The organism is Pseudomonas sp. B19(2017) (genome assembly GCF_002113165.1).
Taxonomy (GTDB): domain Bacteria; phylum Pseudomonadota; class Gammaproteobacteria; order Pseudomonadales; family Pseudomonadaceae; genus Aquipseudomonas.
The window spans coordinates 114,729-171,036 of record NZ_NEJR01000008.1 but is presented as its reverse complement, the minus strand read 5'-3'; the positions used below and the strand labels follow the sequence as shown (position 1 = coordinate 171,036).

Sequence of the window (56,308 nt, the reverse complement as noted above, 5' to 3'; positions counted from 1 at the left end):
TGGCTGGAAATGCGCGTGATCTCGCCCTGTACATAGGCGTTGTCGGTGCTTTCGTAGAAGCGGCCCTTGAAGTACCAGTGGCCCAGGAAGGCGAGGGCGATGATGGCCACCAGGGTGAAGAAGACCAGCAGGCGGCGTTTGAGTTGGGCAGGCATGGGGACTATCGTTCCAGAAATGTAAACAAATTTAACAGCGGTACATGGCCTGCCGACAAGTGACGTTCGCGCCATTGCTGGAGCCCGGTGCCTGCCTCCTGCTAACATCCCGCCTTTGTTTCATCTTTCGTTCGAGACTCTCCATGACCACCGTACGCACGCGTATCGCGCCATCGCCGACCGGCGACCCCCATGTCGGCACCGCCTACATCGCCCTGTTCAACTACTGCTTTGCCAAGCAGCACGGCGGTGAGTTCATCCTGCGCATCGAAGACACCGACCAGTTGCGCTCCACGCGCGAGTCGGAGCAGCAGATCTTCGATGCCCTGCGCTGGCTCGGCATCGAATGGAACGAAGGCCCGGACGTCGGTGGCCCGCACGGCCCGTACCGGCAGAGCGAGCGTGGCGAGATCTACGCCAGGTACGCCAAGGAGCTGGTTGACGCCGGCCATGCCTTCTACTGCTTCTGCACTGCCGAAGAGCTGGAGCAGATGCGCGCCGAGCAGCAAGCTCGCGGCGAAACCCCGCGCTACGATGGCCGCGCGCTGCTGCTGAGCGCCGAAGAAGTGCAGCGCCGTCTGGACGCTGGCGAGCCGCACGTGATCCGCATGAAAGTGCCGAGCGAAGGCGTGTGCGTGGTGCCGGACATGCTGCGTGGTGATGTCGAGATCCCGTGGGACCGCATGGACATGCAGGTGCTGATGAAGAACGACGGCCTGCCGACGTACTTCCTGGCCAACGTGGTCGATGACCACCTGATGGGCATCACCCACGTGCTGCGCGGCGAAGAGTGGCTGCCATCGGCCCCCAAGCTGATCAAACTTTACGAATACTTCGGCTGGGAGCAGCCCAAGCTGTGCTACATGCCGCTGCTGCGTAACCCGGACAAGTCCAAGCTGTCCAAGCGCAAGAACCCGACCTCGGTGACGTTCTACGAGCGCATGGGCTTCATGCCCGAGGCGATGCTCAACTACCTGGGCCGCATGGGCTGGTCGATGCCGGACGAGCGCGAGAAGTTCTCGCTGGCCGAGATGGTCGAGCACTTCGACCTGTCGCGTATCTCGCTGGGCGGCCCGATCTTCGACATCGAGAAGCTGTCCTGGCTGAACGGCCAGTGGCTGCGCGAACTGCCGGTCGAGGAGTTTGCCGCGCGCCTGCAGAAGTGGGCGTTCAACAGCGACTACATGATGAAGATTGCCCCGCACGTGCAAGGCCGGGTGGAAACCTTCAGCCAGGTTGCCCCGCTGGGCGGCTTCTTCTTCGAGGGTGCGCTGAAGCTCGACGCCAAACTGTTCGAAAGCAAGAAGCTGTCGGCCGACCAGGTGCGCCAGGTGATCCAGCTGATCCTGTGGAAGCTCGAAAGCCTGCGTCAGTGGGAAAAAGAGCGCATCACCGGTTGCATCCAGGCCGTGGTCGAGGCGCTGGAACTGAAGCTGCGTGACGCCATGCCGCTGATGTTCGCCGCCATCACCGGCCAGGCCAGCTCGGTGTCGGTGCTCGATGCCATGGAAATCCTCGGCCCGGACCTGACCCGCTACCGCCTGCGCCAGGCCCTGGACCTGCTGGGTGGGGTGTCAAAGAAAGAAAACAAAGAGTGGGAAAAGCTGCTGGCCTCGATTGCCTGATTCAGTTTTACACCTAACCTGTGGGAGCGGGCGTGCCCGCGAATGCGATGGTGGATCAAACACCGCTTTCGCGGGCGCGCCCGCTCCCACAGGCCAGCTGAACCCAGAAAAACCGGGGCAGGGCGGTAAGTGATTGTTATCTGTGAAATTTTTTTTGAATATTTTGAAAAATTAGTTTGACAGCCCTGCAATCCGATCTTAATATGCGCCCCGTCCACAGCGATGAACGAAAACGAAACGTCAGGCACCCAGCCAGCGCTTCGGTTCAAAGCGACATTGTGGGGCTATAGCTCAGCTGGGAGAGCGCCTGCATGGCATGCAGGAGGTCAGCGGTTCGATCCCGCTTAGCTCCACCAAATTCCGCTTGGCAGCCAAGGCCGCCGGGCAAGATCGGGTCCAGCAACCGGGTCTTGAAGGTAAGAAGGTTCGTCCCCTTCGTCTAGTGGCCTAGGACACCGCCCTTTCACGGCGGTAACAGGGGTTCGAGTCCCCTAGGGGACGCCAGTTTCGCACAAGCGATGTTTCAGAATGTCGCTGGGCCGAGAGGCTAGAAATCCGGGGCTATAGCTCAGCTGGGAGAGCGCCTGCATGGCATGCAGGAGGTCAGCGGTTCGATCCCGCTTAGCTCCACCAATTTGCCGCGGTTCGTGTAAACGGATCGGCACGAAGGTTACGTCCCCTTCGTCTAGTGGCCTAGGACACCGCCCTTTCACGGCGGTAACAGGGGTTCGAGTCCCCTAGGGGACGCCACTTTTCCTGCGTTTTGCAGGGCTTTAAAGGCTTGTCGATTACTGATGAGCCTTTTGTTTCGGGGCTATAGCTCAGCTGGGAGAGCGCCTGCATGGCATGCAGGAGGTCAGCGGTTCGATCCCGCTTAGCTCCACCATTTCTGCCGCGGTTCGCGCAAGCGGATCGGCACGAAGGTTACGTCCCCTTCGTCTAGTGGCCTAGGACACCGCCCTTTCACGGCGGTAACAGGGGTTCGAGTCCCCTAGGGGACGCCACGTTTACCCGCGTTTTGCGGGACTTTGAAGGCTCATTCGATTATTGAATGGGCCTTTTGTTTTTCTCCCTGCCCCAAATTCTGCAACCGACAGACGGCTACAGTTTCTGCTTGCCAAAAAATATTATGTGAATAATATTTCGATCATCATATTTTGTTCGGCGAGTGGTCTGATGAGTGACAAGAAGAGCAGAACCCGTGAACGCATTCTCGAAGCGGCGCGAAGTGCGCTGATCCAGCATGGCCCGGCCGAGCCTAGCGTCAGCCAGGTCATGGGGGCGGCGGGCCTGACCGTCGGCGGTTTCTATGCCCACTTCGACAGCAAGGACGAGTTGATGCTCGAAGCGTTCCGCCAGTTGCTGGCCGAGCGCCGCGCCTTGCTCTCCCAGGTCGACCCCAGCCTCGATGGCGCCGGGCGGCGGGCGCTGGCCAGTGCCTTCTACCTGTCGCGCAAGCATCGTGATGCCGAAGTGCACGCCTGCCCGCTGCCTAACTCCTTGGCCGAGATGCAGCGCCTGCCGGAGGCCTTCCGCGAGGTGCTGGCCGAACATATCGAGCTGATGGCTGCCGCCATGGTCGACCGCCCCGAGGACGCCGACAAGGCCTTGGCCGACCTGGCCCTGATGGTTGGCGGACTGGCGCTGGCCCGTGCGCTGGGCACCAGCGAGCTGTCTGATCGGATTCTGCGCGCCGCCAAATCGGCGGTGCTTTAACCCTGGAGCATGGCGATGACTACCCTGAGCTGGATTCGTGGTGTCAATGGCACCCTGGGCCGCCTGGCCCCCGAGCACGTCGCGGGCAAGATGCGCCGTGCCTTCATGACGCCGCGCAACCTGCCGCCACGGGATTGGGAGTTGCCCATGCTGGCCAGCGCCGAGCGCATTACCCTGCGCTTCGGCTTGTCTGCCCTGCGCTGGGGCAAGGGGCCGACCGTGCTGCTGATGCACGGCTGGGAAGGGCGGCCGACCCAGTTTGCCGCGTTGATCGAAACCTTGGTCCAGGCCGGGCACACGGTGGTATCGCTGGAGGGACCGGGGCATGGGCGCTCGCCCGGCGAGCAGGCCAATGTGGTGCTGTTTGCCCGTGCGCTGCTGGAGGCTGCCGCAGAACTGCCGCCGTTGCGCGCGGTGATTGGCCATTCCATGGGCGGTGCCAGTGTCTTGCTGGCCTTGCAGATGGGGCTGCGCACAGAGGCAGCGGTCAGCATTGCAGCCCCGGCGCGACTGTTGGGCGTACTGCGTGGCTTTGCCCATCGTCTGGGGCTGCCAGCGCGGGCGCGTGCGGCGTTCATTCGCCAGGTGGAGCGGGACGTGGGCATGCAGATTGCGCGGCTGGATGTGACGGGTTACCAGCTGGAGTTGCCCGGGTTGGTGGTGCATGCCGCCGATGATGCCTTGGTGGCCGCTGATGAAGCCCAGGTGATCCACAAGGCCTGGTTCGATAGCCGCCTGATGCTGCTGGAGGCGGGTGGCCACCAGCGGGTGCTGTCCGACCCGCGCCTGAGTGAAGCGGTGCTGGAGCTGCTGGCCCGTGCCGGCGATGAGGCCGGTAAATCCGTCACAAAGGCTGGACATTTCTCAGCGGGTCCCTGCTAAATCCACTTTTGTGCCAAGGAAGCGAACATGAGTTGGGACCTGGCAACACCCTTCGTGATCGACCTGCGCGTCGGTAGCGAGGACATCGACGGCCTCGGCCACGCCAATAATGCGGCCTACGTCACCTGGCTGGAGCGATGCGCCTGGCGCCATTCCCAGCGCCTGGGCCTGGACCTGGCCGAATATCGCCGGCTGGACCGTGGCATGGCCGTGGTACGCCACGAAATCGACTACCTGGCCGCCGCTTACGAGGATGACGAGCTGCAACTGGCCACCTGGATCATCGACTGGGACCAGCGCCTGCGCATGACCCGGCGCTTCCAGCTAAAGCGCCCGCGCGACGGGGTAACCTTGCTACGCGCCCAGACCACTTTCGCCTGCATCGAGCTGTCCAGCGGCAAGCCAAGGCGCATGCCGGCGGAATTCCTCGACGGTTATGGCCCGGCGCTGATCGGCGCCTGAAGCACCGGCAATTTTTGTTAGACTGCCGGCTTTTTCCGCCGAGACCCCGACATGCAAATTGCCCTGGCCCCCATGGAGGGGCTGGTCGACAACATCCTGCGCGACGTGCTGACCCGCGTGGGCGGTATCGACTGGTGCGTCACCGAGTTCATCCGCGTGTGCGACCGCCTGCTGCCGCCTTCCTCGTTCGACAAGCTGGCGCCCGAGTTGCGCAATGGCGCGCGGACCGCCGCCGGGGTACCCATGCGTGTGCAGCTGTTGGGCTCGGACCCTGTATGCCTGGCGGAAAACGCCGCGCTGGCCTGTGAGCTGGGGGCGCCGGTGATCGACCTTAACTTCGGTTGCCCGGCCAAGACCGTGAACAAGTCCCGTGGTGGCGCGGTGTTGCTCAAGGAGCCGGAGCTGCTGCACGCCATCGTGCGCGAGGTGCGGCGTGCCGTGCCGACGGATATTCCGGTCACTTCGAAGATGCGCCTGGGCTTCGACAGCCCTGATGGCGCGCTGGAGTGTGCCACGGCGCTGGCTGAAGGCGGCTCGGCACACCTGGTGGTGCATGCGCGGACCAAGGTCGAGGGCTACAAGCCGCCGGCCCACTGGGAGTGGGTGGCGCGGGTGCAGGATGTGGTCAAGGTGCCGGTGTTCGCCAATGGCGAGATCTGGACCGTGGACGACTGGCGGCGCTGTCGTGAGGTCAGTGGCGCCGAAGACATCATGCTGGGCCGTGGGCTGGTCTCGCGCCCCGACCTGGGACTGCAGATTGCCGCGGCGCGTGACGGGCGGGAGTACCAGCCGCTGAGCTGGGCCGATTTGCTGCCGTTGCTGCGTGAATTCTGGCGCCAGGCCCAGGCCAAGCTGTCGCCACGCTATGCACCGGGGCGGATGAAGCAATGGCTGGCGATGCTGACCCGCAGTTATCCCGAAGCGGTTGTGTTGTTTGCCGAATTGCGGCGGGAAGATGATTGCGCGCGGATCAGCCGGTTGCTGGGGGTTGAGGTGGCTTCCTTCGAAGCTTGTGTTGCCTGATCCGGCCCTTTCGCGGGCACGCCCGCTCCCACAGTGACCGCCCTGTGCAGTACCTGTGGGAGCGGGCGTGCCCGCGAAGAGGCCATCAAATCCAGTGCAGAAATCCAGATTTTTTCTGCTCCCCCCTTGAAAGCTTTCCCTCAGGCCCTATCTCTTGAGTACGCGATGCCGAAGTCGGGTCGCGTAATGACTTACTTGCTGAATCTCAGGAGTTCATGACCATGACTACCGCTTTCTCTCTCGCACCACTGTTCCGTCATTCCGTTGGTTTCGACCGTTTCAACGACCTGTTCGAGTCGGCGGCACGTAACGAGGCCGGTAGCAGCTACCCGCCCTACAACGTTGAAAAGCATGGCGATGACCACTACCGCATCGTGGTTGCCGCAGCCGGTTTCCAGGAAGACGACCTCGACCTGCAGGTTGAAAAAGGTGTTCTGACCGTGACCGGTGGCAAGCGCGACAATAGCGCTGCTGAAGTGACCTACCTGCATCAGGGTATCGCCCAGCGCGCCTTCAAGCTGTCGTTCCGCCTGGCCGACCATATCGAGGTCAAGGCCGCCGGCCTGGCCAATGGTCTGCTCAGCATCGACCTGCTGCGCATCGTGCCTGAAGAAGCCAAGGCCAAGCGCATTCCGATCAACGGCGACAAACCAGCGCTGAACTGATCGTGTAGATGTGAAGAAGGGCACCCTCCGGGGTGCCCTTTTTTGTGATAGCTGTTTTGTTAAAAACCGGAAGCTGGCACGATCACTGTGGGAGCGGGCATGCCCGCGAAGCAGGCGATGCGGTGGATGGCACCGGCTGCGCCGGTGTTCGCGGGCATGCCCGCTCCCACAGGTTCTGCGCGCGGTTTCAGTAATTCGCCGGCGCTTCCAGCAACATCTGTCGAAACTCCGGCAACGGCAGCGGCCGGCTGTGCAAGTACCCCTGGTAAAGGTGGCACCCCAGCCGCTCCAGGAACTCCAGTTGTTCGGTCAGCTCGACCCCTTCGGCAATCACCGTCAGGTCCAGGCTGCGGGCCATGGCGACGATGGCGCGGACGATTTCGGCGTCGTTCGGGTCCTCCGGCGCGTCGCGCACGAAGGTCTGGTCAATCTTCAGCGTATCCACCGGCAGGCGCTTGAGGTAGGTCAGCGAGGAGTAGCCGGTGCCGAAGTCATCCATGGCAAAGCTCACCCCGTAGCGCTTCAGTTCGCGCATCTTGCTGATGGTGTCTTCCAGGTTCTGGATGACGATGCCTTCGGTAATTTCCAGCTTCAGCATTTGCCGTGGCAGGCGGTAATCGTCCAGGCTGCGCAGCACCCGCCCGACAAAGTCGTTCTGACGGAACTGCCGTGGGCTGATGTTCACGCACAGGCTGAAATCATCGGCGTCGATCAGCCGGTCGCCAAGCATGCGCGCGCAGGCATCGCAAGCTTCATCGAGGATCCAGCTGCCAACTTCCAGGATCAGCCCGCTTTCTTCCAGTACCTGAATGAATTGTGCGGGCGGCTGCTGGCCCAGTTGTGGGTGATGCCAACGCAGCAGCACCTCGGCGCCGACAATGCGGTTGTCGCGAGCATCCACCTGGGGCTGGAAGTGCAGCGCCAGTTCGCCGCGGGCCAGGGCCAGACGCAGGTCGTTTTCCATGCGCAGGCGCTCGCTGGCGGCCTTTTGCATGGTGGTGTGGAACAGCTGAGTGGTATTGCGCCCGGAATCCTTGGCCCGGTACAGGGCGATATCGGCACGCTTGAGCAGGTCGGCCGGGGTGGCGCCGTGGTCAGGGATCAGCGCCACGCCAATGCTGGGTGTTACCTGCAGGCGCTGGCCGTCCAGAGACATCGGCTCGGCCAGTAGTTCGCGCAGGGTGTCGGCCAGCTCGCGGACTTTTTCTTCGACCATTTCGCGGCTGCCTTCCAGGCCGCTGAGCAATACCACGAACTCGTCGCCACCCAGGCGCGCCACGGTGTCTTCCAGGCGCACACTGGCCTCCAGCCGCGCGGTGATGATTTTCAGCACCGTGTCGCCCACCGGGTGGCCCAGTGAGTCGTTGATGTGCTTGAAGTGGTCGAGGTCGAGGAACAGCAGGGCGCCGCGCAGATTGTGGCGCCTGAGCAGGGCGATCTGCTGGCTCAGGCGATCCATCAGCAGGGCGCGGTTGGGCAGGTTGGTCAGCGGGTCGTGGTAGGCCAGGTGGCGAATCTGTGCCTGGGCGTTCTTCAGCTGGCTGACATCGCGGGCGGTCAGCAGCAGGCAGTCCACCTCGTTGAGGGTGATCGGCTCCACCGACACCTCCACGGTAAGGATATCGCCACGCTTGTTGCGTCCGAGCATCTCGCGGTGGTGCACCCGGCCACGCTCGCGCAATTCGGCCAGCAAGGCGCTACGCTGCTTGTCGTCGGCCCAGATGCCGACCTCGTACACCGTGCGGCCGATCACGTCGGCGGCGTTGTAGCCGGTCAGGCGGCAGAAACCATCGTTGATTTCCAGGTAACGACCGCTGTGGCGTTCGGTGATGGTGATGGCGTCGGGACTGGAGTGGAAGGCCTTGGCGAACTTCTCCTCGCTGGACTTGAGCGCCGCTTCGGCGCGCTGCTGCTGGGTGATGTCGCGCAGGGTGGTGACGCTGCAGGGCTGGTCGTCGACAGTGATGAGGCGGCTGGAAATCACGCAGGTCAGTGGTGCGCCATTACGATGGTTGACCACCACGGCGACGTTGCTCAGGGCCTGCTCGCGGATTACCCGCTCGATACGCTGTGCGCGCTCGATGGACTCCGCCCACAGGCCGATTTCCTCGGCGGTGCGGCCGATCACCTGGTCGGTGCCCCAGCCGAAGGTCTGGGTGAACGCGGGGTTGATCTCGATGAACTGGCCAGTGTCCTGGCGGGTGACGCAGATCGGGTCGGGGCTGACCTGGAACAGGCTGGCGAACTTCTCTTCCGAGGCGCTCAGGCGCTGTTCGCGCTCCACCTGGTCGGTGATGTCGAGCAAGGTGCCAGCCATGCGCAGTGGGTTGCCCTGCTCGTCGCGGTACAGCCGGGCGCGGCTTTCGATGTAGCGCGAGATGCCGTTTTCCAGTTGCACCCGGTAGGTGATCTGGTAGTTGCCGGCAGGCCCTTCGCGCAGGCTGCGGTAGGCCTGGCGCATCGAGTTGCGTTCTTGTTCCGGGACCCCTTCGAAAAAAGCGTCGAACGATTCATGAAAGGGGATGGGCGGCAGGCCGTGCAACTGCGCGGCGCGGGCCGAACCGTAGAGCATGCCGCTGGGAATATGCCAGTCCCAGGTACCCAGCTGTGCCGAATCCAGGGCCAGGTCCAGGCGCTCCTGGCTGTCCTTCAGGGCCTGCTCGGCGCGTTTGCGTTCGGTGGTGTCGATAAAGGTGCTGAGGAGGAAGGTCACACCCTCCAGCTCGATTCCCTGGGTGCAGAGGATGCCATCGTGCACCTTGCCGCTGATGGCGCGGAACTGCACTTCCAGGATCAGCGGGCCATTGTTGGTACGGGTCGACTCCAGCAACTGGTGCCGCTGTTCAGGGTTGACCCACAAGCCCAGCTCCAGGCTGGTCTTGCCGATCACCTGGCTGCCGGGCCAGCCGAACATGTCTTCGAAGTGCTGGTTGACCTCGAAGATCATGCCGTCGAGGCGGCGGGTGAGTAAAATGGCGTTGGGGCTGAGGTGAAACAGGGTGGCGAAGCGTTTTTCCGAATTGATCAGCGCCGTTTCCCGTTCGCGCTGACGGGTGATTTCGCGGATCACCCCGATCATCTGCGGGCGGCCATGCATGTCGTGGGTCAGGCTGCCGTTGATTTCCAGCCAGTGCAGGCTGCCATCCGGCCAGCGGATGCGGTGGCGCATGGCCTGTTCCACCGGTTCGCCATTGAACACCGCCTGGAACACCTGGCGTGTGCGTGCGCGGTCTTCCTCGGGTAGCAGGTCCAGATAGTCGATATCGGCGGGTAGCGGGCGCTGCGGGTCGAAGCCGAACAGGGCCTGGGTGCCCCGTGACCAGCTGACCCGGCCGCTGTCGATATCCCACAGCCAGGCACCCAGTCGCGCGCCGTTGAGCGCGGCCAGCAGTTGCGGGGCGTTCTGCCAGGCCTGTTCCGACTCCTGAGGGTCGGCCGCAGGTATCCGCGGCAGGCGCAAAAAGCGGTTAGCTGATTTGGGCATCGGTACCAGACCTTTGGCGTATGACGCGTCCTTGGAGGTGGCAATACCGGGCTGACAACCGGTCAGGCGGGCCCCGCGTGGCTGTCGAGCAGGGCCATGAATGCCCTGGCCGCGTTCGATAGCGTACGCTCCGTGTGCAAAATGTAGCCTAGCTGGCGCGACAGCTGTATGCCCGGCAAGGCGATGGGTGCAACCTGTTCGTCGAGCATGGTTCGTGGCAACACGCTCCAGGCCAGGCCGATCGACACCATCATCTTGATGGTTTCCAGGTAGTTGGTGCTCATGGCAATGTTCGGCGTCAGGCCCTGGCTCTCGAACAGGCGCTGGACAATATGGTGGGTGAAGGTGTTGCCGCCGGGGAATACGGCCGGGTGGCGAGCGACATCGGCCAGGCTGACCGCATGGTTGTTGGCCAGTGGGTGTTCAGGGGCGGCGACGAAGTCCAGGGCGTCGTCCCACACGGGCACCGCCTTGACCAGGTGATGCGGCTCGGGGGCCAGGGTAATCACCGCAATCTCGGCGCGGCCATGCAGAATTTCGTCGTAGGCCTGTTCCGAATCCATGAACTGGATATCCAGCGCCACGGCCGGGTACTGACGAGTGAAGGCCCGCAGCAGCGGAGGCAAGCGGTGCAGGCCGATGTGGTGGCTGGTGGCCAGGGTCAGGCGACCACTCACTTCCCCGGTCAGGTTGGTCAGCGCCCGGCGAGTATCATCGAGCACATTGAGTATCTGGTAGGCCCGCGGCAACAAGGCGCGCCCGGCTTCGGTCAGGGTCACCTCCCGGCCCAGGCGGTCGAACAGGCGCACGTCCAGTTGCTGCTCCAGCCCGGCGATGCGCTTGCTGATGGCTGGCTGGGTCAGGTGCAGGCGCTCGCCGGCGCCAGAGAAGCTGCCGGTTTCGGCGATGGCGATGAACGCACTGAGGTTGGCCAGGTCCATTGCTTGAATTCCTGATGGTTATGCAAAGCATGAAAATTATGAATTTGAGTTATTCAATCTATCGCCATAGCATCGTCCGTACAAGCCAAGGGGTCTTTGGCATAGAAAGACGCTGATGAGGAACAGTCTGATGGCTGGCAAAACGCTCTACGACAAACTCTGGGAAGCCCATGAGGTCAAGCGCCGTGATGACGGCTCGTCCTTGATCTACATCGATCGCCACATCATCCACGAAGTGACGTCGCCCCAGGCCTTCGAAGGCCTGCGCCTGGCCAACCGCAAACCCTGGCGCATCGACGCCAACATCGCCACGCCGGACCACAACGTGCCGACCACGCCAGAGCGCAAGGGCGGTATCGAGGCCATTGTCGACCAGGTGTCGCGCCTGCAGGTGCAGACCCTCGACGAGAACTGTGACGAATATGGCATCGTCGAATTCAAGATGAATGACGAGCGTCAAGGTATCGTCCACGTCATCAGCCCGGAGCAGGGTGCCACCTTGCCTGGCATGACCGTGGTCTGCGGTGACTCGCACACCTCCACCCACGGCGCCTTCGGTGCCTTGGCCCATGGCATCGGCACCTCCGAGGTAGAGCATGTGCTCGCTACCCAGTGCCTGGTCGCCAAGAAGATGAAGAACATGCTGGTACGCGTGGAAGGCCAGTTGCCTGCCGGTGTTACCGCCAAGGACATCGTGCTGGCCGTGATCGGCAAGATCGGTACCGCCGGTGGTAACGGCCACGCCATGGAGTTTGCCGGCAGTGCCATCCGCGAATTGTCGATGGAAGGCCGCATGACCATCTGCAACATGTCCATCGAAGCCGGTGCCCGCGTAGGCCTGGTGGCGGTGGACGACACCACGGTTGCCTATGTCGAAGGCCGCCCGTACGCGCCCAAGGGCGAGCAGTGGAAACAGGCGGTCGCAGCCTGGAAAGGCCTGGTTTCCGACGCTGACGCAGTGTTCGACAGCGTGGTCGAGCTCGATGCTGCGCAAATCAAGCCGCAGGTCAGCTGGGGCACCTCGCCGGAAATGGTCCTGGCCGTCGACCAGCGCGTGCCGGACCCGGCTGCCGAGCCAGACCTGATCAAGCGTGGCTCGATCGAGCGCGCCCTCAAGTACATGGGCCTGGCCGCCAACCAGGCGATCACCGATATCAAGCTTGACCGCGTATTCATCGGTTCGTGCACCAACTCGCGCATCGAAGACCTGCGCGCTGCCGCCGCAATCGCCAAGGGGCGCAAGGTCGCTGCCAACGTCAAGCAGGCACTGGTGGTTCCGGGCTCGGGCCTGGTCAAAGCCCAGGCCGAGCGTGAAGGCCTGGACAAGATCTTCCTCGAAGCCGGTTTCGAATGGCGTGAACCAGGCTGCTCGATGTGCCTGGCGATGAACCCGGACCGCCTGGAGAGCGGCGAGCACTGCGCGTCCACCTCCAACCGCAACTTCGAAGGCCGTCAGGGCGCCGGTGGCCGTACGCACCTGGTCAGCCCGGCCATGGCCGCCGCCGCCGCGGTGACCGGCCACTTCATCGATGTCCGCGAGTTGATCCAAGGGAGCGCAGCATGAAAGCCTTTACCCAGCACACTGGCCTCGTCGCGCCGTTGGACCGTGCCAACGTCGATACCGACCAGATCATCCCCAAGCAGTTTCTGAAGTCGATCAAGCGCACCGGCTTTGGCCCCAACCTGTTCGACGAGTGGCGTTACCTGGACGTGGGCCAGCCTTATCAGGACAACAGCAAGCGCCCGCTGAACAAGGAGTTCGTGCTTAACCACGAACGCTACCAGGGGGCCAGCGTGTTGCTGGCGCGGGAGAACTTCGGTTGCGGCTCCAGCCGTGAGCACGCGCCGTGGGCGCTGGACGAATACGGCTTCCGCAGCGTGATCGCGCCGAGCTTCGCCGACATCTTCTTCAACAACAGCTTCAAGAACGGTTTGCTGCCGATCATCCTCAGTGACGAGGAAGTCGACGAGCTGTTCAGGCAGGTGGAGGCCAACCCGGGTTACCAGCTGACCATCGACTTGCAGGCGCAGGCGGTGACCCGCCCGGATGGCAAGGTACTGCATTTCGAGATCGATGCGTTCCGCAAGCACTGCCTGCTCAACGGCCTGGACGACATCGGCCTGACCCTGCAGGACAGCGACGCGATCAAGGCCTTCGAAGGCAAGCACCGCGCAGCGCAGCCTTGGCTGTTCCGTGATGCCTGATTGTTTGTAGGTGGCAGTACCGGCCTCTTCGCGGGCACGCCCGCTCCCACAGAGAGCAGCGCTGTACCTGTGGGAGCGGGCATGCCCGCGAAAGGGCCGGTACAGGCAGCAAGAAACCAAAAGGATCGAGACATGACCAGCACCACCCACACCGATGTGGTCCAACGCCAGTTCGGCGAACAGGCCAGCGCCTACCTCAGCAGCGCCGTGCACGCCCAGGGCAGTGAGTTTGCCCTGCTGCAGGCTGAGCTGGCAGGGCAGGGCGCTGCCCGCGTGCTGGACCTGGGCTGTGGCGCCGGGCATGTCAGCTTCCATGTCGCCCCGCTGGTCGCCGAAGTGGTCGCCTACGACCTCTCGCAAGCCATGCTCGACGTGGTCGCCAGTGCCGCCGCCGAGCGCGGCCTGGCCAATATCACTACCGAGCGCGGTGCCGCCGAACGCCTGCCGTTCGCCGACGCCTCGTTCGACTTCGTCTTCAGCCGTTATTCGGCCCACCACTGGAGCGACCTGGGCCTGGCCCTGCGCGAAGTGCGTCGGGTGCTCAAGCCGGGTGGCGTGGCGGCGTTCATCGACGTGATGTCGCCGGGCAGCCCGCTGCTCGACACCTACCTGCAAACGGTCGAAGTACTGCGTGACACCAGCCATGTGCGCGATTATTCCGCCGCCGAATGGCAGCGCCAGGTCAGCGAGGCTGGTCTGCACGTGCGCAGCCACACCCGCCAGCCGCTGCGCCTGGAGTTTTCCAGCTGGGTCGAGCGCATGCGCACGCCCGAGCCGATGCGCGTGGCCATCCGCCAATTGCAGCAAGCCACGGGCGAAGAAGTACGGCAGTATTACCAGATCGAGGCCGATGGTTCGTTCAGCACCGATGTGCTGGTGTTGTGGGCCGAGCGTTAAGAATTTTTCGGTGGGGCCCGCTTGGCCGCACTGCGTGAATGGATAGAGGAAAGCATGAGCAAGCAGATTCTGATTCTCCCAGGTGACGGTATCGGCCCGGAAATCATGGCCGAAGCGGTCAAGGTGCTGGCGCTGGCCAACGACAAGTTCCAGCTCGGCTTCAGCCTGGAGCACGATGTGATCGGTGGCGCCGCCATCGACAAGCACGGCGTGCCGCTGGCCGACGAGACCCTGGAGCGTGCGCGCAAGGCTGATGCCGTGCTGCTGGGCGCCGTGGGCGGGCCGAAGTGGGACAAGATCGAGCGTGACATCCGCCCCGAGCGCGGCCTGCTGAAGATCCGTTCGCAACTGGGCCTGTTCGCCAACCTGCGCCCGGCCATCCTCTACCCGCAACTGGCCGATGCCTCGTCGCTCAAGCCAGAGATCGTTTCCGGCCTGGACATCCTGATCGTCCGCGAGCTGACCGGCGGTATCTACTTCGGTGCCCCGCGCGGCCAGCGCGAGCTGCAAGGTGGCGAGCGTCAGGCCTACGACACCCTGCCATACAGCGAAAGCGAAGTGCGCCGCATTGCCCGTGTCGGCTTCGACATGGCCCGCGTGCGTGGCAAGAAGCTGTGCTCGGTGGACAAGGCCAACGTCCTGGCTTCCAGCCAGCTGTGGCGCGAAGTGGTCGAGGACGTGGCCAAGGATTATCCGGATGTGGAACTGAGCCACATGTACGTCGACAACGCCGCCATGCAGCTGGTACGCGCGCCCAAGCAGTTCGACGTGATGGTCACCGACAACATGTTCGGTGACATTCTGTCGGATGAAGCTTCCATGTTGACCGGTTCCATCGGCATGCTGCCTTCGGCGTCGCTGGATGCCGACAACAAGGGCATGTACGAGCCGTGCCACGGCTCGGCGCCGGACATCGCAGGCCTTGGCATCGCCAACCCGCTGGCGACCATCCTGTCGGTGTCGATGATGCTGCGTTACAGCTTCAACCAGTCGGCTGCCGCCGAGGCGATCGAGAAGGCCGTGAGCCTGGTCCTGGACCAGGGCCTGCGCACCGGCGACATCTTCTCGGAAGGCTGCCGTAAAGTTGGTACGCAGGAAATGGGCGACGCAGTAGTCGCAGCGCTGCGGAATCTGTAATCTCTCTGGCCCGCCACCCAAAATTCCCGGTGGCGGCCCACTTTTAGCAAAGGTGTAGTTGCGATGAAACGTGTAGGTCTGATCGGTTGGCGCGGTATGGTCGGTTCCGTGCTCATGCAGCGGATGCTGGAGGAGCAGGATTTCGACCTCATCGAGCCGGTGTTCTTCACCACCTCCAATGTTGGCGGCCAGGGCCCGAACGTGGGCAAGGATACAGCTCCGCTCAAGGACGCTTATTCGATTGAAGAACTCAAGACCCTCGACGTGATCCTGACCTGCCAGGGCGGCGACTACACCAACGAGGTCTTCCCCAAGCTGCGTGAAGCCGGCTGGCAGGGTTACTGGATCGATGCCGCCTCGTCCTTGCGCATGCAGGATGACGCGGTGATCATCCTCGACCCGGTCAACCGCAAGGTCATCGACCAGCAGCTGGACGCGGGTACCAAGAACTACATCGGCGGCAACTGCACCGTCAGCCTGATGCTGATGGGCCTGGGCGGCCTGTTCGAAGCCGGCCTGGTCGAGTGGATGAGCGCCATGACCTACCAGGCCGCCTCGGGTGCCGGCGCGCAGAACATGCGCGAGCTGATCAAGCAGATGGGGGCTACCCATGCTGCCGTTGCCGATGACCTGGCCAACCCGGCCAGCGCCATTCTCGACATCGACCGCAAGGTTGCCGAGACCATGCGCAGCGAAGCGTTCCCGACCGAGAACTTCGGCGTGCCGCTGGCTGGCAGCCTGATCCCGTGGATCGACAAGGAGCTGCCGAACGGCCAGAGCCGTGAAGAGTGGAAAGCCCAGGCCGAGACCAACAAGATCCTCGGCCGCTTCAAGAGCCCGATCCCGGTCGACGGCATCTGCGTGCGCATCGGCGCCATGCGTTGCCACAGCCAGGCGCTGACCATCAAGCTGAACAAGGACGTGCCGCTGGCCGACATCGAAGGCATGATCAGCCAGCACAACCCTTGGGTGAAGCTGGTGCCTAATCAGCGTGAAATCAGCATGCAGGAGCTGAGCCCGACCAAGGTTACCGGTACCCTGAACATCCCGGTTGGCCGCCTGCGCAAGCTGAACATGGGTTCGCAGTACCTGGGCGCGTTCACCGTCGGTGACCAGTTGCTGTGGGGCGCGGCCGAACCACTGCGCCGCATGCTGCGGATTCTGCTGGAGCGTTGATCGTTCCGGTCTGACCAAAAACCCGCGCTGGCGACAGCGCGGGTTTTTTACATCCGATCCCGGCCGGCCCGGCCAGGCTCTTCTCTGCTTTTGCTTTTGCTTCTAGGCGCGCGATAGTTCAGGCGCCGCCGATTGCGACTTCAGGAGGCCGAGCGAAGGGACTGCGGAGGGAGGTGACGGGCATCCATGCCCGTCACCTCCCTCCGCAAGCCCTCTGCTCGGCCTCCTGAAGTCGCGAAGATCAAGATCAAGATCAAGATCAAGATCAAGAGCAGCGCAGCTCCAGGTTTGGGCCGGCACAGACAAAACTCTACAATCCGAGTAAAGTGCCGCCCCCGCCGTTTTCAGCAAAAGGATCCCTTCCATGACACACCCTTTGGACATCGCCGTCGTCGGCGCCACCGGCAGCGTCGGTGAAGCCCTGGTGCAGATTCTCGAAGAACTGGATTTCCCGGTCGCCACCCTGCACCTGCTGGCCAGCATGGAATCGGCGGGCAGCAGCGTGATGTTCGCCGGCAAGAAGCTGAAAGTGCGCGAAGTGGATAGCTTCGACTTCGCCCAGGTCAAACTGGCCTTCTTCGCTGCGGGCGCTGCAGTCAGCCGCAGCTTTGCCGGCAAGGCGCTGCAGGCGGGCTGCACGGTCATCGACCTGTCCGCCGGCCTGGACGACGCCCTGGCCCTGGTGCCCGAAGCCAACGCCGAACGCCTGGCTGGCCTGGCATTGCCCGCCCGCATCGTCAGCCCGTGCTCGGCTGCGGTTGCCTTGGCCGTTGCCCTGGCACCGCTCAAGGGCCTGCTGGATATCGAGCGGGTGCAGGTAATGGCCGCGCTGGCGGTATCCGCGCAAGGCCGTGAAGCGGTCAACGAACTGGCCCGGCAAACCGCCGAGCTGCTCAATGCCCGACCGCTGGAGCCGCGCTTCTTCGACCGCCAGGTCGCATTCAACCTGTTGGCCCAGGTCGGCGCTGCCGATGAGCACGGCCACACGGCGCTGGAGCGCCGCCTGGTCAGCGAGCTGCGGGTACTGCTGGGCCTGCCTGAGCTGAAGATTTCCGTTAGCTGCGTTCAAGTCCCGGTGTTTTTCGGCGATAGCTTCAGTGTGGCGGTGCAGAGCCGTCGTCCGGTGGACCTGGACGCGGTCAGCCAGGCCCTCGAGGCGGCCGACAGCGTCGAGCTGGTGGCGCGCGATGATTACCCGACGCCGGTTGGCGACGCAGTGGGCCAGGACGTGGTCTATGTTGGTCGTGTACGGCACGGTGTTGATGACGACCAGCAGCTCAACCTCTGGCTGACCACCGACAACGTGCGCAAAGGCGCCGCGCTCAATGCCGTGCAAGTGGCGCAATTGTTGATTAAACACATGCCGTAAAAGATACTGGCGAGCAATTTTGTCCTGCTCTGCATGCAGGTTTCAGGACGCTTCATACAAGGGAAGAGGTCATGCTTCGAATTCGCAAACTGGTTCTGGCCATGGCTGCAGCATCGGCGCTGTCGTCGGGCATGGCGAATGCCCTGGGCCTGGGGGAGCTGACGCTCAAGTCGGCACAGAATCAGCCGCTGGACGCCGAGATCGAGCTGCTCGACGTGCGCGACCTCACCGCTGCCGAAGTGGCGCCGAGCCTGGCGCCGCCGGAAGAGTTCAGCAAGGCCGGGGTGGCGCTGCCGACTTACCTCGAAGACCTCACCTTCACACCGGTGATCAACCCCAACGGCAAGAGCGTGCTGCGGGTTACCTCCAGCCAGCCGCTGCCGGGGCCGGTGGTAAAGTTCCTGGTCCAGGTGATGTGGCCGCAGGGCCGCCTGCTGCGTGACTACAGTGTGCTGCTCGACCAGGCCAAGGCCCAGGGTGACAAGCCGGCGCCAGGTAATGTCGCTCCGGCGGTAACCGGTGCTGGCAGCTACACCACCCAGCGCCGCGACACCTTGTGGCAGATCGCCGCGCGCAACACCCAGGGTGGCTCGATCCAGCAGACCATGATCGCGATCCAGGCGCTGAACCCGGACGCCTTCATCGGCAACAACATCAACCAGCTGAAGGTGGGCCAGGTGCTGCGCCTGCCCGACCAGCAGCAGATCCAGAACATACCGCAGGGCGAGGCGACCGCCGAGGTGGCCGAGCAGTATGCCGCCTGGCGTGAAGGCCGCCGCCTGGGGCCGCGTGCACGGCAGCTGGACGCCACCCGTCGCGGTGCCGCCGAGGCAGCGCCGGCGCGTATCGCCCAGGGCGACAACCTGCGCCTGGTCAGCCCGGGCAACCAGGCCGGCGCCAACCAGGCCAAGGCCCTCAACGACAAGCTGGCGGTGACCCAGGAAAGCCTGGACACCAGTCGTCGCGACAACGAAGAACTCAAGAGCCGCATGGCCGACCTGCAGAGCCAGCTGGACAAGCTGCAGCGTCTGATCGAGCTGAAGAACAACCAGCTGGCCCGGCTTGAAGCCCAAGGCGCGGCCGCCCCGGCGCAACCGGTGGTCAAGCCTGCGCCTGCTGCCGTCGATACCGCACCCAAACCGATGCCAGCCGCCAAGGCTGCACCTGCCGGCAGCGTGGTCGACGACATCATGGGCAACCCCCTGCTGCTTGGGCTGATCGCCGGTAGTGCCTTCCTCGTGCTGCTGCTTCTGCTGTTGCTGCTGGCGCGCAAGCGCAAGGCGCAGCAGGAGGCTGAAAAGCACCTGCGCATGGCGCGGGCGCTCGAAGAAGAGCAGGGCGCGGGCTTCGACAGCGATAGCGCGAGCCTTGATGGCGTCGAGGTTTCGGCCCCGAGCGTGACCCTGTCTCCGGCCGTGGTCGCCGCTTCGGCTGCCGCCGCAGCCGCTGCTGAGAAACCGGCGGCACCCACCGTCGAAGCACAGCCTGAACTGCAAGCCGACCCCTACGCTGCACTGCTTGAAGAGGTCGGGCAATGCGTGGCCGAAGGCCGCCTGAACCGCGCTACCGATTTGCTGGAGCCTGCCGTGGCCGCCGCGCCGCAGCGTGACGACCTGCGCCTTGAACTGATGGATATATACGCCCGCCAGGGTGACCAGAGCGCGTTCGGCGAGCAGGAGCGCAAGCTGCCGGCCAGCGAGCAGAACAGTGCTGCGGTTGCCGGGCTGAAAGAGCGCTACCCGGCCATGCTCGGGCTGGCCGCTGCCGGCTTGGGCGCGGCGGCCCTGGCTGCCGAGATGGATGAGCAGTACGTGCAGGAACTGCTGCTGGATAAGTCCGAAACGCCAGTGGTTGCCGATGGGGCGCCCGAGGAAGTGCTGGCGTCCGAGCCCGAGGTGGCAGTTGACCCGCAAGCCGTCGCGCAAGCGGAGCCTGCGCCAGAGCGCGAGCCCGAAGGTGAGTTGGACGCTGAGCTGGATGCCTTCGACGAAGTGCCGACCCTCGATGCGTCGGGCCTGGACGAGCAGGGCCTGGACAGTGCCTTCGACCTGAGCCTGGGCGATGACCTGGCCGAGGAAGACCCGCTGGCAGCGCCGCTGCTGGACGAGCCGGTGACGCCACAGCCTGCATTTGAAGAGCCGGTACTGGATGAGCCCGTGCTGGAAGCTGCTCAGCCAGAAGAACAGCCGTTTGCCCTGGATGCCGAGCTGCAGGCCGACGCCGACGCCGATTTCGAGGCCATGCTGGCCCAGGCCGAACCACAGCCCGCTGTTGACCTGTCGGATTTCGACCTCGATATCAACGAACCGGTTGCCCCGGCCGCCCCGGCGACGGTCGACGAAACCCCGGTGGATGTCGCAGCCGAGCTGGCTGCCTTCGACAGCGAGCCGGCATTCGACCCGCTTTCCGAGTTCGACCTGCCATCCGATTTCGACCTGTCGTTGTCGCTGGAAGACGATTCGCCGGCGGCCAAGAGCTTTGCTTCGGAGCTGAGCGACGTCAACGCCGAACTGGACAAGCTGTCGCAGAGCCTCGAAACGCCTTCGCTGGAGCCGCACTTTACCAGCGAAGACGCAGCTGCCCAGCCCGAGCCTGAGCCACTGGACGACCTGGACTTCGACTTCTTCTCCGGCAGCGACGAGGTGGCCACCAAGCTTGACCTGGCCCGCGCCTATATCGACATGGGCGACAACCAGGGCGCGCGCGACATTCTTGATGAAGTGGTCAAGGATGGCGACGACAGCCAGCGCCAGGAAGCCGAGGACATGCTTTCCCGGTTGGTCTGAGGTTGCTTGCGCAGGCCTCTTCGCGGGCGCGCCCGCTCCCACAGTTTTCCCACAGGTTCAGGCCTTGTGAGTAACCTGTGGGAGCGGGCATGCCCGCGAAGAGGCCCTCAAGCGCGATACACATTCAGCGGCAGCCCTACTCGGCTGCCGTTGTCGTTATAATCCCCGCCATTCCGTACACCCCCACAGGTTTCATGCTCTTGGACATCATCGACACCGCCGCCGCCGAGTCCGCGGCCGAAGGCTACTCCCGCATCGCCCTGGGCGTGGAATACAAAGGTGCGCGCTACCGTGGCTGGCAGCGCCAGGCCAGTGGTGTGCCCAGTGTCCAGCAGGCCCTGGAGCAGGCGCTGTCCAAGGTGGCCAACGAGCCAATCTCGGTCATTTGCGCCGGGCGCACCGACGCCGGCGTGCATGGCTGCGGGCAGATCGTGCACTTCGACACCCGCGCCGTGCGCGACGAGCGCGCCTGGACCATGGGCACCAACTTCAACCTGCCCCATGACATCAGCGTGGTCTGGTCGCGGCCGATGCCGGCCCACTTTCATGCCCGCTTCAAGGCCTGCGCGCGGCGTTACCGCTACGTCATCTACAACGACCCTATCCGCCCGGCGCACCTGGCCGAGGAGGTCACCTGGAACCACCGCCCGCTGGATGTCGAGCGCATGGCCGAAGCCGCGCAGTACCTGCTTGGCACCCATGACTTCAGTGCCTTCCGCGCCAGCCAGTGCCAGGCCAAGTCGCCGATCAAGCACATCTACCACCTGCGCGTTACCCGCCATGGCCAGATGATCGTGCTGGACGTGCGCGCCACGGCGTTCCTGCACCACATGGTGCGCAATATTGCCGGTGTGCTGATGACCATTGGCGCCGGAGAGCGCCCGGTCACCTGGGCACGCGAAGTGCTCGAGGGCCGCAACCGCCGCGAAGGCGGGGTCACGGCGCACCCGTACGGGCTTTACCTGGTGCAGGTGGAATACCCCGAAGAGTATGCGCTGCCCAAGCGTTACATCGGCCCACACTTTTTGACCGGCTACGAGGCATTGGCAGACTGACGGGCGAAAAGTCATTTGCTAACATCCGGCCTTTCACCGTAACAAGCAGGGTTCGCTGTCCATGAGCAATGTTCGCAGCAAGATCTGCGGGATTACCCGCATCGAAGACGCACTGGCCGCTGCCGAAGCGGGGGCCGATGCCATCGGCTTCGTCTTCTATGCCAAGAGCCCGCGCGCCGTGGATGTGCGCCAGGCGCGGGCGATCATTGCCGAGCTGCCGCCGTTCGTGACCACGGTAGGGTTGTTCGTCAATGCTTCGCGCTGCGAGCTGAACGAGATCCTCGAAGTGGTTCCGCTGGACCTGCTACAGTTCCACGGCGACGAAACCCCGCAGGACTGCGAAGGCTACCACCGCCCCTGGATCAAGGCCCTGCGCGTACGCCCAGGCGACGATCTGGAGGCGGCCTGCCAGCTTTACGCCGGTGCCCGCGGCATTCTGCTGGATACCTATGTGCCGGGCGTACCCGGAGGCACCGGTGAAGCCTTCGACTGGTCGCTGGTGCCGGCGCGCCTGAGCAAGCCGATAATCCTGGCGGGCGGGCTGTCTGCCGACAATGTCGGTCAGGCCATCGCCCAGGTGCAGCCGTATGCGGTGGATGTCAGTGGCGGCGTGGAGCAAGCCAAGGGCATCAAGGACGCGACGAAGATCGAGGCCTTCATGCGTGCGGTGAAACAGGCGTGATGGCAGATGTGACGGCTGGCTGCGCGCCATCGTCCATAGCTTTCGCAGCCCTTCAGGGCAGCCGCCTGTGCCTGTGGCGGCAACACAACACATTAACGGTGGGGTGGCGCGCGGGAAGTACCTGCGGCCGGTCCACCATCGTTTCATGAAAGTTATTGAGCTCAAGGGCAGGGCAGGGCCGGCGACACCGGACCCCGCCTGCCAATACTGGAGAAAGAAAGCATGAGCAACTGGTTAGTCGACAAACTGATCCCTTCGATCATGCGTTCCGAGGTGAAGAAGAGCTCGGTGCCTGAAGGCCTGTGGCACAAGTGCCCGGCCTGTGAGGCCGTGCTGTATCGTCCGGAGCTGGAAAAGACCCTGGATGTCTGCCCCAAGTGCAACCACCACATGCGCATCGGCGCACGTGCGCGCATCGATATCTTCCTCGACGCCGATGGCCGTGCCGAACTGGGCGCCGACCTGGAGCCGGTCGACCGCCTGAAATTCCGTGACGGCAAGAAGTACAAGGACCGCCTGACTGCCGCGCAGAAGCAGACCGGCGAGAAGGACGCCCTGATCTCCATGAGCGGCACCTTGATGGGCATGCCGATCGTGGTCAGCGCCTTCGAGTTCTCCTTCATGGGCGGCTCCATGGGCGCCATCGTCGGCGAGCGCTTCGTGCGCGCGGCCAACTACGCTCTGGAGCACCGCTGCCCGATGGTGTGCTTCTCCGCTTCGGGCGGTGCGCGCATGCAGGAAGCGCTGATCTCGCTGATGCAGATGGCCAAGACCTCGGCCGTGCTGGCACGCCTGCGTGAAGAAGGTATCCCGTTCATCTCGGTACTGACCGATCCGGTGTACGGTGGTGTTTCCGCCAGCCTGGCGATGCTCGGTGACGTGATCGTCGGCGAGCCGAAGGCTCTGATCGGCTTCGCCGGCCCGCGCGTGATCGAGCAGACCGTGCGCGAGAAACTGCCGGAAGGCTTCCAGCGCAGCGAGTTCCTGCTGGAACACGGCGCCATCGACCTGATCATCTCCCGTGGCGAACTGCGCCCGCGTCTGGCCCGCCTGCTGGCGCAGATGACCGGTCAGGACACCCCGGAGCAAGCGCGTGAGGCGGCTGCCGTCGCGTGATGAAACAACGATCCCTGGGCGAATGGCTCGCCTACCTCGAGCAGTTGCACCCCTCGGCCATCGATATGGGCCTGGAGCGGTCGCAGAAGGTGCTTGCCCGGTTGGCGCTGGGCAAGCTGGCGCCACGCGTGGTGACGGTGACAGGCACCAACGGCAAGGGCTCGACCTGCGCGTTCGTGGCCTCGCTGCTGCGTGCCCAGGGGCTCAAGGTGGGCGTGTACAGCTCGCCGCACCTGTTGCGTTACAACGAGCGGGTGCTCATCGATGGCCAAGAGGCCAGCGATGAGCGCCTGTGCGAAGCCTTCGCCGCCGTCGAGGCGGCACGGGGCGAAATTTCCCTGACCTACTTCGAGATGGGCACCCTGGCCGCGTTCTGGTTGTTCTACCAGTCGCAACTGGATGCCGTGGTCCTGGAAGTGGGCCTTGGTGGCCGCCTGGACACCGTGAACGTGGTGGATGCCGACCTGGCCCTGGTGACCAGCATCGGCGTCGATCATGTCGATTACCTGGGTGATACCCGTGAGCTGGTAGCCTTCGAGAAGGCCGGCATCTTCCGGCGGGGCAAGCCGGCGCTGTGCGGTGACCTCGATCCGCCGCAGCCGTTGCTGGACAAGGCTGCCGAACTGGCCGCGCCGCTGTTTCTGCGCGGGCGTGACTTCGACCTGGCCAGCGCCGATGGCAGCTGGAGCTGGCGTGGTACTGCAGCGGATGGCGCGCAGGTAGAGCTGCGCGACCTGCCGTTGCTCGACCTGCCCATGGAAAACGCCACGCTGGCCTTGCAGGCCTACCTGCTGATGGGCTTGCCCTGGGACGCCGGGCAGATTCGCCAGGCGCTGTTGGCTACCCGCATCACTGGCCGCCTCGATCGACGCCTGCTGAGCTGGCAAGGCAAGCCGGTGGAACTGTTGCTGGATGTCGGGCACAACCCGCATGCCGCCGAGTACCTGGCCCGTCGCCTGGCTGCCCGGTCGCTCAAGGGGCGCCGCCTGGCGGTGTTCGGCCTGCTCGCCGACAAGGACCTGGACGGCGTTGTCGCGCCGCTGCAGGGCCTGGTCGACGACTGGGCGGTGGCGCCACTGGATACCCCGCGCAGCCGCCCGGCTGCGGAACTGGTCGTGGCCTTGACGAACGTCGGCGCCGCGGTGAAGTCTTATGCCAGCGTCGGCGCCGCCCTTGAAGGGCAGTGCGCGCAGGCGACGGCGGATGACCAGGTCTTGCTGTTCGGTTCGTTTTTCTGTGTTGCCCAGGCACTGGAATGGCTGGAGCGGCACGCCCAGGAGGGTGGAGTAGATGGCAGTGCTGGATAAAGGGATGAAACAGCGCATGGTGGGTGCGTTGGTGCTGGTGGCGCTGGCGGTTATCTTCCTGCCGATGCTGTTCAGCCGCGAGGACGAGATGCGCCAGGTGCATGTCGAGGCCCCCCAGGCACCGGCCATGCCAAGCCTGCCGGAAGTGAAGGTGGAGCCGGTCGCCGTGCCGGAGCCGCAGGTCATTCCCGAAGAGCCGCAACAGGCACCGGTGGTGGTGGACGAGTCCACTGCGCCGGCGAGCGCGCCCAGCCAGCCGATTACACCGTCGCCGCAGACCCAGCCTCAGGTACAAGTGCAGGCACAGGTGCAGCCCCAGCCCGCCAAGCCGCAGGCACCCGTGGCCAAGGTCGAGCCTCAGCCGGCAGCCAAGCCGCCTGCGCCGTCGAAGATCGACGTCAATGGCCTGCCGGTCAGTTGGTCCATCCAGCTGGCCAGCCTGTCCAACCGTGCCGGGGCCGAAAAACTGCAACAAACCTTGCGTAGCCAGGGTTACAACGCCTATATCCGCTCGGCCAGTGGCATGAACCGGGTGTACGTGGGGCCGCTGATCGAGCGGGCCGAGGCCGAGCGCGTGCGGGACGCGATCAACCGCCAGAACAGCCTCAAGGGCTTCGTGGTGCGCTTCCAGCCTGAACGTAGCTGAGTCTGGCAGGGGCGGCTTTGCCGCCCATTCGCGGGTGAACCCGCTCCCACATGGAGCGCGCAATGGCAGGGTTTGCACATCACCTGTGGGAGCGGATTTACCCGCGAATGATCCAGCGCCAATCCACCTGACATTCCGCTTACCCAACCCCCCGCCGCTCTGGTAAAATGCGCCGCCTCAAACGTCTGCAGGCAGCACCGTGGCATTTACCTTGGTTGATTGGGCGATCATCGCGATCATCGCCGTCTCCACACTGATCAGTCTCAAGCGCGGCTTCGTCAAGGAAGCCTTGTCCTTGCTCATCTGGATCATTGCCGGTGCGGTTGCCTGGATGTTCGGCGGTTCGCTCTCGGTGTATCTTGAAAGCTACATCCAGACGCCGTCGATGCGCGTCATCGCCGGCTGCGCCATTCTTTTCGTCGCCACCTTGCTGGTGGGGGCCATGCTCAACTTCCTTATCGGCGAGCTGATCCGCGTGACCGGGCTGTCCGGCACCGATCGTTTCCTGGGCATGGCCTTCGGCGCTGCCCGTGGCGCTTTGCTGGTGGTAGTGGCCATCGGGCTGATCAGCCTGGGGCCGGTTCAACAGGACACCTGGTGGCAGGAATCACGCCTGATACCACAATTTCTCTTGGTCGCCGACTGGTCGAAAAACCTGATCCTGGGTTTTACCGGCCAGTGGACGCCCAGTGGGCTGATCGGCACTCCGGCTGATCTTCCGTTCAAGGAACAGTTGCTCGGGCCGGCAAAGCCCTGAGCGCTATTCACTCAAGTTTCGTCAAAGTAGGGGTTGCGTCGCATGTGTGGCATCGTCGGTATCGTCGGTAAGTCGAACGTCAATCAGGCGCTGTATGACGCGCTTACGGTCCTCCAGCACCGCGGCCAGGACGCTGCCGGTATCGTGACCAGCCATGACGGCCGGTTGTTCCTGCGCAAGGATAATGGCCTGGTGCGCGACGTGTTCCAGCAGCGCCACATGCAGCGCCTGGTCGGCAGCATCGGCATTGGCCACGTGCGCTACCCGACTGCGGGCAGCTCGACCTCGGCCGAGGCCCAGCCGTTCTACGTCAACTCGCCGTACGGCATCACCCTGGCACACAACGGCAACCTGACCAACGTCGAGCAGCTGGCCAAGGAAATCTACGAATCCGACCTGCGCCACGTCAACACCAACTCCGACTCGGAAGTGCTGCTGAACGTGTTCGCGCACGAGCTGGCGGTGCGTGGCAAGCTGCAGCCGACCGAAGAAGACGTGTTCGCCGCGGTTTCCCACGTGCACAGCCGTTGCGTCGGTGGTTACGCCGTGGTGGCGATGATCACCGGCTACGGCATCGTCGGCTTCCGTGACCCCAACGGCATCCGCCCGGTGGTGTTCGGCCAGCGTCATACCGACGAAGGCGTGGAATACATGATCGCCTCGGAAAGCGTGGCGCTGGACGTGCTCGGCTTCACCCTGATCCGCGACCTGGCGCCGGGCGAAGCGGTGTACATCACCGAGGAAGGTCAGCTGTACACCAAGCAGTGCGCCGAAGCACCGAAGCTGCAACCGTGCATCTTCGAACATGTCTACCTGGCCCGTCCGGACTCGATCATGGATGGTGTGTCGGTGTACAAGGCCCGTCTGCGCATGGGTGAAAAACTGGCCGACAAGATCATGCGCGAGCGTCCTGAGCACGACATCGACGTGGTCATCCCGATCCCGGACACCAGCCGCACTGCGGCCCTGGAACTGGCCAACCGCCTGGGCGTGAAGTTCCGCGAAGGTTTCGTCAAGAACCGCTACATCGGCCGTACTTTCATCATGCCCGGCCAGGCCGCGCGCAAGAAATCGGTACGCCAGAAGCTCAACGCCATCGAGCTGGAGTTCCGCGGCAAGAACGTGATGCTGGTGGATGACTCGATCGTGCGTGGCACCACCTGCAAGCAGATCATCCAGATGGCCCGCGAAGCCGGCGCCAAGAACGTCTACTTCTGCTCCGCAGCCCCTGCGGTACGCTACCCCAACGTCTACGGCATCGACATGCCGAGTGTTCACGAACTGATCGCCCACAACCGTACCACCGAACAAGTGGCCGAGTTGATTGGCGCCGACTGGCTGGTCTACCAGGACCTGCCGGACCTGATCGACTCGGTCGGTGGCGGCAAGATCAAGATCGACCACTTCGATTGCGCGGTATTCAACGGTGAGTACGTCACCGGCGATATCGACGAAGCCTACCTCGACCGCATCGAGCAGGCGCGTAACGACCTGGCCAAGGTCAAGAACCAGGCGGTCAGCGCGATCATCGACCTCTACAACAACTGATTTCGGGAGCGACGGCATGACGGATCAATGGGATGCCGGGCGACTGGACAGTGACCTCGAGGGTGTCGGCTTCGACACCCTGGCGGTACGCGCCGGTCAAAACCGTACACCGGAGGCCGAGCACAGCGAAGCGCTGTTCCTGACCTCCAGCTATGTGTTCCGCACGGCGGCCGATGCGGCCGCACGCTTTGCCGGCGAAACGCCGGGCAACGTCTATTCGCGCTACACCAACCCGTCTGTGCGTGCCTTCGAGGAGCGCCTGGCAGCCATGGAAGGCGCCGAGCAGGCCGTGGGCACCTCCACCGGCATGGCAGCAATCCTCGCCGTGGTGATGTCGCTGTGCAGTGCCGGTGACCATGTGCTGGTTTCGCAAAGCGTGTTCGGCTCGACCATCAGCCTGTTCGAGAAGTACTTCAAGCGCTTTGGCGTGCAGGTGGACTACGTGCCACTGGTCGACCTCGCCGGCTGGGAAAAGGCCATCAAGGCCAATACCAAGCTGCTGATCGTCGAATCGCCGTCCAACCCGCTGGCCGAATTGGTCGATATCACCGCGCTCAGCGAAATCGCCCATGCCCACGGGGCCATGCTGGTGGTGGACAACTGCTTCAGCACCCCGGCGCTGCAGCAGCCGCTGAAGCTGGGGGCCGACATCGTGTTCCACTCGGCCACCAAGTTCATCGACGGCCAGGGCCGCTGCATGGGTGGCGTGGTTGCCGGCCGTGCCGAGCAGATGAAGGAAGTGGTGGGCTTCCTGCGCACCGCAGGGCCGACTCTCAGCCCGTTCAACGCCTGGATCTTCACCAAGGGCCTGGAAACCTTGCGCCTGCGCATGCGTGCGCACTGCGAAAGCGCCCAGGTACTGGCCGAATGGCTGGAGCAGCAGGAGGGCGTGGAGAAGGTGCATTACGCCGGCCTGCCAAGCCACCCGCAGCATGAACTGGCCAAGCGCCAGATGAGTGGCTTTGGTGCGGTGGTCAGCTTCGAGGTCAAGGGTGGCAAAGAGGGCGCCTGGCGCTTCATCGACGCTACCCGGGTGATTTCCATCACCACCAACCTGGGTGACAGCAAAACCACCATCGCCCACCCGGCCACCACCTCCCACGGCCGCCTGACGCCGCAGGAGCGTGAAGCCGCGGGTATCCGTGACAGCCTGATCCGTGTTGCCGTGGGCCTGGAAGACGTGGCCGACCTGCAGGCCGACCTGGCGCGCGGGTTGGCGGCGCTGTGATCGAAATCGGCGGCGGTACGCCCGGCCACAACGGCCGGGTAGCCCTGGTGACCGGTGCCGCGCGCGGCATCGGTCTGGGCATTGCCGCCTGGTTGATCTGCGAAGGCTGGCAGGTCGTACTCAGCGACCTCGACCGCCGGCGCGGCGCCAAGGTGGCCAAGGCCCTGGGTGACAACGCCTGGTTCATCACCATGGACGTTGCCGACGAAGCCCAGGTCAGCGCCGGGGTGTCCGAGGTGCTGGGGCAGTTTGGCCGGCTGGACGCGTTGGTGTGCAACGCAGCCATCGCCAACCCGCATAACCAGACCCTGGAAAGCCTGAGCCTGGCGCAGTGGAACCGCGTGCTGGCGGTCAACCTCAACGGCCCGATGTTGCTGGCCAAGCATTGTGCGCCGTACCTGCGTGCGCACAACGGGGCGATCGTCAATCTCACCTCCACCCGGGCGCGGCAGTCCGAGCCCGATACCGAGGCCTACGCGGCGAGCAAGGGCGGCCTGGTGGCCTTGACCCACGCCCTGGCCATGAGCCTGGGACCGGAGATCCGCGTCAATGCGGTGAGCCCGGGCTGGATCGATGCCCGTGATCCTTCACAGCGCCGTGCCGAGCCGTTGACCGAGGCGGACCATGCCCAGCACCCGACGGGCAGGGTAGGGACGGTGGAAGACGTGGCGGCCATGGTGGCCTGGCTGCTGTCGCGCCAGGCAGCGTTCGTCACCGGCCAGGAGTTCGTGGTCGATGGCGGCATGACCCGCAAGATGATCTACACCTGAGCATTCTGCATATCCTGTACGGGCCTCTTCGCGGGCACGCCCGCTCCCACAGGTACTGCACAGATTTCAAAACCTGACGCGAACCTGTGGAAGCTGGCTTGCCGGCGATAGGGCCATATGCCCAAACCCGATTTGTCTTTTTTGAAAAAAATTCAATGGGGCTATTGACTTAGCTTCGCCACCTGCGTAAATTTCGCGGCCTCAGCGAAGCAAACGCAACAAGCAACATCGCGAGGGTGATTAGCTCAGCCGGGAGAGCATCTGCCTTACAAGCAGAGGGTCGGCGGTTCGATCCCGTCATCACCCACCACTTCCTGAGATGTTCCTGGTGCATCAGGTTTCGCAAGAAGCCGATAGCCAGAGAGGAACACACTGCGCAGCGGTAGTTCAGTCGGTTAGAATACCGGCCTGTCACGCCGGGGGTCGCGGGTTCGAGTCCCGTCCGCTGCGCCATTTTTCAGTAACAGGCGGGTGCCTGCACCAGTCTGAAGCCACAAGGCAAAACGCCTTGGGCTGATCCCAGTTTCAATCGGGCGCAAGCCTGAACGATACGCAGCGGTAGTTCAGTCGGTTAGAATACCGGCCTGTCACGCCGGGGGTCGCGGGTTCGAGTCCCGTCCGCTGCGCCATCTTCGTTTCAAGGTCCCTTGAACACCTTGAAGCAAACACAAGAGAAGCGATCACGTTATCGCTTTTTTTGTGCCTGCCCTGAGGCCATCGCGCCGGAAGGGTAGACCCAGGTTTCAATCGGGCGAAAGCCTGAATGATACGCAGCGGTAGTTCAGTCGGTTAGAATACCGGCCTGTCACGCCGGGGGTCGCGGGTTCGAGTCCCGTCCGCTGCGCCATCTTCGCCTCGAGGCCCCTTGAACGCCTCGAAGCAACGAGAAAGCGACCTTAGGGTCGCTTTTTTCGTTTTTCGCTTGGGCAATTCCGCCCTTGATCCAGATTTACACGAACCTGACAGACTCTTCACCGATCAACGGTTCCTGTGCCTGCCTGCTGTGTTGCACAATAGGCACCTTTCTGACTTACCCGGAATACGCAATGACCAGATCTACCGTCTTTGGTGCGCTCGGGCTGGCCCTGGTGCTGGCGGGCGTGACCGGTTGTTCCTCGAAAAAAGCCGCCGTCTACGAGCATGAGAACTTCGATGACTCGGGTACCTTCTCGCGCAGCTTCCCGGTGAGCGATGCCGGCTCCTGCGAGGCCGCCCGGCGTGCCTTGCTCAGCCAGGGCTACATCATCACCAGCAGTGGCGCCAACCAGGTGGTGGGTAACAAGAGCTTCCAGCAGAACAGCGAGAACCACCTGCAAATCAGCTTCAACGTCACCTGTGCGCCCGATGTGAGCGACGAGCAGCGCTCGACCATGTTCGCCAACGCCTTGCAGGACCGTTACGCCCTGAAAAAGTCCAACACCTCCGCCAGCCTGGGCGTGGGTGTGCTGGGGTCGGTGTCGATGCCGATTGGCTCCAGCGACGACTCCATGGTCAAGGTGGCCAGCGAGACGGTGACGGCGGCGCAATTCTATGACCGTTATTTCGCCCTGGTGGAGAGCTACCTGCCCAAGCCCAAGCCGCAGCAGAAAAGCAAGGCCAAGGTCGAGGAGCCCGCGCCGAAGGCCGAAGCGCCCGCGCCTGCCCTGGGGCTGCCGGAGCAGGCTGCGGCGGCACCGGTGGCACCAGCCCCGGCAGCGGCACCCTTGGTGGAAGCGGCGCCAGCCCCGGCTACCGTTACCCCAGCCGATGAGGCCGTAGCGGCACCGGTGGTGGATGACAGCCAGGGCTCGCAGCCGGTGGCGCCACCGGCGGAGTCGGCACCTATTGAAGTACAGCAGCAAGCGCAGCCTGCCGAGGCCGCCGAGACCGCGGTCCCCGCACTTTGATGGCTTGCCTGTACTGGCCCCGTTCGAGTACTGCGCAGACGTTGAGAACTGCGCAGTAGCTGTGGGAGCGGGTTTACCCGCGAAGGGGCCGGTGCAGCCAATGCACATCCCCTGTTACAGACACCCGGTGATAATGTCCTGAACACCTGCTACGTTTACCACTCATAAGCTTGTCATCATTCCTTCACTCCACCTGCTTAGGTTGAAGGCGACACCGATAAAGATCATGAGATAAGAGGACGCAGGTCGATGGACGAATATCAGGAAGAACTTCTCGAATACCAGGCTTATGAACTGGACACTCCGGAACCGGCCGACGACGCCACTGAGCTTTAGCCCACCCGCCGCTGGCTGCGGCGGAACTCCCCCGGCGTAAGGCCCGTCCAGCGCTTGAAAGCGCGCTGGAAGGCCTCGGCCGACGCAAACCCCAACAGATAGGCGATCTCGCCAAAGGCCAGTTCCGTATCGCGGATGTAGGTCTCGGCCAGGTCGCGCCGTGTTTCGTTGAGCAGGTCGCGAAAGCGCGTGCCTTCCTCGGCCAGCTTGCGGCGCAAGGTCCAGGTCGGCAGCTGCAGGTGCCGCGCCACTTCTTCCAGGTCCGGTTCGCGACCGCCATTGAGCAACGGGCCCAGCAGGTGGGTGATGCGCTCACCCAGGCTGCGTATGCGGGTGCGTTGCAGCATCTCCGCCTCGCACAACTGCAGCAAGTGCTGCCAGGTGCTTGGGCAATGCCGCGGGTTGGCCAGCTGCAGCGTGGCGCGGCTAAGGCGCAGCTGATTGCTTTCGGCGGCAAATTGCACGGGTGTAGCGCACAACGGCTGGTAACGCTCGGCGTAGGCAGGGGCGGCAAATTCGATTTCCAGGCGTTCGGCCTGCACCGGTGTGCCGGCAAGGTCGCTCAGCTGGGCCAACCAGCCCGCGAGCAGGGAATCGACGACAAATCGGTTGTAGGCGTTGTAGGGGCTGATCGAGTAGAAGCGCAGCCAGGCGCCGTGGGCGTCTTCATGGAACGTGGAATGGCCACGGTAGTTGGCTGCATACAACGGCTCGAAGCGCAGCAGGGTGCGCGCCGCCTCGCCCACGCAGGGCGCCTGGGCCGCCGTGACGCCGGCCAGCCCGGCCTGCGCCAGACGGCTCAGGCACCCCATGTGCAGGCCCAGCGCAGCCTCACCGCAGAGTTCGATGGCGGCATGCCCCAGGTGCATGTAGCGCGGTATCGACAAGCGGGCATTGGCCTCGCCCAGGCGTGCTGCGTTCAGGCCATAGCGCTGCAACAGTGGCTGCGGGTCGTGGCCAAGCTCGCGCAGGGCCTCGCTCAGCGGCTGGACAAAGCCGACCGAAAGGTCGCCCAGGCGCACACGGGGGCGGGCCATCGGCCTACAGCCACAGGTTCAGCAGGCGGGCGCCAGGGCTGGGCGTTCCCGCCAGCAGTTCGCCAGCCTGGTGGGCAAAGCCTTGGCCGTCGCTGCCCTGTTCCCAGAACTGCCCACGCATGAACACGCTCATGCTGCTGACATCGGCACCGGCGGCCTTGGTCAGGTGCTGCCAGGCAGCCTGTTCGCTGACTTCGCCGCGCTGCAAGGGCAACCTGGCGCTGGCATTCTGGTGGCGATTGCCACGCCAGGGTGCCTGCCAGCTGCCCTTGCCGCTGAGGAACACCGGGTTGGCGATCAGTTCCACTGCCTGGCGGGCCAGTTGCTGGTGGTTTTCCGGGTACCAGCTGTCGCTGCCCACCAGTACCCCCAGGCGCCCGGCAGGGGTTTGCACGACCTGCAAAGGCTGCTGGCGCCCATCGTGGACATAGCGGCGCATTTCGCTGTCGGGGAACTGTTGACGCTGTGGCTGGCCCAGCAGCGAGCCGTCACCGGCGAACACCATGCTGCTGTTGAACAGCGGGCCGCTGCCGGCATGCAGTACGCCCTGCTTCACATAGGGGGCGGGCAGCACGATCGAGCCGGCTACCAGGGTCACGTTGAATTCCTTGGCCAGGCCACCGAACAGTTGCTGGTAATCCGTGGCCATCTGCTCGGCCTTCATGCGCAGGTGCGCGTCGGCGCGCCGGTCGTCGCCGTCAGCACCGAGCATGGCCAGGCCATAGCGCAGCGGGTTGCTCAGTTCCAGCCATTGCAGGGCTTCACGGCTTTGCGTGACCTGGTACAGCTCATTCTTTTCGCCGCGCGCCCACAGCCAGGTACCGATGTGCTCGGGCAGCACCACTACCGTGCGCGGGCCGACCAGGCCCTGGGCTCGGGCCTGCTCCAGGTAGGCCGCGAGCTTGCGGTGCAGGCGTTGCAGGTTCTGGTAGTCGCCCGGGTACAGCAGCGGCTCGACGCCGAGCAGGTTGCCGTGCTCGCCGGGTACGCCATGGTTCAGCGCCAGTTCGATGCGCAGGTCGGACAGATAATGGCCTTCCGGGCGCTGCTGGGTCCAGAAACCGTAGCCACAGAGTGCGGCGGCCATCACCAGCGCCAGGGTGCTTGCCAGGAGTTTTCGCATCAAACTTCAGCTTTCACCTAAAAATGAGCCGGCCGTGCAGAAATCAGGGACATGACGCAGCCTGATTCATCAGCTCTGGAGTCCCTGTTGCACTGCGTTTGCAGTATCGCGACTGGATCATACCAAAGCTGCCGGGCACTTAGGCGCATTCTCTGCTGCCACTCATGAGGTCCACCGCCGTGCCGGTCAGGGCTTGCGCAACTGCCGCGGGGTGGCGTTAAGCAGGCGACGCATCAAGCGCCGCAGCGCCGTTGCGTCCTGGTAGCCGACCTGCGCCGAGACCGCTTCGACGGAGTAATCGCCAGACTCGAGCAGCGCCCGGGCCTTGTGCAACTGCACCCGCTGGATCAGCTGCCGGGTGGAGTGCCCCGTTGCCTTGTGCACATGCCGCGACAGGGTCCGCTCGGACATGCCGACGCTTGCCGCCAGGGCCCTGACGCTGGCCGGTTCCGGCAGTGACTTCTCGATTTCGGCAGTCAGGCGCGAGATCAGCGCATTACCTTGCGCCAGCACGGCGGGGATGACAAAAGGCGCCTGCAGTTGCCGGCGGTCGAGCAGCAGCGCCTTGCCCACCGCGTCGGCGATTGCAGGTGACAGGCGCCGACGGAGCAGGTGCAGCATCAGGTCGGTTTGGGCGAAGGCGGCACCTGCCGTGGTCACCGGGTGATCGGCCAGCACCATGAAGTCCGGGTCCACGCGGCAACCGGGTGCCAGTTGCTGCAGATGCGCTGCCAGCCACCAGGAGGTAGTCACCCGCCGGCCGTGCAGCAGCCCGGCTGCCTGCAGCAGAAACACCGCCGAGCAGGATGCGGCAATTTCCTGGCCGTTGGCGATATGACTGCGCAGCGAAGCGAGAAACGGCGCTGTCCATGGCTCGGCGAGGCGGTGCTCAAGCAGCTCGATGTCGCTGACGCCGATGCCCGGTATGACCCAGCAGGAATGGTCCGCGGCGCTTGCTTCGAGCGGTTGCACCGTCAGTTGCAGGCCATGGCCCAGCGCTACCGGCCCTGGTTGCGGGCCGCAAACCCGCCAGCGTGGTGCGGCCAGGCCGAGCCGCCCGCTGACGGTGGCTGCGCTGGCGAGGATGTCCAGGGTGGCGGCCACGCTCGTTGCGAATGCCCCCGGTGTGACCAGGATGGTGAAATCGTACATTGTCGGATTATGCTCGAAACGGGACGGATCCGACACTTCTGCACGTAACGGCTGGAAGGCCTAATGGCGCCTCCATTCATCATCAAGGTTTCCGCCATGCCCAACATTCTGATCAAGGTACCTGCCGGGGCTTTCAACGAGGCGCAACGCGATCAGCTGCTCAAGCGCGTCAACGAGGCCGCCATTGCCCACGAACACATCGGTAGCGCGCTACCGCAGCGCAGCCTGTGCTGGGTGCTCATCGAGGAGGTGCGTGGCGCTGACTGGCTGTGTGGCGGGGTGAACATGCACGCCCAGGCCATTCCCTGCATCGTCACGGTAAAGGTGCCGGCCGGGGTCCTCGATGCACAGATGCGCAAGGATTATGTGCAGGGCCTGCACCAGGCCATCGAACACTGCGTGGGGCAGGCTGACGGGCGCATGCTGATGACGTCGATACAGCTGGTCGACGTCGCCGATGGCACCTGGGGCGCGAACGGCAACCTCTGGCATCTTGCCGATTTCACCCGCGCTGCCGGTTACGGCCATCTTGTCGCTCGCGCCCAGCCATGCGGCTAAAACCTGCGTTCCGCCGTGCAGACGGGCTGGGCGATCCAGCCAGTCGGCACGGCCCTGTCAGGGGTGGGCTGGGTAGTCGATGTAGCCTCGCTCGTCGCCACCAAAGAAGGTTGCAGGGTCGGGTGTGTTGAGTTGCAGGCCGTCGCGAATGCGGCGTGGCAAGTCCGGGTTGGCCAGGAACGGTCGGCCGAAAGCCACCACATCGGCACGGCCTTCGGCAATCGCTTGTTCAGCAGAAGCTGCGTCGTAGCCGCCTGCGAGCACCAGGACACCTTCCCAGGCATCGCGCAGCTGCAAGATGATCTCGTCCCAGCGCGGGTCGAAGTTTTCGTCCTTGACGGTGCCGACGACCGCGGGCTCGACCAGGTGCAGGTAGGCCAGGCCGTAGCGGTTCAGTGACTTGACGATGTAGCTGAAAGTTTCGAAAGGGGTGTCATCACCCATACCCATGAACCGCCCCATCGGGGTGAGGCGCACACCGACGCGATCTGCGCCGATCTCTTGCGCCACGGCCTGGACCACCGCCAGCAGCAGGCGCGCCCGATTCTGGTACGAGCCGCCGTAAGGGTCGCTGCGCCGGTTGCTGTTGCTGTTGATGAACTGGTCGAGCAGGTAGCCGTTGCCGGCGTGGATCTCGACGCCATCCATGCCCGCCGCCATGGCATTGAGCGCAGCATTACGGTAATCATCGATGATCGCCGCGATCTCTTCGACTTCCAGGGCGCGCGGGACCGGTACATCGCCCCAGACGCCATTGCCGTCGTGGTCGACGATGAACGTCTTGCCGGGCGCGGCGATCGCACTCGGTGCAACGGGTAGGCCATGGTCAGGCTGGAAACTGGGGTGCGAAACGCGCCCGACGTGCCACAGCTGCATGAAGATGCGCCCGTCCTGTGCGTGCACCTTGTCGCTCACCTGCTGCCAGGCTGCGATCTGTTCGGCTGTGTAAATGCCAGGTGTCCAGGCATAACCTTGCCCCTGCCGGGAGATTTGTGTGGCTTCGGTGATGATCAAGGCTGCGCTGGCGCGCTGGGCATAATATTCCGCCGCCATTGCCGTCGGGATATCGCCGGGTTGGCCTGCACGGGAGCGGGTCAGTGGCGCCATGGCGATACGGTGCGGCAGTTGCAAGGCGCCCACGCGAATGGGATTGAACAGATGACGGGCCATTACTCAGTTCCTTTGCAAGTGGTTTGAATGCGGTTGGCAAGTGCAGCGATAGCGCGGCTGTTTGCTGGATTCAGGTTAATGTCCGGCGCCCCAACTGATAATCAGCACAACCGGGGCAAGTGCATTGCGCAACTCGCAAAACCCGGCAACCTCAAAGCGCCGTTCGCGCTTTACCTCGATACACCCGCAGCACATCAGCCATCACCGACAATGCAATTTCGGCGGGGGTCCTGGAGCCGATATCCAGGCCGATGGGCATGTGCAGGCGATCGACATCCGCAGGCGCCAAGCCGCCGATCCGGCGCAATCGCTCCGCGCGTTTTTCCGAGGTCCGTTTCGAGCCCATGGCACCGATGTAGAAGGCAGGCGTGTGCACCGCCTCCATCAATGCAAGGTCGTCGATTTTAGGATCATGGGTCAGCGCAACCACCGCCGTCGCTTCGTGACAACCGCCGTTGGCGATGTAGATCGAGGGCAGTAGCGGAATCACCGTCACACCTTCGAGCGACAGCGCGGCCACTTCTTCTCGCGGATCGCAAGCGATCACTTCAAAGCCCAGGGCCCGGGCGAACTGTGCGCAGGCCTCGGCAACTGGTGACAGGCCTGCCAGCAGCAAGCGCAGTGCCGGGCCCAGGGCGATCTCCAGGCGACTTCCCGTGCGCACTACGGTGTCGCTGCCGTCGGTGCGGCTGCGGGTGCTGAACAGGCCGCTTTCCAGGTCGATCACCCGGGTCAGGCGACGTTGACCGCGCAGTGCGTCGAGCAACTGGCCCAGGTGGGCCCGCCATTCGGCGCTCGGGGGCCTGTGCTCGACCAGCACGTCCAGGCTACCGCCACACGGCAGTTGCAAGCGTCTGCGCTGTTCGGCACTGGCGCCGTAGCAGATGACCTGTGCCGGTGCGGCATGCTCGCCACGGCTGAGCGCCTCGAGAAACGCCTCCTCGACGCAGCCGCCAGACAACGAGCCACTGTGCGCACCGGACTGGATGGCCACCAGCATTGCGCCAGGCGCGCGCGGTGCCGAACCGAAGGTTGAAAGGACCGTGCACAGCCACATGCTGTGTCCTTCGTCAGCCCAGGCCAGCGCCTGCTCCAGGACCGTCACATCAAGATGTTGCATTTGCCGTTACCTTTGCAAAACACAGGTTCAAGCGCCGCCGGTTCACGCCTTGCGGGTCAGCGGCAGCGCCAGCCGGCGCTGGCCGGTGGCATCCGCCACTGCGTTACCCAGGGCTGCCGCCATCGGGCCCTGGACGATTTCGGCTGCACCCAGGAAGGGTTGGCCAGGCTGGTCGATCAGGTGCACTTCAACGTGTTTCGGAAGTTGCGGGAAGCGCAGGATCGGATAGCCACTCCAGTCATAGCTGCGTACCCCACCGGGGTCATAACTGACCGCCTCGTAGAGCGTCCAGCTGCTCGACTGGACGATGCCGCCCTCGACCTGGTTGCGCAGCCCATCGGGATTGACGATCTGCCCGACGTCCACCGCCGTGACCACCCGCTGAATCTCGATCTCGCCGGTTTGCGGATGCACCTGGATTTCCACTGCCACCGCGCAGTAGCCCATGATGTTCTTGTAGCGGGCGAAGCCAAGGCCGATGCCCGTGCCCGGTGCAGACGAACGCCGTGGCCAGGCGAATTCATCGCGGGCCCGTTCGACCACGGCGCGGGCCCTTGGGTCGGTGAGGTGGCTCAGGCGGAACTCGATGGCATCCACGCCTGCCTGCGCCGCCAGTTCGTCCAGGCAGGCCTCGATGGCAAACACATTGATGTGGGCACCCAGCGAGCGCATTGCCGAAGTGCGGAACGGCATTTCGCTGATGAAGTGCATGTCGATGTCGCTTGCGCCCGTTTGGTACAGCGGGATCGCGTTGCGGTCGCCATCGCCTTCAGGCTGGGCAATCGGCACCGATGGCGCCGAGATGAACGGGCGGGCGAGCATGCGCGCGGGCACCAGGCGGCCGGCGTTGGTGATGCGCTCGTTATGCGGCGTGGTCCACAGCTGGTACTGCCAGTGGTTGATGCGTCCGCTGCTGTCCAGGCTGGCCTCCAGTTCGCTGAGCATGGCCGAGCTGTACGGTTCCCACAGGTTTTCCTGTTCACGCATCCACTGCACGCGCACCGGCACACCGGGCATGCGCATGGCGATGAGCGCCGCGTCGGCTGCGGCATCATCGGCGCCGTTGTGGCCATAGCATCCGGAGCCTTCGGCATGGATGCAGCGTACCGCACTCAGCGGCAGGCCGAGCATTTCGGCGATGCCCGCACGCAGCGGGAACACACCCTGGGTGTGGGTCCAGACGGTCAACGTACCGTCCTTGAACCAGGCCAGCGAACAGGAGGGGCCGATGGAACCGTGCATCAGGTACTGTTTGGTGACGCGCGCCCGATAGGTCTTGCCACTTGAAGGCGTCGGCTGGCCTTCGTGCTGGATGGGGTAGCGCCTGGATTGCAGCTTGGGCAGCAGTTGGTGGATAACGGCCTGGTCCGGAATCACCTCGCCAGTGGTCCACCTCGCCGCCGCGTAGCCCGCCCGCATTGCCTTGATCGCTTGCCATTCATCCTTGGCCACCACGGCGAGATAGTTGCCATCCTCGACCACCTTGACGACGCCCGGCAGGCGTTCAATTGCCTGGCTATCGAAGCCGATGAGCGTGCAGCCCGGCCTTGGTGGCCGGATCATTCGGGCATGGAGCATGCCCGGCAGCCGCATGTCCTGCACGAACGCCGCGCCACCGCTGACCTTGGCCGGAATATCCAGGCGTGGGATGGCGTGGCCGATGAGCTTGAACTGCGCAGGTGAAATGTCCGGCGAGCTGGCCTTGGCATATTGATGCAAGTCGACGCCTGCCACCGCCTCGGCATAGCTCATGCGGGCGCCGGACGGGGCCGTGATCATCGCATCGCCTGTGTGCAGCGACGACACTTCCACGCCCCAGTGCCTGGCGGCTGATTCCATCAGCATCTGCCGCACCTGCGCAGCGGCGTTGAACAGCGCCGTGCCACTGTCGAAGATGGTATGGCTGCCGGCCGTGTAGCCTTCGTTCGGCGTCAGCGCCGTGTCCGCCGTGAGGAAAGTGACCGCTGCCGGCGAGACGTCCAGCCGCTCGGCGGCGATCTGCAACAGCGCGGTCTTTACCCCGGTGCCCAGTTCCACCTTGCCGGTATACACGGTAATGCCTTCGACGCCGACCCTGATCCACGCGTCGAGGTACGGGTTGGTGCGCAGGCTGCCTGGCAGGTCCGGGGCGAGCACGACAGTACCGAGGGTATCCACCTCGGTATCGGCCAGCGCCTTGCGGGCGGCCGGCATCAGCGCGAATGCCATCAGCAGGCTGCCGCCCTGCAGGAACGCGCGGCGACCGAACTCAGTTGTGAACGACATGCAGGCCACCGTTTTCGACGACGCGGGTGATCGCTTCGATGATTCGCAGATGCGTGCCGCAGCGACACAGGTTGGTGGCCATGTGCGCGCGGATGGTGGCTACGTCGGGCTGCGGATTGTGCTCCAGCAGGGCCTGGGCGCGCATGATCATCCCGGCGATGCAGTAGCCACATTGCGCGGCCTGGGTATCGATGAAGGCTTGTTGCAGCGGGCCTGGCCGTTCAGGCGTGCCCAGGCTCTCGACGGTGCGCACGTTGCGGCCTTGCATGCCGGCACACGGGGTCACGCAGGAGAATACCGGCTGGTCGTCGACGATGACGGTACAGGCACCGCACTGGCCCAGCCCGCAGCCATACTTGGCGCCGTTGAGTTCCAGGTGGTTGCGCAAGGCATAGAGCAGCGGCATATCCGGATCGATATCCAGGGTGTGCAGCTTGCCGTTGACTGTAAGGTTCACGTTGCTCATGGGGTCTCCTCGCGCAGAGCCTGAATAGTCGAATGCAAATCCGGCCACGGCCGTTCTGGGGCGGCTTGGCCACGGACGAAGTCCGCCAGGGCGGCGAGCTGCTGGTCGCTCAGGCTGGCCGCGAACGGCGGCATCGCCGGGCCTGGCTCACCGGGTGTGGGGGCGATGCCTTCCAGTACCGTCTTGATGAAGTTGCGTGGCGCAGGGGCCTGCACCGAGGACGTCGCCGTCAGCGCTGGCCTGCCGTCGATACTGCGCATCGGTGCGCCTGCACCATGGCAGCCTGCGCATGCGGCCTGGAACAGATCACCGCCCAGGCTGGACGATTCGGCCGAGGCCACAGCTTTTGTCTCGAGCGTGGCTGGTTGATGAGAGGAGGCCGGCAAACTCAGCAGATATTCCGCCATGGCTTCGACATCGCTCCGAGGCAGCCGCGCGAGTTCCTGGCTGACCGGGCGCATGGGGCCGGCGGCGGTGCCATGGCCGTCGACGACTTTGGCTTGCAGGTAATCCACCAGCTGGGCTTGGGTCCAGGGCGTTTCGCGCCTGGCCAGGCCGAGCAGGGAAGGGGCCTCCCAGCCGTCAACCACTCCACCGGCAAGCGCCTGGCCCGTTTTCTCGGCACCGAGCAGGTTCAAAGGGGTATGGCATCCGCCGCAGTGGCCCGCGCCTTCGACCAGATAGCGGCCACGGTTCCACTGCGGGGACGCCTGCGCTGTCGGCACGAACGGCGCTGAATGCAGGAACAGCAGGTTCCAGCCCGCGACCAGCGGGCGAAGGTTCATCGGAAATTTCATGCGGTTGGGGGTTGCCGGCTGGTGCACCGGAGGCCCGCTCATCAGGTAGGCGTAGGCGTCCGCCAGGTCCTGATCGTCGAGTAACCGGTAATGCGTGTACGGGAAGGCCGGGTAGAGGAAGTGCCCATCGCGGGAAACCCCGTCGCGCATGGCTCGCTGGAACGCTTCGAGTGGCCACTTGCCGATACCGGTCTGCGCGTCAGGCGTTATGTTGGTGCTGTACAGCGTGCCAAACGGCGTCACCAGTGGCAGGCCGCCCGCCAGGTACTTGCCGCCAGGGCGCGTATGGCAGACCGCGCAGTCGCCGGCGGTGACGACCTGGGCACCGCGCGCAATCTGTGCGGGTTCGAATACCATGGGCCGCTCGATAGGGTCGATTGCCGGTCGCCACATCAACCCGAACGCTGCGGCTACCCCGCCCACGCCCAGCGCAATAGCTGCCAATGCCCAACGCTTCCTGTGCGACATCGATACCCACCTCGTTCTGCGCCTTTAGCAACCAGCAACTCCCGGTATTGCCGGATGCCGATCAGTTCAGGGCGAGCCTAAAGGACCACGGCTGGTGCGGGTATGGGTCGCTCGCGCAAGGCAGCTTTGCTTATTACGCAAGGCTGGCAGCGCGTGTTCGATAGCACGTCTGTTCAATCTCGAGGCCGGGCAGGTGGCTATGCTGCAGGCTGATGCAACCTCGACTGGTGATGCCACCAGCTTCCTTCATGGATATCTTCGACAGGGTCGGTCAATGGACAAGTTTCTCGCCTTGAGCATGTTCGTAGAGACGGTACGTTGCGGTGGCTACTCCGCCGCCGCGCGCAAGCTTGGCGTGGCAACATCGTCCGTGGCGCGTCAGGTTGCAGCACTGGAGGCGGAGCTGGGCACCACGCTGATTACCCGCAGCACACGCCAGAACCGCCTGACCGACCTGGGCCAAGCCTATTTCGACAACGCGGTGGGCATTCTCGATGCGCTCGCTGCAGCCGATGGCATGGTTACCGACAGGGGCAGCGAAGCGAAAGGCAAGCTGCGGGTCAGTGTGCCGGTGGAGTTCGGCCGACGCTTGATCTCCCCCCACCTGGGGCGGTTTCTGGCGAGCCATCCGGAGCTGGAGGTCAGCCTCAACCTCAGCGACGAGCGGGTGGACCTTTACAAGGACCGAATCGACCTGACCGTGCGCCTGGGGTCGACCGTCTCCAGCGAAGATGTGATCTGCACCACCATCGGTCATTTCCAGCGCTGGCTGGTGGCCAGCCCGGCCTACCTGGAGCGGCACGGTGCGCCGACGCAACCGAGCGAACTCACCCGGCATTCCTGCATGCGCTTCGATTACGGCGGGCCAATGCGCGACTGGCTGTTCGAGGTGGCTGACGAGACGGTGCCCGTCGCGGTGCAGGGCCGGATGCAGAGCAACAATGCCGACATTCTCAGGCAGGCAGCGGTCGCCGGGCAGGGCATTGCGCTGCTGGCCGACTGGCTGGTTGCCGAGGATGTGCAACAGGGCCGGCTCACCCGCTTGCTGCCTGAATACGAAGTGAACCCGATGTCAGTCAATGCCTCGATCAATATCGTCTACCTGCCAATCAATCGCGCCTCGACGCGTATCAGGGCCTTTGCGCATTTCATGAAAGAGTTGATCAGTGTTGCCTAGCGACATTGCGCAACGCTCTATTGCGTGCTGTGTGGCTTCTGCCTGTGCAACTGACGCCGTACTCTGGGCTGAACTACCTTACTCAGGGCCTGGACCATGCACATTCCCCCGCTCCTGGCATTCGACTTTCTTGACCCTTGGAGCTGGGTGGCGCTGCGCCGGCTTGCGCTCGCTATGAGCCAGGCAGGGCAACCACTGAACGTCACCTTTCAACCCTGCCGCTCGCCATTGAGCCGTGCCGCAGCTGGCATGGCCTACCACGACTTTCTCGAGCGTCGCTTCGGCACCCAGGCGCTGATCCAGCAATCCCTGGTAGCTGCGCAAATGCGCCAGCTCGGCATTGAACCGGCGTTCAGCCAGATCGTTCGCCTGCCCGACACGCGCCCCGCGCTTGCCGCTGTACTGTGGCTGCAGCGTAGCGGCAAACCCGCTCATCACTTTGTGGAAAGTGCGTTTGAGGCCTTGTATTGCTATGGCCAGGACATTGGTGATCCGGCGGTTCTGGAACAGCTGCTGCAGCGGGAACAAGTACCTCTGGGCGAAGTCGTTCAATTCATGCACAGCGACACGTTCAGTGAGGAACTGCAGGCCGCCGAAGCCACGGCTGCGGCTTGGGCGGGACGCGTGATCCCATCTTTGCGCATCAACGGTACGGTGGTATTCGGTGCGCAGACACCGAGTGTTCTGGCGCCGATGCTTGGCTTCTTCAGTGCTCAGTAAGTAGTGAACTGTCCATTCAGGCAATCAAGGGCTGGGTGTGGCCCTGTTCATCAGTTTTGCAATCCTTGTTGCACGGTTAGGACAGGGGATTGCGATTGGTCGCCAGTGGCAGCTATCGGACCCATAGCGGTCCTTTGCCGAGGACAGCAATCGGCCAAAAGCGGTCAGTGACAATATTCGCAAAGGCTACCGCTCAGCTTCCCGAAGACCGATCTCGACTATTGGTTAGGTACAGCACCATCGCTGCACGAGCCGCATCTTTGATTGCTGCTCCGCGCAGTGCTGCAATGGGGTCACGTTATCCGTATAGGATGTTGATCCATGCGAGTGAATCTCCCATTATTCCCGACGCGATACCTTCAGCCTCAACCAAGGTGATATTCGCGCCTTTATCAGCCAGGTGATACGCCAGCGAAGCGCCCACGATGCCGGCACTCATGACAACGACTCGTTTGTCCGGAGCATTTCCCATATCAACCTTCATTCTGTCGATCTGAAGGCGGTTTCAGTGTCTGCCTCTGGTCGGTTTCTGCTTGTCGTAACGGGCAGCCGTTGTCGTCCAGAAAGCAGATGTAGATTTGTCTGAAGTGGCGAAATAGCTGCCAAAATCATCGTGTTAAAGCGCCGCCCGAAATGGCAGCAAGATAAGCGCGTGAGTGTTGTTGGCACTGGAGGGTACCGAAAATTCGTTCAGCGACTACGGCAAGCGTCATCAACGACTATAGTCATTGGTGAGCCAGAGCGAATCTGACCATTCCCCTGCCAACCTGGCCTAATCCAATTCCGCGATTACACGGCGGGTCTTCTTGTGTTCCTTGATGCGGAACGTGAACGTTTCGCAGCCGAAATCACTCAGGCTCAGGCTGAGATCGAGGCAGCGTTGTCTTTTTTTGAACCCCTTGATGGTGGATGGAGTTATCTCGTCGGGCGCGTCGCATCCCACTGAGCACGTCCCAACCACCCCTCTATCAAGGTTCAAGCAATGAATACTTTAGAGTTCGATGATGCACAGAGGATTTCGATCTTGCAATGCAAGACGATACTTACATTCCCAAAATACAAGCCGATTTCAATGGCGGTGTACGCAGCGGCGTGAATGGCACCCCAGCGTTTTACATTGACGGGCTTCGCTATGACGGAGTTCCAGAGTTCATCGGAATGAGTCAGATGATTGAGCTTTTGTTAGTGCGTGGACGAAATCGCTAAAGAGCCAAATCGGCTTGGCATCACCACATCAGAACCGAGGAAAAACCAACGTTAGCTTCCTTTTACATTAAAGAGGTGGACACGGAGTCGGCAACCATGAAATCTTTGAAGTATTATGAAGAAAATCGACACGCCACATGGTTGGAATTGTTTTTTGACCTGACTTTCGTTGTTACGATAGGCCAGGTTACGCACACTCTCGGACATGTTCATGATGGGCACTTTGAACATAAGCAATTATGGACATTCTTACTGCTTTTTGTACCGTTGTGGTGGATCTGGTCCAGTCACACGATTTACTCCAACAGGTTCGATACAGACAGCAATCTTCACCGTTTGGCAACATTATTCATAATGCTCCTGCTCATTGTGCTATCGGCACGGATCGGGGAAGACCTGAAAGTTAACTACCCGCTTATTATTGCCTGCTATTTTGGTATACGTGCGATCATCAGCATCATGTACATTTCATCCATTAGTAAATTCGATTCTCGCGGCGAACTTTCCTCAAGGCTTGGCTTCGCCCTATTAGTTAGCGCAGTTATTAGCCTTTCATCCGTTATTTTTGACCCGCCCTTGCGTTACCTTATTGCTTATATTGGGATTTTTCTTGATATTCTGTTTCCTGTATTTTTCTGGACTAAACTAAAACCGTTGCCCGCACATACGGAACACTTGATTGAGCGCATAGGCCTACTCACCCTAATCTTATTGGGGGAGTCAATTATTAGCCTTTCCGGAGGCTTATCTAATATTCAATGGGGTTATTATAATGTGATGGCGGCCATCACCGGATTTATCATGATTTGCAGTATCTGGTGGATCTATTTTGATAGTTTTTATTTATTGAACAAGCATCAAAGCAGTATGAGTGGGCACGCCTTAATCTACTCGCACCTTTTTCTTTTTATGGGGCTGGCACTTCTGGCAAATTTAATTAGGCATGCGATCCTGAACGACATTGCGATACGCGATTTCCAGATTATGTCGATCACCGGCATGGCCTTGTTTTTCCTAGGTAAGCAATATGGCTATTTCATAGCCGTGAGTAGAATAAGGAAATACATACTACAAAACACGTTGATAGTGTTTTCTTTGGGCGGGTTAGTCGTATTTTTACCCCGCGTCGAGTACATATTGGTCGGCCTGACAGCAACCATGATCACTTATGTTTTTCTAAATTTCAGATATCGTTGAATCATTATTATCAGACCAGAGGGTGGGACCAAGTGAGCAAGCGGCTGACTTGCGGTTACATGCTGCCCACTACGTCGTTCTCACTGCCCGTGCGCTACTCGCCGCTACCCTTGGTCTATTTGGGTTTGTAATCCTGGTATCATCGACTATAGTTAAGAGTCTCGGATGCCCCTCTTAGCTATCGCGATCTGATAGCGCCAGCCGCATCGTAACAACAGGAGCTACAACATGGTCAAAGTAGCGTTGTTCGTTCGCCTGGAAGCAAAACTTGGGAAAGAAAAGGATGTAGAGAGCTTTCTTTTGGGCGGCCTTCCGTTAGTGGAGGATGAGCCAGCCACCACGGCTTGGTTCGCAATCCGCTTGGGGCCGTCCACCTTTGGCATCTTCGACGCATTCCCGGATGAAGCAGGCCGGCAGGCTCATCTTTCGGGCAAGGTCGCGGCGGCACTTATGGCGAACGCTGCCGAGCTGTTTGCCGAACCACCATCAATCGAGAAGGTTGAGGTCCTTGCGGCCAAGCTGCCCGGTTAAGTAAATCCAACAGGAAGTTTCATTCAGGTCGGGGAGGCTCACGATGTCTTGTATGAAAATCAGGATCGCCTGGGCCTGCTGCTATCCCGGGCGGTGATCAATTAAAACACTTGTATTGAAGATAAATGTCATGGCTAAAGGGCCGTGTCCAGGATTCATGCCATGCTTTCGCGCTCGGTATAAGTGAAAGGGTACGCGCGCAAATCGTGTCCATGGACGACGTGGAAGCCGCACAGAATCTGCAAGGCAATGTGCTCATCACGGGTTTAGGCTGGGTAGGGTAGATTGTTTGCCGGGCACCGGTCGCTCATGGCGCGAAGATCTCCATCATTGATATAGAACCGGAGGTCATCCGCGCTGTGACATTATGGTTTCGTCAAGTGAGCATTCGTCGGCTTAGCAGTGACCGATGTTCAATGAGCTGCCTGACGCGGCTGCACTCCGAACTGCGCAACGATGTGCGTACCCAATTCCTCAATAACTTCCACCGCAGGGCGCTTGCCGTATTTGAGATTGAGAATGACGTGGTCCACGCCGATTTCCTCAAGCGACTCCAGCAAAAATCGTAGATGGTAACGTCCAAGTCTGAACCCCAAATGGATACGTGTGGGTGGCGTTGAGAGATTCTCATCGAGATCGATGTACAGCGACTGAGTAAAGGGCTTATACACAGAACCACATTGTTTCGTGACCTCCAGTCGCCAATCTTCCACGACCAGCCGCTGCATGTTCGGAATGCGTGGATAGTTGATCCATCCGTTGCTCTCACGCGCGATCCAACCCAGTGACTGGCGGCTGTTGCCGGTCACGAGCATTGGAATGAATTGGGTGGTAGGTTTCGGAATCAGGTCTGCGCCTTGCATTTCACCAGTGCTCCAGTGGATGGGCTCAAAACTGGTGCTGTGGGCGCGGCGAATCACTTCGTAGTGTTCTCGAAAGATCTCCCCACGCCTTTCGGGATCGACGACAAACGCCGAAAACTCCACTGGCCGATCTGCCGAAGCAACCCCCAAAATCAAGCGACCAGTGCTCAACTGATCGACGCTGGCTGACGCCTTGGCCGTGTGCAGGGGATGGTGCAGCGGGATGGCGATGGAGGCGGTGCCAAGTGCAATCTCCGAGGTATGAGCGGCCATATAACCCAGGTAAACCCAGGGGTCGAAGACTTGGCCGACATCGCCGAAGCCAGGGTCGCGAAGCGGCACGTCGCGAAACCAGAGCGCGCAGAAGCCCAGCGCCTCGGCTTGTTTAGCCAAGTGTGACCTGGTTGAGCATGCTCGGAGTGTCCCCGTCGAAGGCCTCCATGGGAAAGAACAATCCAAGGCTCAAATGCCCCTGAGTGAAGGTTCTGCTGAACCCTCGATGCAGCTGGTAAGGAAACGTGCTCCGCCGATACATACTGATTATCCAATTCAAACATGTCAGTAAAGGAAAGCCTCTTAGCCTCAGCTACTTCCGCTTGAAGGCTTCACGACGAGACTCGCGTTCGTGAAGGAAACGATCGCTGATCAGCGCTTCCAAGTCCTTGCGTTCCACAGTGTCGCCGCAGTGAGGACAAACGCTGGCCACACCCACATCATGGCCGCAGGCGCGGTGCACGAAATGCACGGCCAACCCCTCATCCGGATTCTTGCACCACTTCTCGCCCCAGGCGCGCAGTGCGTAGATCACAGGATAGAAGTCCCAGCCCTTATTGGTCAGATGATATTCGTAGCGCAGCGGCTTCTCGCTGTAGGGCCGGCGTTCGACCAGGCCTTTCGCCTCCAGCGCTTTCAGGCGCGAAGTCAGCATCTGGGGCGTAGCGGTGGTCTGGATCTGCATTTCCTCGAAGCGTGCCGCGCCCATGTACAGCTCACGCAGGACCAAAATGGTCCATTTGTCGCCCACCGAATCCAGCGAGCGCGGCGCCGCATTGGGGAATTACGGCGTGCACCGGGCAGGCTGGTCCTGCGCCGTGTTTCGTTCGCCCCTACCAGAACTGCGAACGGGTGAACGACATTCGCGCTAGAGCGATGCCCACCTTTCACGATACTGGAGCAGGAAATCCACAAAAGCGCGCACCCTCTGCGGGACATGACGACCGTGAGGGTATAGCAAGGTGTACGGTCTCGATCGCCCGCCAAACGGTTTCAAGACTTCGACGAGTCGTCCGTCCGCCAGCTCTTGTTCCACGATGAATTTGTAGGTTTGAAATAAACCGGCAGCGTTCTTGGCGAGTGTCACTCCGCCCAACACATCGTCGGAACACGAATAGCTTCCAGCGGTGAATACCTCACGCTCTCGACCGTCCTCTTGGAACAGCCACGAGATACGCCTACCGCTACTCGGAAGCTCAAACTGAATGCATTCATGCTGCTCCAAGTCCTGCAAGGTCTGCGGTGTCCCGGCTTTGTCCAGGTAGGCCGCGGACGCAACGACAACCAGCTTGGCATCCTCCAGCAACCTCGCAATCATCGTGGAGTCAGGCTGAGCTCGTACACGAATCGCCAGATCGTACCCTTCTGCAACGAAGTCGATATTTCGATTACCAAGGTGGATATCAACCGTTACTTCAGGATACAGGTCCCGAAATTTTGGCAGCAACGGCAGGATGCGGTGGTGCCCATAAGTCGTGGGCAGGCTGATACGAAGACGGCCTGAAGGCGTAGCTTGAGCGCCCATAACGGCCTGCTGGGCCTCCACCAGTTGCGTGAGTGCCTGGCTGCATTGCTCGAAGAAATCCTTTCCCGCATCGGTCAATCGAATGCTTCGGGTTGTCCTTGCGAACAGCCGAGAGCCCAGCCTTTTTTCCAAACGAAGGATCGACCTGCTCACTGCGGCCGGGGTAACGCCAGCGAGCTGAGCTGCGGCAGTAAAGCTGCCCGCTTCCGCCGACAGGCAAAACAGCTCAATGCTTCCCAACTGCAGATCGTCAAAGTGCCGCTTCATGGGATTTATCCGTACAGAGGCTGGTAGGAGGCTGGGCGTCGCACACTGCGGTAGACAGATACACCGAACTGAGAGTGCTGCTTGACAATTAGACTGCTCGGTCTAATTATCCTTGGATGGACATTCCAATGAAAGCCCCCAGGCGTGGGCGCCCTCCAAAAAACTCGCGTAGCGATCCCGATACTCGGCGTGCATTGATCCGCTGTGGCGTGGAGCTGCTGACCGAGCAAGGATTCAACACTACCGGTATTGAACAGGTTCTCAAACGGGTCTCCGTACCGAAAGGCTCCTTCTACCACTATTTCGACAGCAAGGATGCCTTCGGGCGTGAGGTCCTCGCTGAATACGGAAAGTTCTTTGAGCGCCGCCTGCGCCGGATCCTGCTCAACCCCCATCGGGAGCCGTTGGAGCGTATCCAGGATCTGCTGCACGAGTCGCTCATTGGCATGGAAAAGTACAACTGGCGTCGCGGCTGCCTGGTAGGCAATCTCGGCCAGGAAGTGACTTTGCTGCCCGATGATTTTCGCGGTCAGATAGAGAATATATTTCGAGTCTGGGAGGCGTTGCTCAGCCAATGCCTCCGGGAAGCGCAGGCCAACCAATCGATAGCCCAGTCTGTTGAATGTGAACAACTGGCGGCTTTCTTCTGGATTGGCTGGGAGGGCGCAATCATGCGCGCACGTCTCTGCGAAAATGGTCACCCACTGTTGATCTTCGTAAAAGTATTTCTCGCCGGCATTGCCCGGTGAGTTTTTATCGCGGTTTACTAGACAACCGGTCTAAAAGGAGTCGCTATGTTCAATGCAGTCGTTGTGGAGAACCAGGAAGGCGCTAAGCAGGCCCATTACCGCGAGCTATCAGATGACCAATTGCCAGCTGGCAGTGTCACCGTTGCGGTGTCTCACAGTACGCTGAACTACAAAGATGCTCTTTGCATTACAAGCCGGAGCCCGATCGCCCGACATTTTCCTATGATTCCGGGGATTGATTTTGTAGGGGTGGTGGAGCGCAGCGACGACAGCCGCTATCGCGAAGGCGACTCTGTTTTACTTAACGGCTGGGGTGTTGGGGAAAGTCATTGGGGCGGCCTATCCCAGAAGGCCCGAGTGAGCGCGGATTGGCTGATTCCACTTCCGCAGGGGATGACACCCCATAACGCCATGGCGATAGGCACTGCGGGTTACACATCCATGCTTAGTCTGATCGCCCTGGAGCGCGCCGGGCTAAGGCCTGATGCAGGACCTGTTTTGGTAACCGGGGCGAATGGTGGCGTCGGCAGCATTGCCGTAGCGCTGCTGGCTGCCCGAGGGTATGAGGTCATCGCCTCGACCGGCCGGTTAGATGAAGCAGACCACTTGGTCCGGCTGGGCGCGACGGAAGTGATTGATCGAAACACGTTATCTTCACCGGGTAAGCCATTGGGCAAAGAGCGCTGGACAGCGGCGATTGACTCGATAGGAAGTCATACTCTTGCGAACGTATGTGCTCAGACCAAAGCCGACGGCTGGGTTGCCGCTTGTGGCCTGGCACAGGGTATGGATTTCCCGGCTACAGTAGCGCCCTTCATTTTGCGGGGGGTGAGCCTCTTGGGGATCAACAGCGTCACACGTCCATATGCCGAACGAGTCGAGGCATGGGCTCGGCTGAACGCGGAGCTGGATCTGTCGATTCTGGAGCAGTTAACAAGCGAAGTACCGCTTTCAGAAGTAATCCCTGTTGCAGATGACCTATTGGCTGGAAGGATTCGCGGGCGCCTCGTTGTTGATACCAGCGTTTAATCCATAGCCCAAGCACGCTCGATGCTTTCAAAGAGGCCAGCCCTCCGTGTTGGGGGCTGGGTCGCTCAGGAAACTGCTCATCACCGGAGTGTGCCGGTGATGAGCATTCTGTCAATCAATGACCTGCGCTCTGACCGCCGTCGACGTGCAGGATCTCGCCGGTGACGAACGAAGCGCTGTCCAAGTAGAGAATCGCTTGAACGATGTCGTTGATCTCGCCCATGTGACCGACGGGGTGCAGCTTGCCCAGGGCATCGTGAGTTTCGGCGCCATGCATTGGGGTCTTGATGATGCCAGGCGATACGGCGTTAGCGCGGATGCCTCGCTTGGCATACTCAATCGCGATCGATTTGGTGGCAGCGTTGATGCCACCTTTGGTGAGGGATGCCATTACCGACGGAACGCCGTCGATTGCGTGGTCAACCAGGCTGGTGGTGACGCTGACCACATGCCCGCTACCATTCTTCTCCATTTCCGCGATGGCGAGCTGGGAGATATAGAAGAAGCCGCTCATATTGGTCGCAACGACCTGCGCATAGTCTTCTTTGGTGTAGCTGGTGAATGGTTTGGCGACGAAAATCCCGGCGTTGTTGACGAGCGTATCAATGCGCCCGAAGCGGGCCACGGCTTCGCGCACAACTCGTTCCGCTGTGGCCGGATCCGCAATATCACCGGCAACAGTCAGGATATCTGGATCGGTCGATGGTTGAATGGAGCGCGAGGTCGCTACCACTTTGTGGCCGAGGGCCCGGAACCCTTCCACTACACCTGCACCAATGCCTTGAGATGCGCCAGTTACGATGATGACTTTTTGAAAATTGCTCATGATATTTCCTCTGCGATGGATTAAGTCTTCAGTTAGACGAAGCGGCTTGTGCCGCCTGCCTTAACACTTGCTCGTAATACTCAACAGACTGTGAGCCTGCGACGACTTGCCGATTGTTCAGTACCATTGCGGGTACAGAGTTGATGCCGCGGTCCAAGTAGAAATTTTCGAGCGCTCGGACTTCATCGGTGAATTGCCCGCTTTCAAGTACTACCTGCGCTTGCTGGGCGTTCAAACCGACTTTCTGAGCCAACGCCACCAACGTCTGGTGACTGCTAGGGTTTTGCCCGTTCACGAAGTAAGCCTCAATCAGCGCTCGGTGAAGCTCGCTTTGGAGCCCTTCATTCGCTGCCCAGAACAGCAGGCGATGTGCATCATGGGTATTGAAAAAGTGAGTTCGCCTTTTGAGATTGAGCTCAAAGCCGAGCTCCCGTCCTCTTTCAACAATCATCTGATTACGTGCCGCCACCTGCTCCGCAGTTCTTCCGTACTTGCGAATCATGTGCTGGATGGCGTCCTCACCTTCGGCAAGCATATCGGGATTGAGCTCAAACGGTTTAAACGTCAACTTGACGTCGATTTCGTCGGCTACGTTGGCGATGGCTTGGTCCAAGGCAGTTGAGCCCAGCGCACACCAAGGGCAGACGACATCGGAAACGAAGTCGATTGTTACTGTGTGCTTCATGGCTTTGACTCCGACAATTGCTTTCTGTACTCGGTAGTCGTAATGCCGGAGTAGCCCCAGTTATCAGTGTCGACTTCTTCGATCACGATGTGCGTCAACTTAGGATCTTTATGAAGCACGCGCTCCATAGTTTCAGTGATTTCTTTTATTACCTGGGCCTTTTGCTCTCGGGTAACACCATCACGAGTGATGCGGACGCTGATGAATGGCATGGGAAGTTCCTCTATCAAGTGTGCATTTGGGTGATGAGCAGTTGATGGAGCAACTTTAAGAATTCAGAGCAAATTGATAAATATGCCCCGAGGTACTTCATTTGTGACCTCATGTATCGAATCACGGGGCACCTGGGTACCTCATGGCCTGTCAAACCTGGGGTCTCCGCATCGTTGACTGATCCAATAACCTGTAGTGCTGCAGCACCAGCGGCTCGGCGACCACGGCCTTTCCAATCAGATGACGACAAATTATAGGACGCCGGGCTGGGTCCGAAGATGCACCGATTTTTGTCGACAGATAGCTGTTTTTTAGAATCGCAAGACGGCGGCAGGAGCTGGACGAAAGCCACAAACGAGGACGCGAAGCCCGTTGAACTTGCCTCTGATCACCCCGGTGAATAAGCCAGAGCATCCTAAGCCAGAGGAACAAGTAGTGTATGACCAACTTGATCGCTTCATGGCGAATGGCGCCGGTTATCATATCGACCAAAAGAGGAGGGAATTTCGCGGCTCTTGAGCAACCGGAGATCTTTATTGAAGAGGTTCGGGCAGCTTACCGATTGATCCGATAAGCGGAAAAAGGCGGCGGCCACATCGGCCGCCACGCATTAGCCCAGGCGTCAATACCAAAGAGAGCACTTATTGGAAATGCTATAAGCCATTCATAGTCTTCCTTCGAGCAGAGAGACGAACAGTCGAGGTTGACGGCTCGTTAGCAGCTTCTCGCGACTGATCGCTAACGACCCATAGCGGCCTTTCGCGGAGGACAGCAATCGGCCAGAAGGGGACGCACCTGGCAGTTTGTACGGATGGAACCCTGGAACACCAAGGCCTATTCACTCACCAATTGAATGACCGTTTTGCCCTTGCTGCGACCTCCTGCGACCTGGCGAAATGCCTCGTTGACCTCTGCCAGCGCAAAGTGCTGCTGATCGACTCGAATGGTCAGTTGCCCGGCATTGGCCAGCAAAGCCGCCTCGCGCAGGATGTCCCCATGGTGGTCGCGCCCCGTGCCGGTGAGCAACGGCGTCAGGGTGAACACGCCCGAGTAGGTGGCGCTTTTGAACGATAGCGGCGCGAGGCTGTGCTGGCTCCAGCCGAGGCAACTCAATACGTGTCCGGTATAGGGCTTCACGGCCTGGAAGGAGGCATCCAGCGTGCTGCCACCCACGGTGTCATAAACGATGTCGAACCCCTCGCCGGCCGTGTACTGCTCGACATAGGCCTCCACGCTTTGCGTCTGGTAGTCGATTGCCGTGGCGCCCAGCGAGCGAATGAAGTCGAGACTCGCCGCCGAACCGGTGGCGTAGACTTCGGCACCGCGCGCCTTGGCCAGTTGCACCGCGACTTGGCCGACCCCTCCCGCACCGCCATGGATCAGCACCCGCTGTCCGGCATGGACATTGGCGCGATCCACCAAGCCTTCCCAGGCGGTGATGAAGACCAAAGGCAAAGCGGCGGCCTCACGCATGCTGAGCGCATGTGGCTTTGCCGCGATCAATCGGGCATCCACGGCGATGTACTCGGCCATGGTGCCCTGAGCACCGCCGATCCCACCGGCCATGCCGAAGACCTCCTGGCCGGGCGCGAAGCCCTCGACCGCCTCGCCCAGCTCTACGACCGTGCCGGCCAGGTCCAGACCGAGCACCGCCGGCAGTGCCTGGCGGGCGTGTGTTCCCGCGCCAGTGGCGATCTTGGTATCGAGCGGGTTGACCCCTGCGGCGTGAACCTTGACCAAGACCTGCCCCTTACCGGGAGCAGGGCGAGCCATATGGCGGACGGCCAGCGGGGCCTGGGCGGACTCGGCGATAGCGGCAAGCATGGTCTGGTTCATGACGGGGACCTCTGAATGAGTGGACGCTTACAGGTTGCTCCGTCTTATCCATTCTGATAAGAAACCAAATTTGCATATCACTCATTCCTGAAAGAGGCCTAATGTCGATGGATCTGTTCGACAGCATGCGCATCTTCGTGCGCGTCGTGGAGCGTGGCTCGTTCTCGGCTGTCGCGCGTGAACTGAACATGGGGCAGCCTGCGGTGAGCAAGCAGATCCGTGCGTTGGAGCAGTATCTGGGTGGGGCCGTGTTCGCCCGCAGCACCCGGCTTTTGGCCCTGACCGACCAGGGGCAAAGCTTTTACAGGCAATGCCAGGACATTCTCGGCCAGCTCGACAGCGCCACCCGCAGCTTCGCCAGCGGCCAGGAGCAAATTGCCGGTCCCCTGCGAATCGCCGCACCGGTCACCTACGGAAGGTTGTGCATAGCGCCGCTGCTTGGGGCCTTTCTGCAGCGCCATCCCGCTGTGCGGATCGACCTGCGCCTGAGCGATCACAACGAGGATCTGCTCAAGGAAAACATCGACTTGGCGATCCGCATCGGGGTGGTGAAAAGCGAGGGGCTGGTGGCCGTCTCTCTGGGCACCAGCACGCGGCGGGTCTATGCCGCGCCCATCTATCTGGATCGCCACGGCCTGCCAGGCGAGCCCGCCGACCTGGCAAACCACAACTGCATCGCCTTCACCCTGCTGGAGCATTACGATCGCTGGCACTTCACCCGCGGTGCGCAAGCGCTCGATGTCGCCATCAAGGGCAACGTCACCAGCAACAGCAGCGAGGCCATACGTGAGATGGTCCTGGGCGGCCTGGGCGTTTCCCTTTCTCCGGAATGGCTATTTGCAGCAGACGTCCAGCAGGGCATCGTGCGCAGCGTGTTCGACGATTACCAGACCACCGCGCTGCCAGTCAGCGCCGTGTTCAGCCGCGAGCGACGACGCTCGGCTCGGACGATGGCGTTCGTCGATTTTCTCCGGGAACATTTGTAGCTGTTCCCAAGCGGGGCGCAGGTCCGCGCGCATAACGGGCAGACCTGACAGGTATCATGCCGTGTTCTGCTGCAGCCATTCCCTCGGGCTTGCGCCCACCTTGCGACGAAAGGTGCGGGCCAGCGCAGAAGGACTTTCGTAGCCCACCTCATCGGCGATCAGTGCTATGGGGCGGCCTTCGCGCAGGCGCTTCTGCGTCAGGCTGATCCGCCAGT

The 56,308-nt window shown here is 62.1% G+C and carries 50 protein-coding genes, 10 tRNA genes and 3 pseudogenes (2 of these 63 only partly in view); 43 read left to right on the top strand and 20 right to left on the bottom strand.

Going from position 1 to position 56,308, the window contains the following annotated elements:
- Window positions 1-155: the 5' portion of an HlyD family secretion protein gene (locus tag CAF70_RS13840; protein ID WP_085625309.1), read on the bottom strand. Its footprint begins 901 nt before the window's first position; only the first 155 of its 1,056 coding nucleotides appear in the window; it begins with the start codon at window positions 153-155; the stop codon falls past the left edge of the window.
- Window positions 156-298: 143 nt separating this feature from the next.
- Between CAF70_RS13840 and gltX the strand changes: the two genes are divergently transcribed.
- From gltX to CAF70_RS13780, 12 genes are all read left to right on the top strand, one after another.
- Complete coding sequence (gene gltX, locus CAF70_RS13835; RefSeq protein WP_025338230.1) at window positions 299-1,780, top strand: glutamate--tRNA ligase; 1,482 nt, start codon at window positions 299-301, stop codon at window positions 1,778-1,780.
- Window positions 1,781-2,060: 280 nt separating this feature from the next.
- Window positions 2,061-2,136 (top strand) — tRNA-Ala (locus CAF70_RS13830).
- A gap of 72 nt (window positions 2,137-2,208) precedes the next feature.
- Window positions 2,209-2,284, top strand: a tRNA-Glu gene (locus tag CAF70_RS13825).
- 53 nt (window positions 2,285-2,337) lie between these two features.
- Window positions 2,338-2,413 (top strand) — tRNA-Ala (locus CAF70_RS13820).
- A 41-nt stretch (window positions 2,414-2,454) separates the two neighbouring features.
- Window positions 2,455-2,530: transfer RNA gene (locus CAF70_RS13815), tRNA-Glu, on the top strand.
- Window positions 2,531-2,590: 60 nt separating this feature from the next.
- Window positions 2,591-2,666 (top strand) — tRNA-Ala (locus tag CAF70_RS13810).
- Between the two features lie 42 nt (window positions 2,667-2,708).
- Window positions 2,709-2,784: transfer RNA gene (locus tag CAF70_RS13805), tRNA-Glu, on the top strand.
- 172 nt (window positions 2,785-2,956) lie between these two features.
- Window positions 2,957-3,496, top strand: coding sequence for a TetR/AcrR family transcriptional regulator (locus tag CAF70_RS13800; protein WP_085625308.1), 540 nt, complete (start codon window positions 2,957-2,959; stop codon window positions 3,494-3,496).
- A 15-nt stretch (window positions 3,497-3,511) separates the two neighbouring features.
- Window positions 3,512-4,378, top strand: a complete 867-nt coding sequence (locus CAF70_RS13795) for an alpha/beta fold hydrolase (protein ID WP_085625307.1) — start codon at window positions 3,512-3,514, stop codon at window positions 4,376-4,378.
- A gap of 27 nt (window positions 4,379-4,405) precedes the next feature.
- Window positions 4,406-4,840 (top strand): thioesterase family protein, encoded by a 435-nt coding sequence (locus tag CAF70_RS13790; protein ID WP_085625306.1) that lies wholly within the window; start codon window positions 4,406-4,408, stop codon window positions 4,838-4,840.
- Between the two features lie 51 nt (window positions 4,841-4,891).
- Window positions 4,892-5,863: a tRNA-dihydrouridine synthase gene (locus CAF70_RS13785; protein WP_085625305.1), complete on the top strand. Its 972-nt coding sequence runs from the start codon at window positions 4,892-4,894 to the stop codon at window positions 5,861-5,863.
- A 221-nt stretch (window positions 5,864-6,084) separates the two neighbouring features.
- A complete protein-coding gene (locus tag CAF70_RS13780; RefSeq protein ID WP_085625304.1) occupies window positions 6,085-6,528 on the top strand; it encodes an Hsp20 family protein in 444 nt (147 codons plus the stop codon).
- Between the two features lie 187 nt (window positions 6,529-6,715).
- Here the strand turns inward: CAF70_RS13780 and CAF70_RS13775 are convergent, their stop codons facing one another.
- Both CAF70_RS13775 and CAF70_RS13770 read right to left on the bottom strand, forming a co-directional pair.
- A complete protein-coding gene (locus CAF70_RS13775; protein ID WP_085625303.1) occupies window positions 6,716-10,012 on the bottom strand; it encodes a bifunctional diguanylate cyclase/phosphodiesterase in 3,297 nt (1,098 codons plus the stop codon).
- A 62-nt stretch (window positions 10,013-10,074) separates the two neighbouring features.
- A complete protein-coding gene (locus tag CAF70_RS13770) occupies window positions 10,075-10,953 on the bottom strand; it encodes a LysR family transcriptional regulator (protein ID WP_085625302.1) in 879 nt (292 codons plus the stop codon).
- Between the two features lie 130 nt (window positions 10,954-11,083).
- Here CAF70_RS13770 and leuC point away from each other — a divergent pair, with 130 nt between their 5' ends.
- The 22 genes from leuC to CAF70_RS13665 all read left to right on the top strand — a co-directional run bounded on the left by leuC (window position 11,084) and on the right by CAF70_RS13665 (window position 31,518).
- Window positions 11,084-12,517, top strand: coding sequence for a 3-isopropylmalate dehydratase large subunit (gene leuC / locus CAF70_RS13765; RefSeq protein WP_085625301.1), 1,434 nt, complete (start codon window positions 11,084-11,086; stop codon window positions 12,515-12,517).
- Complete coding sequence (leuD, locus tag CAF70_RS13760) at window positions 12,514-13,158, top strand: 3-isopropylmalate dehydratase small subunit (RefSeq protein ID WP_085625300.1); 645 nt, start codon at window positions 12,514-12,516, stop codon at window positions 13,156-13,158. The genes leuC and leuD overlap by 4 nt, the downstream gene beginning before the upstream one ends.
- 132 nt (window positions 13,159-13,290) lie before the next feature.
- Complete coding sequence (locus tag CAF70_RS13755) at window positions 13,291-14,055, top strand: class I SAM-dependent methyltransferase (RefSeq protein WP_085625299.1); 765 nt, start codon at window positions 13,291-13,293, stop codon at window positions 14,053-14,055.
- Between the two features lie 54 nt (window positions 14,056-14,109).
- Window positions 14,110-15,192, top strand: coding sequence for a 3-isopropylmalate dehydrogenase (gene leuB / locus CAF70_RS13750; protein WP_085625298.1), 1,083 nt, complete (start codon window positions 14,110-14,112; stop codon window positions 15,190-15,192).
- 63 nt (window positions 15,193-15,255) lie between these two features.
- Entirely contained in the window at window positions 15,256-16,368 is a 1,113-nt protein-coding gene (gene asd, locus CAF70_RS13745) for an aspartate-semialdehyde dehydrogenase (RefSeq protein ID WP_003260268.1), read from the top strand.
- A 186-nt stretch (window positions 16,369-16,554) separates the two neighbouring features.
- Window positions 16,555-16,785 carry a hypothetical protein gene (locus CAF70_RS28160; RefSeq protein ID WP_143491599.1) on the top strand — a complete coding sequence of 77 codons (231 nt, stop codon included), beginning with the start codon at window positions 16,555-16,557 and terminating at the stop codon, window positions 16,783-16,785.
- A complete protein-coding gene (locus CAF70_RS13740) occupies window positions 16,733-17,737 on the top strand; it encodes an aspartate-semialdehyde dehydrogenase (protein WP_085625297.1) in 1,005 nt (334 codons plus the stop codon). The genes CAF70_RS28160 and CAF70_RS13740 overlap by 53 nt, the downstream gene beginning before the upstream one ends.
- A gap of 71 nt (window positions 17,738-17,808) precedes the next feature.
- Window positions 17,809-20,523, top strand: a complete 2,715-nt coding sequence (locus CAF70_RS13735; RefSeq protein ID WP_085625296.1) for a FimV/HubP family polar landmark protein — start codon at window positions 17,809-17,811, stop codon at window positions 20,521-20,523.
- Between the two features lie 194 nt (window positions 20,524-20,717).
- Complete coding sequence (gene truA / locus CAF70_RS13730; RefSeq protein ID WP_085625295.1) at window positions 20,718-21,578, top strand: tRNA pseudouridine(38-40) synthase TruA; 861 nt, start codon at window positions 20,718-20,720, stop codon at window positions 21,576-21,578.
- 61 nt (window positions 21,579-21,639) lie between these two features.
- A complete protein-coding gene (locus tag CAF70_RS13725) occupies window positions 21,640-22,260 on the top strand; it encodes a phosphoribosylanthranilate isomerase (protein WP_085625294.1) in 621 nt (206 codons plus the stop codon).
- Between the two features lie 222 nt (window positions 22,261-22,482).
- The gene (gene accD / locus CAF70_RS13720) at window positions 22,483-23,376 is read left to right on the top strand and encodes an acetyl-CoA carboxylase, carboxyltransferase subunit beta (RefSeq protein WP_085625293.1); all 894 of its coding nucleotides are present in this window, start codon (window positions 22,483-22,485) and stop codon (window positions 23,374-23,376) included.
- Window positions 23,376-24,683 (top strand): bifunctional tetrahydrofolate synthase/dihydrofolate synthase, encoded by a 1,308-nt coding sequence (gene folC, locus CAF70_RS13715; RefSeq protein ID WP_085625292.1) that lies wholly within the window; start codon window positions 23,376-23,378, stop codon window positions 24,681-24,683. The genes accD and folC overlap by 1 nt, the downstream gene beginning before the upstream one ends.
- A complete protein-coding gene (locus tag CAF70_RS13710; RefSeq protein ID WP_085625291.1) occupies window positions 24,667-25,329 on the top strand; it encodes an SPOR domain-containing protein in 663 nt (220 codons plus the stop codon). Before folC ends, CAF70_RS13710 begins: the two co-directional genes overlap by 17 nt.
- Window positions 25,330-25,528: 199 nt before the next feature.
- A complete protein-coding gene (locus tag CAF70_RS13705) occupies window positions 25,529-26,086 on the top strand; it encodes a CvpA family protein (protein ID WP_085625290.1) in 558 nt (185 codons plus the stop codon).
- Window positions 26,087-26,128: 42 nt separating this feature from the next.
- Entirely contained in the window at window positions 26,129-27,634 is a 1,506-nt protein-coding gene (gene purF / locus CAF70_RS13700; RefSeq protein ID WP_085625289.1) for an amidophosphoribosyltransferase, read from the top strand.
- A gap of 16 nt (window positions 27,635-27,650) precedes the next feature.
- Window positions 27,651-28,862, top strand: coding sequence for an O-succinylhomoserine sulfhydrylase (locus CAF70_RS13695; protein ID WP_025338247.1), 1,212 nt, complete (start codon window positions 27,651-27,653; stop codon window positions 28,860-28,862).
- Window positions 28,859-29,632, top strand: coding sequence for an SDR family oxidoreductase (locus CAF70_RS13690; RefSeq protein ID WP_085625288.1), 774 nt, complete (start codon window positions 28,859-28,861; stop codon window positions 29,630-29,632). Before CAF70_RS13695 ends, CAF70_RS13690 begins: the two co-directional genes overlap by 4 nt.
- 234 nt (window positions 29,633-29,866) lie before the next feature.
- Window positions 29,867-29,942 (top strand) — tRNA-Val (locus CAF70_RS13685).
- Between the two features lie 66 nt (window positions 29,943-30,008).
- Window positions 30,009-30,085, top strand: a tRNA-Asp gene (locus CAF70_RS13680).
- Window positions 30,086-30,184: 99 nt separating this feature from the next.
- Window positions 30,185-30,261, top strand: a tRNA-Asp gene (locus CAF70_RS13675).
- 141 nt (window positions 30,262-30,402) lie between these two features.
- Window positions 30,403-30,479 (top strand) — tRNA-Asp (locus tag CAF70_RS13670).
- Between the two features lie 199 nt (window positions 30,480-30,678).
- Window positions 30,679-31,518: a DUF2242 domain-containing protein gene (locus CAF70_RS13665; RefSeq protein WP_085625287.1), complete on the top strand. Its 840-nt coding sequence runs from the start codon at window positions 30,679-30,681 to the stop codon at window positions 31,516-31,518.
- Between the two features lie 332 nt (window positions 31,519-31,850).
- On the opposite strand, the gene CAF70_RS13660 is transcribed toward CAF70_RS13665, so the two are convergent.
- From CAF70_RS13660 to CAF70_RS13650, 3 genes are all read right to left on the bottom strand, one after another.
- Complete coding sequence (locus CAF70_RS13660; protein ID WP_085625286.1) at window positions 31,851-32,891, bottom strand: AraC family transcriptional regulator; 1,041 nt, start codon at window positions 32,889-32,891, stop codon at window positions 31,851-31,853.
- Window positions 32,892-32,895: 4 nt separating this feature from the next.
- Window positions 32,896-34,014, bottom strand: a complete 1,119-nt coding sequence (locus CAF70_RS13655; protein ID WP_085625285.1) for a nitrilase-related carbon-nitrogen hydrolase — start codon at window positions 34,012-34,014, stop codon at window positions 32,896-32,898.
- Window positions 34,015-34,200: 186 nt separating this feature from the next.
- Entirely contained in the window at window positions 34,201-35,166 is a 966-nt protein-coding gene (locus CAF70_RS13650; RefSeq protein WP_085625284.1) for a GlxA family transcriptional regulator, read from the bottom strand.
- 96 nt (window positions 35,167-35,262) lie between these two features.
- Here CAF70_RS13650 and CAF70_RS13645 point away from each other — a divergent pair, with 96 nt between their 5' ends.
- Window positions 35,263-35,724, top strand: coding sequence for a tautomerase family protein (locus tag CAF70_RS13645; protein ID WP_085625342.1), 462 nt, complete (start codon window positions 35,263-35,265; stop codon window positions 35,722-35,724).
- Between the two features lie 57 nt (window positions 35,725-35,781).
- On the opposite strand, the gene CAF70_RS13640 is transcribed toward CAF70_RS13645, so the two are convergent.
- The 5 genes from CAF70_RS13640 to CAF70_RS13620 form a co-directional block, all read right to left on the bottom strand.
- Window positions 35,782-36,894, bottom strand: a complete 1,113-nt coding sequence (locus tag CAF70_RS13640) for an alkene reductase (RefSeq protein ID WP_085625283.1) — start codon at window positions 36,892-36,894, stop codon at window positions 35,782-35,784.
- A 151-nt stretch (window positions 36,895-37,045) separates the two neighbouring features.
- Entirely contained in the window at window positions 37,046-38,014 is a 969-nt protein-coding gene (locus CAF70_RS13635; protein WP_085625282.1) for an XdhC family protein, read from the bottom strand.
- A gap of 42 nt (window positions 38,015-38,056) precedes the next feature.
- Complete coding sequence (locus tag CAF70_RS13630; protein WP_085625281.1) at window positions 38,057-40,279, bottom strand: molybdopterin cofactor-binding domain-containing protein; 2,223 nt, start codon at window positions 40,277-40,279, stop codon at window positions 38,057-38,059.
- Window positions 40,263-40,745, bottom strand: a complete 483-nt coding sequence (locus CAF70_RS13625; RefSeq protein ID WP_085625280.1) for a (2Fe-2S)-binding protein — start codon at window positions 40,743-40,745, stop codon at window positions 40,263-40,265. The genes CAF70_RS13630 and CAF70_RS13625 overlap by 17 nt, the downstream gene beginning before the upstream one ends.
- Window positions 40,742-42,010: a cytochrome c gene (locus CAF70_RS13620; RefSeq protein WP_085625279.1), complete on the bottom strand. Its 1,269-nt coding sequence runs from the start codon at window positions 42,008-42,010 to the stop codon at window positions 40,742-40,744. Before CAF70_RS13620 ends, CAF70_RS13625 begins: the two co-directional genes overlap by 4 nt.
- A 274-nt stretch (window positions 42,011-42,284) precedes the next feature.
- Between CAF70_RS13620 and CAF70_RS13615 the strand changes: the two genes are divergently transcribed.
- Together CAF70_RS13615 and CAF70_RS13610 are read left to right on the top strand one after the other, a co-directional pair.
- Window positions 42,285-43,187, top strand: coding sequence for a LysR family transcriptional regulator (locus tag CAF70_RS13615; RefSeq protein ID WP_085625278.1), 903 nt, complete (start codon window positions 42,285-42,287; stop codon window positions 43,185-43,187).
- 96 nt (window positions 43,188-43,283) lie between these two features.
- Complete coding sequence (locus CAF70_RS13610; protein ID WP_085625277.1) at window positions 43,284-43,907, top strand: DsbA family protein; 624 nt, start codon at window positions 43,284-43,286, stop codon at window positions 43,905-43,907.
- A 301-nt stretch (window positions 43,908-44,208) separates the two neighbouring features.
- On the opposite strand, the pseudogene CAF70_RS26790 reads toward CAF70_RS13610, so the two are convergent.
- Window positions 44,209-44,379, bottom strand: a pseudogene (locus tag CAF70_RS26790) (FAD-dependent oxidoreductase); the annotation flags it as partial.
- Between the two features lie 557 nt (window positions 44,380-44,936).
- Here CAF70_RS26790 and CAF70_RS13605 point away from each other — a divergent pair.
- The 3 genes from CAF70_RS13605 to CAF70_RS13595 all read left to right on the top strand — a co-directional run bounded on the left by CAF70_RS13605 (window position 44,937) and on the right by CAF70_RS13595 (window position 46,841).
- Complete coding sequence (locus tag CAF70_RS13605) at window positions 44,937-45,113, top strand: DsbA family protein (RefSeq protein ID WP_371915955.1); 177 nt, start codon at window positions 44,937-44,939, stop codon at window positions 45,111-45,113.
- A 96-nt stretch (window positions 45,114-45,209) separates the two neighbouring features.
- Window positions 45,210-46,310, top strand: a complete 1,101-nt coding sequence (locus CAF70_RS13600; RefSeq protein WP_085625276.1) for a low temperature requirement protein A — start codon at window positions 45,210-45,212, stop codon at window positions 46,308-46,310.
- 228 nt (window positions 46,311-46,538) lie between these two features.
- Entirely contained in the window at window positions 46,539-46,841 is a 303-nt protein-coding gene (locus CAF70_RS13595) for a putative quinol monooxygenase (RefSeq protein ID WP_085625275.1), read from the top strand.
- Between the two features lie 413 nt (window positions 46,842-47,254).
- Here the strand turns inward: CAF70_RS13595 and CAF70_RS13590 are convergent.
- From CAF70_RS13590 to CAF70_RS13580, 3 genes and pseudogenes are all read right to left on the bottom strand, one after another.
- Window positions 47,255-48,239 (bottom strand): annotated as a pseudogene (locus CAF70_RS13590) (LLM class oxidoreductase).
- A gap of 51 nt (window positions 48,240-48,290) precedes the next feature.
- Entirely contained in the window at window positions 48,291-48,728 is a 438-nt protein-coding gene (locus CAF70_RS13585; protein WP_256573291.1) for a helix-turn-helix domain-containing protein, read from the bottom strand.
- 117 nt (window positions 48,729-48,845) lie between these two features.
- Complete coding sequence (locus CAF70_RS13580; protein WP_085625273.1) at window positions 48,846-49,769, bottom strand: LysR family transcriptional regulator; 924 nt, start codon at window positions 49,767-49,769, stop codon at window positions 48,846-48,848.
- Between the two features lie 128 nt (window positions 49,770-49,897).
- Between CAF70_RS13580 and CAF70_RS13575 the strand changes: the two genes are divergently transcribed.
- Together CAF70_RS13575 and CAF70_RS13570 are read left to right on the top strand one after the other, a co-directional pair.
- Window positions 49,898-50,518, top strand: a complete 621-nt coding sequence (locus CAF70_RS13575) for a TetR/AcrR family transcriptional regulator (RefSeq protein WP_143491597.1) — start codon at window positions 49,898-49,900, stop codon at window positions 50,516-50,518.
- Window positions 50,519-50,563: 45 nt separating this feature from the next.
- Window positions 50,564-51,547, top strand: a complete 984-nt coding sequence (locus tag CAF70_RS13570; RefSeq protein ID WP_085625271.1) for an MDR family oxidoreductase — start codon at window positions 50,564-50,566, stop codon at window positions 51,545-51,547.
- A 115-nt stretch (window positions 51,548-51,662) separates the two neighbouring features.
- Here the strand turns inward: CAF70_RS13570 and CAF70_RS13565 are convergent, their stop codons facing one another.
- The 4 genes from CAF70_RS13565 to CAF70_RS13550 form a co-directional block, all read right to left on the bottom strand.
- Complete coding sequence (locus CAF70_RS13565) at window positions 51,663-52,373, bottom strand: SDR family NAD(P)-dependent oxidoreductase (protein WP_085625270.1); 711 nt, start codon at window positions 52,371-52,373, stop codon at window positions 51,663-51,665.
- A 28-nt stretch (window positions 52,374-52,401) separates the two neighbouring features.
- Window positions 52,402-53,058 (bottom strand): DsbA family oxidoreductase, encoded by a 657-nt coding sequence (locus tag CAF70_RS13560; RefSeq protein ID WP_085625269.1) that lies wholly within the window; start codon window positions 53,056-53,058, stop codon window positions 52,402-52,404.
- Window positions 53,055-53,270 (bottom strand): 4-oxalocrotonate tautomerase family protein, encoded by a 216-nt coding sequence (locus tag CAF70_RS13555; RefSeq protein ID WP_046614894.1) that lies wholly within the window; start codon window positions 53,268-53,270, stop codon window positions 53,055-53,057. Before CAF70_RS13555 ends, CAF70_RS13560 begins: the two co-directional genes overlap by 4 nt.
- 835 nt (window positions 53,271-54,105) lie before the next feature.
- Window positions 54,106-55,107, bottom strand: a complete 1,002-nt coding sequence (locus CAF70_RS13550; protein ID WP_085625268.1) for a zinc-dependent alcohol dehydrogenase family protein — start codon at window positions 55,105-55,107, stop codon at window positions 54,106-54,108.
- 107 nt (window positions 55,108-55,214) lie between these two features.
- Between CAF70_RS13550 and CAF70_RS13545 the strand changes: the two genes are divergently transcribed.
- Entirely contained in the window at window positions 55,215-56,093 is an 879-nt protein-coding gene (locus tag CAF70_RS13545) for a LysR family transcriptional regulator (protein ID WP_085625341.1), read from the top strand.
- A 54-nt stretch (window positions 56,094-56,147) separates the two neighbouring features.
- Here the strand turns inward: CAF70_RS13545 and CAF70_RS13540 are convergent.
- A pseudogene (locus CAF70_RS13540) lies at window positions 56,148-56,308 on the bottom strand (helix-turn-helix domain-containing protein) (its annotated part continues 241 nt past the right edge of the window); the annotation flags it as partial.

Coding starts and splice junctions, on each gene's coding strand:
- gltX (WP_025338230.1), top strand. CDS start 299: ATGACCACCGTACGCACGCGTATCGCGCCATCGCCGACCGGCGACCCC.
- CAF70_RS13800 (WP_085625308.1), top strand. CDS start 2,957: ATGAGTGACAAGAAGAGCAGAACCCGTGAACGCATTCTCGAAGCGGCG.
- CAF70_RS13795 (WP_085625307.1), top strand. CDS start 3,512: ATGACTACCCTGAGCTGGATTCGTGGTGTCAATGGCACCCTGGGCCGC.
- CAF70_RS13790 (WP_085625306.1), top strand. CDS start 4,406: ATGAGTTGGGACCTGGCAACACCCTTCGTGATCGACCTGCGCGTCGGT.
- CAF70_RS13785 (WP_085625305.1), top strand. CDS start 4,892: ATGCAAATTGCCCTGGCCCCCATGGAGGGGCTGGTCGACAACATCCTG.
- CAF70_RS13780 (WP_085625304.1), top strand. CDS start 6,085: ATGACTACCGCTTTCTCTCTCGCACCACTGTTCCGTCATTCCGTTGGT.
- CAF70_RS13775 (WP_085625303.1), bottom strand. CDS start 10,012: ATGCCCAAATCAGCTAACCGCTTTTTGCGCCTGCCGCGGATACCTGCG.
- CAF70_RS13770 (WP_085625302.1), bottom strand. CDS start 10,953: ATGGACCTGGCCAACCTCAGTGCGTTCATCGCCATCGCCGAAACCGGC.
- leuC (WP_085625301.1), top strand. CDS start 11,084: ATGGCTGGCAAAACGCTCTACGACAAACTCTGGGAAGCCCATGAGGTC.
- leuD (WP_085625300.1), top strand. CDS start 12,514: ATGAAAGCCTTTACCCAGCACACTGGCCTCGTCGCGCCGTTGGACCGT.
- CAF70_RS13755 (WP_085625299.1), top strand. CDS start 13,291: ATGACCAGCACCACCCACACCGATGTGGTCCAACGCCAGTTCGGCGAA.
- leuB (WP_085625298.1), top strand. CDS start 14,110: ATGAGCAAGCAGATTCTGATTCTCCCAGGTGACGGTATCGGCCCGGAA.
- asd (WP_003260268.1), top strand. CDS start 15,256: ATGAAACGTGTAGGTCTGATCGGTTGGCGCGGTATGGTCGGTTCCGTG.
- CAF70_RS28160 (WP_143491599.1), top strand. CDS start 16,555: ATGCCCGTCACCTCCCTCCGCAAGCCCTCTGCTCGGCCTCCTGAAGTC.
- CAF70_RS13740 (WP_085625297.1), top strand. CDS start 16,733: ATGACACACCCTTTGGACATCGCCGTCGTCGGCGCCACCGGCAGCGTC.
- CAF70_RS13735 (WP_085625296.1), top strand. CDS start 17,809: ATGCTTCGAATTCGCAAACTGGTTCTGGCCATGGCTGCAGCATCGGCG.
- truA (WP_085625295.1), top strand. CDS start 20,718: ATGCTCTTGGACATCATCGACACCGCCGCCGCCGAGTCCGCGGCCGAA.
- CAF70_RS13725 (WP_085625294.1), top strand. CDS start 21,640: ATGAGCAATGTTCGCAGCAAGATCTGCGGGATTACCCGCATCGAAGAC.
- accD (WP_085625293.1), top strand. CDS start 22,483: ATGAGCAACTGGTTAGTCGACAAACTGATCCCTTCGATCATGCGTTCC.
- folC (WP_085625292.1), top strand. CDS start 23,376: ATGAAACAACGATCCCTGGGCGAATGGCTCGCCTACCTCGAGCAGTTG.
- CAF70_RS13710 (WP_085625291.1), top strand. CDS start 24,667: ATGGCAGTGCTGGATAAAGGGATGAAACAGCGCATGGTGGGTGCGTTG.
- purF (WP_085625289.1), top strand. CDS start 26,129: ATGTGTGGCATCGTCGGTATCGTCGGTAAGTCGAACGTCAATCAGGCG.
- CAF70_RS13695 (WP_025338247.1), top strand. CDS start 27,651: ATGACGGATCAATGGGATGCCGGGCGACTGGACAGTGACCTCGAGGGT.
- CAF70_RS13665 (WP_085625287.1), top strand. CDS start 30,679: ATGACCAGATCTACCGTCTTTGGTGCGCTCGGGCTGGCCCTGGTGCTG.
- CAF70_RS13660 (WP_085625286.1), bottom strand. CDS start 32,891: ATGGCCCGCCCCCGTGTGCGCCTGGGCGACCTTTCGGTCGGCTTTGTC.
- CAF70_RS13655 (WP_085625285.1), bottom strand. CDS start 34,014: ATGCGAAAACTCCTGGCAAGCACCCTGGCGCTGGTGATGGCCGCCGCA.
- CAF70_RS13650 (WP_085625284.1), bottom strand. CDS start 35,166: ATGTACGATTTCACCATCCTGGTCACACCGGGGGCATTCGCAACGAGC.
- CAF70_RS13645 (WP_085625342.1), top strand. CDS start 35,263: ATGCCCAACATTCTGATCAAGGTACCTGCCGGGGCTTTCAACGAGGCG.
- CAF70_RS13640 (WP_085625283.1), bottom strand. CDS start 36,894: ATGGCCCGTCATCTGTTCAATCCCATTCGCGTGGGCGCCTTGCAACTG.
- CAF70_RS13635 (WP_085625282.1), bottom strand. CDS start 38,014: ATGCAACATCTTGATGTGACGGTCCTGGAGCAGGCGCTGGCCTGGGCT.
- CAF70_RS13630 (WP_085625281.1), bottom strand. CDS start 40,279: ATGTCGTTCACAACTGAGTTCGGTCGCCGCGCGTTCCTGCAGGGCGGC.
- CAF70_RS13625 (WP_085625280.1), bottom strand. CDS start 40,745: ATGAGCAACGTGAACCTTACAGTCAACGGCAAGCTGCACACCCTGGAT.
- CAF70_RS13620 (WP_085625279.1), bottom strand. CDS start 42,010: ATGTCGCACAGGAAGCGTTGGGCATTGGCAGCTATTGCGCTGGGCGTG.
- CAF70_RS13615 (WP_085625278.1), top strand. CDS start 42,285: ATGGACAAGTTTCTCGCCTTGAGCATGTTCGTAGAGACGGTACGTTGC.
- CAF70_RS13610 (WP_085625277.1), top strand. CDS start 43,284: ATGCACATTCCCCCGCTCCTGGCATTCGACTTTCTTGACCCTTGGAGC.
- CAF70_RS13605 (WP_371915955.1), top strand. CDS start 44,937: ATGCAAGACGATACTTACATTCCCAAAATACAAGCCGATTTCAATGGC.
- CAF70_RS13600 (WP_085625276.1), top strand. CDS start 45,210: ATGAAATCTTTGAAGTATTATGAAGAAAATCGACACGCCACATGGTTG.
- CAF70_RS13595 (WP_085625275.1), top strand. CDS start 46,539: ATGGTCAAAGTAGCGTTGTTCGTTCGCCTGGAAGCAAAACTTGGGAAA.
- CAF70_RS13580 (WP_085625273.1), bottom strand. CDS start 49,769: ATGAAGCGGCACTTTGACGATCTGCAGTTGGGAAGCATTGAGCTGTTT.
- CAF70_RS13575 (WP_143491597.1), top strand. CDS start 49,898: ATGAAAGCCCCCAGGCGTGGGCGCCCTCCAAAAAACTCGCGTAGCGAT.
- CAF70_RS13570 (WP_085625271.1), top strand. CDS start 50,564: ATGTTCAATGCAGTCGTTGTGGAGAACCAGGAAGGCGCTAAGCAGGCC.
- CAF70_RS13565 (WP_085625270.1), bottom strand. CDS start 52,373: ATGAGCAATTTTCAAAAAGTCATCATCGTAACTGGCGCATCTCAAGGC.
- CAF70_RS13560 (WP_085625269.1), bottom strand. CDS start 53,058: ATGAAGCACACAGTAACAATCGACTTCGTTTCCGATGTCGTCTGCCCT.
- CAF70_RS13555 (WP_046614894.1), bottom strand. CDS start 53,270: ATGCCATTCATCAGCGTCCGCATCACTCGTGATGGTGTTACCCGAGAG.
- CAF70_RS13550 (WP_085625268.1), bottom strand. CDS start 55,107: ATGAACCAGACCATGCTTGCCGCTATCGCCGAGTCCGCCCAGGCCCCG.
- CAF70_RS13545 (WP_085625341.1), top strand. CDS start 55,215: ATGGATCTGTTCGACAGCATGCGCATCTTCGTGCGCGTCGTGGAGCGT.